The following is a 57386-nucleotide window of genomic DNA, read 5'->3' as shown; positions in this document are numbered from 1 at the left end:
ATCGAGCTTCGCGTTGAGGCTCGGGCTCAGGGTCAGACCGCCGACCGCACGCGCGGGCATCGCGCTCGTACCTACGGCCAGCGCGACGGCTACGGCGAGGAGTCGACCTAGATTCCGTCTGAGCAACTCACCGTACATATCGGCACGTTTCCGTAGTACCATAATCTGGGAACGTAAAACACCTGCCCGTCCGTCCGAGGAACCCGATGACTTTCCGCCGCCGCGCCGCATGCGCCGGCTCGTTCGCGTTTCTGCTCGCCATGGCGGGAAATGCCGCCATAGCAAGCGCGGACCAAGCTTATGCGGTCAGCGGAAAGGACGTCTTCCAGCTGGGCGGGCACGACGAACGGACCCAAACCCAGTACACGGGGGTCCAGCAACTCGTGATCACGCGCACGGGTACGCAGACCCAGTACGTCGCGCGCGTCGAGTACGACAAGCGAACGGACGGCGCCGATCAGCATGCGACCGCGTCGTACACCTCGACGCTGCTGCCGTCCGGCCAGATGGAAGACGGACAAACGAACGATCCCGACTATCTGACCGTGCTCGATCAACCGTTCGCGGTCCAGCTCGACGCGCCGACCCTGCGTGATCTGGGTCACGTCAAGCGCCCGGTTCCGTTCGAATTTCCCTCGCCGATCACCGGCGCGCCGCTGCGCGGCACGCTGCGCCGCGTCCCCGACGCGACCGTCGGCGGGGTGCGCGCGATGGGAATCGCGTTCGAAGCGACCGGTCCGCTCCATGGGTCGCTGCCCGACCACCCGCAATTGGCGCTGGCCGGCCACATCCACATGAGCGGCACCGCGTACTATGCGTATGACACGGCGCTCTTGATCGCGCTCGACGCGACGCTGGAGATCGCCGGCAACCTCGACGCCGACGCCCAACGCTCGCCGGTCTCCATCCTGTATCAACGCTCGCTGCGACCGCTCGCCCAGCAGGCGGCGCGCGCCCCCACGCCACGGGCCTCCTAAGGAAATCGTTGCCAGGCCCTTGGTTCCCGAGGGCGTGGCGTCGCGGGTAAGGAACAGCCGCAACCGGCACTCCCAGGCTCCGGTCTTGGACCCTGATGAGTGCGCTCGCAGCACCGATCTTCGGAGACCGCTACCGCGTGACCGCACCGGCGACCGTGAACCGCCCGGTTCCCGGCCCCGAATCATTCGAGTCGATCGTCGACGACTATCAACGTCGGCTGTACGGCTTCGCCTTGCGCATGACCGGCAACCGTGAGGACGCCGAGGAGATCGTGCAGGACGCCTTCGTGCGCGCCTATCGGGCGCTGGCGAAGATGGACCCGCAGCAACGGGCCGAGCTGCGCTTGCAGCCGTGGCTCTACACGATCACCTTGAACGTCACCCGCAACCGGCTGCGTTCGAAGCGCCCGACCAACGTCGCGCTCGACGCGCTGGCCGACCCCGACGCGCTGCTCAACGAGACCCAAGAGGGTCCCGATCAGCCCGAGCAGATCGTCGACCGCGCGGCCGACATGGTGTTGGTCGAGCAGGCGCTGCTGCAGCTTCCGATGCATCTGCGCGCGGCGGCGACGCTGCGCTTCATCGAAGGACGCAGTCATCCCGAGATCGCCGAGATCCTCAACCAGCCCATCGGCACGGTGAAATCACACGTTCACCGCGCCGTGCGAATTCTTCGCCGGATCCTCGGACCCCAAGTCGGACGCATCGTTCCGAACGATCGTCCCGTCACCGAGGAAGAGGAGTGAACCCCATGCGCTGTGCCGACGTCGAACGGCTCTGGGACGAGATGCGCGAGGGGGTCGAGCCGCGCCGCGAGCACGTGCTGGCCCACCTACGCGGCTGCGCCGTCTGCCAAGAGATCTACCGCGAGAACGAAGGCATCGCGTACTGTCTGACCTGTTTGCCGCCGGTCGAACCGCCCGGCAGCATGGTCCCTAAGATCCTCGACCACATCAAGCAGACGGTGAAGATCGTCGCGCCGGACTCCGTCTCGACGGTCGAATCGCCGATCGGCACGCTGTTCGTGGCGTTCCGGCACTCCGGCATCACGGCGATCGCGATGGATCGCGGCGAGGGCGAGGAAGCGGTGCTGACCCGGCTGCAGCGTCGCCTGGGCCGCGCGGTCGTCCCCTCGCAAGCACCGCAGTGGGTGCGCGACACGGTCGACGTCTTCTTCCGCACCCACCGCCCCGATCTCGCCAAGGTCGATATCAGCGAGCTGACCGCGTTCGAGCAGTCGGCCCTGCGCGCGGCGGCGACCATTCCGCCCGGCGAGGTGCGCTCCTACGGCTGGGTCGCCGAGGCGATCGGACAACCGGCGGCGGCGCGGGCGGTCGGACGCGCGATGGCGCGCAACCCGGTGCCGCTGCTCTACCCCTGCCACCGCGTCGTCGACGCCAGCGGCGCGTTGCATCAGTACGCGTACGGCGTCGAGGTAAAAGCGCGAATCCTCGAGCTGGAAGGGTATCACCCCGTCCGCCGCTGAATGCGGTGGTCACACGACGTCCGCGGCTCCTTCAGACGAGAGACGAACGAAGGCTAACGAGCGGACCCAGAGGAGGTGGTCATCGTTTCTAGTGACAGTTCTTACCAAGGTTCTACGATGATCGGAGGTTCGGCGCCGTAGCCGACCTCAAACCGAAGAAAACCCCTCTCGGCCGCCCGGCAACGGGCGGCTTTTTTTCGGCCCAGCGGAGGGAGCGACCGAGCGCCGCAGGTCCTTCACGGATTTCGCAGAAAACTTTCGTTTCGTGTCCCGGCACGTTTTACTGACCGGCTTCGAACCGTTCGGCCCCCACACGGTCAACCCCAGCGAGCTGCTCGTCCGCAGCTTCGAAGGCCGTACCCTCGCCGGGTACACGCTGGCCACGCGAGTGTTTCCCTCCGAGACGCGCACCCTGCGCGACCGGCTGGAAGCCGCGCTGGCCGAGACGCAACCGGCTTTGGTGCTGGCCTGCGGCTACGCGCCCGGCCGCGCCGGGATTGCCGTCGAGCGGGCCGCCCTCAACGTGCTGGACTTCGAGATCCCCGACGCCGTCGGGACGATGCGCAAGAACGACCCCATCCAGCGCGGCGGGCCCGACGCCCGGCTGGCCACCCTGCCGCTGACGGAGATCGTCACCGCCTGGCACGCCGTCGGCGTCCCCGGCTACGTCTCGAACTCGGCGGGCACGTTCTTGTGCAACCAGATGCTCTACGAAGCGCTCGCGCTGACCGCGAACGCTTCGCCGCCGGTGGCGACCGGCTTCATCCACGTCCCCGCGCTGCCGGCGCAAGCGATCGAGCAGGGTGCGGAGCGGACGCCCTCGATGACGCTCGATCTGATGCGCAAGGCGCTCGAGTCGGCGATCGAAACGACGCTCAGCTGGCTCGACGCGCGGCCCGCGCAGCCGGCCAAGAAAGCCGGCGACAAGATGTGGATTCCCCGCGGACTCCGAGAAGTTGAACGATAACACCGAGCGCGACGACCCGCGCCTGTACGCGATTCCCGACGTCCACGGTCACTGCAAAGGCGAACACAAGCCGTACGCCGAGGAACGCCCGCTCCCGCTGACCGCGCGGATGCTGTTCCTGTGGTTCTATCACGCGTGCCGGCGCGGGTATCCGCGCTTCCTGATGGTCGCGGACCACATGAACTACCTGACGTTCGAAGATCCGGCGTCGGTCAATCTCGTGCGGCGCGCGCTCAAGCTGGCGCAGGCCGGCGATCTCTACGGCGCGGCCGAGACGGCCGGCGTCGACGTCGGTCACGCTGCGGTCGTCAGCGAGGGCTTGCGCCGCGGCATGCGCTTCTCGATCGGCGCCGAGGTCGACAACGACCCGCGCTCGCGCCCCGACGCGCAGAACATCGTCGAAGCGATGCGCCCCGACGCGATGATTCGCTCGGTCCACTTCTTGCCGATCACGCACCCGGTGCACGGCGAGAACTGGAGCTGGCCGTTCGACAACCCGGAGTTCCAGGAGTTCTTCGACGTCGTCGGCACCGACCAGACCTGGGAGCTGTACGTCGCCGCGCTGATCGACGCGATCGAACGGCTGCCCGGCCACATCGTCGGCCACTTCTACGTGCCGGCGGTGTTCGGCCATTGGCCCGAGCAGGCGAAGCTCGAAGAGTACGAGGACCGCATGCTGGCCGCCGCCGGCGCACGCGGAATGGCGGTCGAGTTCAACACGCGCTTCCTGTACCGCGAGCACTCCGACGAGGACAAGGCGCGCTACCTCGAGGCCAACAAGCGGCTGTTGCGCAAAGCGCGCGACCGCGGCGTCGGCATCGCGATCGGTTCGGACGCCCACTCGCCGCGCGACCAGGGCGGCGCCTTCGAGATCGTCCTCGACGTGCTCGACGAGCTGGAGATCAACGAGCTGGTCTTCCCGATCGGTGGTCTGCTGCGGCGCGTCGCGCTGCGCGTCGTCCGCGAGCCCGAACCCGAGCCCGCGCCGGTCCCCGAGCCGCCGCCGCCACCGCCGGTCGAGGCGGGACCGCCCAAGCGCGCCAAGGCGCCGGTCGAACGCGCGCCCGCCCCCGTGCGTGCCGAGCAGGCCGCACCCGAACCCGCTGTCCCCGCCGAGGCCGCGCCCGCCGCCGCCAACGGCACCGCGTCGACCGAAGAACCGGTCCGGCCCGCGCCACGGCGACCCAAGCGCCCCGCCCGCCCCGCCGAACCGGCCGTTGCCGCCGCGCCGGGGCCGGCGCCCGAAGCCGTCGCCCCCGCGGTCGAACCGGTCGCCGAGGCGCGCCCCGCCGCACCCCCGCACGCGAACGGCAGCACCGCCCCCGCTCCGCCGGCCGCCGAGCAGGCAGCCCCGAGTCCGGCGCCGGTGAGTCCCTCGCCGGCGGCCCCGGCGCGCAAGCCGCAGGCGCCCGCCAAGGCCCCCGCGCCCAAACCGATGCCCGCCAAAGCGGCGCCCGCGAAGCCCGCGCCCGCGAAGCCCGCGCCCGCCAAGCCCGCGGCCAAGCCCATCGCCGCCAAGGCGGCGCCGGCCAAGAAGACGTCCGTCAAGGCGGCTCCGGCGAAGCCGGTCGCCAAGCCGAGCGCGAAAAAGTCCGCCAAGCCGGCCCCCAAGCGCGCGGCGCCCAAGCCGGCGGCCAAGAAGGCGGGCAGCAAGCCCGCCGGCTCACGGCCGGCCAAACCGGCCGCGAAGCCGGCACCCAAGCGTGCGGCTCCCAAGCCGGCCGCAAAAAAGGCGGTCGCCAAGAAGACCGCCGCCAAGAAGGCGCCGGCGCGCCCGGCCTCCGGAAAGAAGGCCAGCGCGAAGTCGGCTCCGGCGCGGAGCGCGTCCGTCCGCAGGGGCGCGCCCGCGAAGAAAACGGTCAAGAAGACGGCCTCGAAGCGCCGTTAGGAGGAATCGGTTTTGCGAAGACTCACGATCGGCGCGCTCGCGTGCGCGCTGGCTCTGGGTGCGTGCACCAAGGTCGGCGATCAGACTGCCGGCGGCACCACGGCGCCGAACGCCGGGACGGTCCCCGGCGAGCTGCGCGTCGCGGTCCAACGCGAGCCCAATAGCCTCAACCCGATTCTCTCCGCGTTCACCATCGAAGGATTCGTCAACCGGCTGAGCTTCGACAACTTGATCGAGGTCGCGGGCGACGGCAAAACGCTCGTGCCGGACTTGGCGACGGACGTTCCGACGACGCAAAACGGCGGCATCAGCAAAGACGGGTTGACGATCACCTACCATCTGCGCCACGGCGTCAAGTGGCAAGACGGCGTGCCGTTCACCAGCAAGGACGTCAAGTTCTCCTGGCAAGCGATGGTGAACCCGAACAACAACGTCAACACGACGGTCGGCTACGCGGACATCAAGTCGGTCGACACGCCCAGCGACGACGTCGTCGTCTTCCACCTCAAGCAGAAGTTCGCGCCGTTCGTCAACACGATCTTCGCCGAGAGCGACAACCCGATCTGCATCGTTCCCGAGCACATCCTGGGAAAGTTCCACGACCTCAACCGCATCCCGTTCAACGAGCAGCCGATCGGGACGGGACCGTTCAAGGTCGCGCGCTGGGTGCGCGGCGATCACATCGAGCTGGTCGCCAACCCCGACTACTGGCGGGGCGCACCGAAGCTCAAAAGCATCATCGTACGCATGATCCCCGACGAGAACACCGAGATGAACGCGCTGCGCTCGCACGACGTCGACTTCATGCTCGAGCCCTCGCCGAATCTCTACACCACGCTCAAGACGATGCCGGGCGTCAAGGTCGTGCTCGACCGGAGCCCGCAGGCGCTGTGGATGCTGATGAACACGACGCGTCCGCCGCTCAACGACGTGCAGGTGCGCCGCGCGATCGCCTACGCGATCGACAAAGCCGCGCTGGTCGACAAGTTCACCGGCGGCTCGGCCTCGATCGCGTGGTCGGATCAGCCGGCGTACTCGTGGGCGTACAATCCGCACGTCACCCAGTATCCGTACAGCGCCGCCAAAGCCAAGCAGCTGCTGGAGCAGGACGGCTGGACGCCGGGCGCCGACGGCATCATGCGCAAGGGCGGCAAGCCTCTCTCGCTGCAGGTCTCGTACAACAGCGAGAACGCGACGCGCCGCTTGGCCGCGGTCGAGATCCAGTCGAACCTGCACGACGCGGGGATCGACGTGCAGGTCAAGAGCTATCCGGGGAACCTCTTCTTCGCCACCTACGGCCAGGGCGGAATCCTCAGCACCGCCAAGTACGATCTCGCCGTCTCCGGCTGGGTGGCGGGCATCGACCCGGACGATCACTCGCTGTACGCGTGCGATCAAACGCCTCCGACCGGCACCAACTACACCCACTACTGCTCCAAAGAGATGGATGCCGACCAGCGCGCTGCGCTCGCCTCGTACGACGAGGGACCGCGGAAGGCAGCCTACGACAAGATCCAGGAGCTGATCGCCAGCGACCAGCCCACCGACTACCTCTGGTTCGCCGTGTTCCCGCAGGCCATCAACCCCGCGTTCCAAGGCTTCGATCCCAATCCGATCAACGAGTCGTGGAACGCCTGGCAGTGGTCGATCTAGCGGGATCGAGCCTGACGAAGGAAGCCCCATGTTCGACGAGCCGCTGAGCCCGATCGCTCGCATCCCGGAGCTGCGCTGGCTCAAGAACATCATCGTGGAGCGCGCGCTGACGCGCGGCGACTATCTGCTCGCCGGCGGCGCGCGCAGCGACTACTACATCGACAAGTTCCGCCTCTTCAGCGACCCGCACGTGCTGCGGCGCATCGCTCGTATGTTCACGCCGATCGTCTCCGACATCAGCCCGCACGTCATCGGCGGAACCGAGCTCGGGGGCGTGATCATCGCCACGGCCGTCTCGCAGATGACCGGGCTGCCGATGATCGTCGTCCGCAAGACCCCCAAACAATACGGCGCCTTCGCCGACGAATACGTCGAAGGCCCGTTCAGCGCCGGCCAACACGTGCTGCTGCTCGAAGACGTCGTCACCACCGGCCGCGACCTGCTGGCGGCGCGCGCGCGCCTCGAAGAACTGAACCTCAAGGTAACACCCTACGCGGTCGTCGCGCGCGGCCTCGCCCCCGTCAACTCGCTGATCCAGTTCTCGCTCCCGAGAAGCGACGCAAAAACCGAGAACTAACCGTCGTGGCAGCGGTTGGTGCGCGGTGCGTTGGCGGGGCCGCTCCCTACGCGCATCCAGCGCTCCGTCGCTCTGCGCTCCGCGCCTACCGCCCTCCGGGCTCACGCCGCTCCGCGACGCCCCGTCAACGCACCGCGCACCAACCGCCCGCGAAAGCTCGCCGAAGGTCTCGATTCTAGATCATAGCGGCAGCCAAGCTCGTACATGGTCGACAACCGTGCTCCACAGGGACGAGCAAGGCAACCATAGGAGCACGTCGCATGAACAAGCACAAGATCGAGCTCACGAGCGGTCGTGTCGTCAGTGTCGATCAGCGCAGCCGTGACGACGTTTGGGCTCTTCTCAATTCCCCTCGCACAGGTTCACGATGGGCCAACCTGTCGACCGTGGGTGCGGACGAGAAGATCAGCGGTTCATTGCTCATTGTAATCGACCAGGTCGTTTCGATCGAAGACGCCTAGTCCGAGCGCTATCCATGGCCGTGCGGTGGGCGGCAGACGGTGCGCTGCCGGGGCCTCGCGTCGTCGCGAAGGCCCGGAAGGCCGAGAGCGACGAAGCGCGGAGCGACCGCAGCGCAGGATGCGCGCAGGGAGCGTCCCCGGCAGCGCAGCGTCTGCCGCCCACCGCACCCGCGAAGCGCTACGGGCTACAGATCGAGCACGCGGTGGTCGTCGGCGACGATGATGTCGCCGGCGAAGATCTCACGGGCGGACTCGTCGAGATCCATCGCGGTGGATTCTTCGCCGTAGTGGGTGAGCACGAGCCGGCGGACGCCCGCGGCCCGCGCCATCTCGGCGGCGTCGACCGCGGTGGAGTGACCACGCATCCCGGCCTCGCATTCGCCGTGGCGCAGGGTCGCTTCGCACAGAAACACGTCGCTCTCGCGGGCCAGCTCCACCACGCGTTCGTCGGGCGCGGTGTCGGCGGAGTAGGTGACGCTGGCGCCGTCACGTTCCCAGCGCACGGCGAAGGCGGGGATATAGTGAGCGGTGTGGGCGAAGCGCAGCGTTGCGCCGTCGATGCGCAGCACAGCCGACGGGTCGTATTCGCGCAGGTCGAAGACATCGCTGAGGAACTCTCCGCCTTCGCTGGCGAAGGCCGAGACCAGCGTGCGCAGCATCGCGGTGCCGCCCGGCGGCAAGTGCACCGGCAGCTTGGAGGTGCGGCGGCGAGAGCCGTAGCGCAGCGCGTAGCGGAGCGGGATCAGGTCGATGAAGTGGTCGGCGTGCATGTGGCTGATCACGACGGCGCTGAGCCGGTCGTAGTCGGCGTAGCGGCGCAGGTTCGCGAGCGCGCCGGTACCGAGATCCAAGACGATCGGGGTCTCACCGTCGTCGACCAAATACGAGCTACAGGCGCGATCCGGCCGCGGGATCGAGGCACTCGAACCCGCGATGGTCAGTCGAGCCGTCGCCGTTAGAGCGATCGGACCGCCTCGAGCACGGCCTTGGCGTGGCCCTCGACGGACACGCGCGGCCACACTTTCACGATCGTCCCGTCGGGGCCGATCAGAAAGGTCGAACGCTGGATGCCGATGCTCTTCTTTCCGTACATGTTTTTTTCGACGATGACCCCAAAGGCATCGCAGATGGCGGACGTCGTGTCGGCCAACAGAGGAAAGTTCACCTCGTACTTGGTGGCAAACTTCTTTTGCGCCTCGACGGTGTCCCGACTCACACCGACGATGGCGGCGCCGGCCTTGGCGAGCGCGGCCTTCTGGTCGCGGAAGGCCTGGGTCTCGGCGGTGCAGCCCGGCGTGTCGGCTTTGGGATAGAAGTAGACCACCAGCTTCTTACCGGCAAAGCCGCGCAGCTGGATCTGGTGTCCGTCTTGATCGCTGGCGCCCACGTCCGGCACCTTCGCACCCGCTTCGAGCAACGCGCCTCCTGATGGCTATGTGTTGGTTGCCGCCAAGGACTCGCGAGTCCCCGCCGGCGGTTTGAATTGTGACATCGGGACCAAGAACAGAAGCCGGTCGTAGGGCTCCATCTCGGCAAAGGAGTCGATGAAGAGGAACGAGCCTCGCCGCCAGACGCCGAGGGGTATGCACAGGTCCGCCGGAGGGGGTTGCGGCACCTCTCCCTGCTGGCGCTCCCCCACGTTGTAGGTGTCCTCGCCGAAGGCGATCCGGCCGCGCGTCCCCGGAAAGCGCGAGAGCATCGCGAAGACGGGCGCGGCCAGGCTGGTCGTCGAGAAGGTCTGGATCGCGTCGAACTGGCTCGCTATCGAAACTGCGAAGGCGTCGTCCTGGACGCGCATCACGACCGGGATCTGCGGGTTGCGGCCGTGTACGCCCAGCGCGACCTCGAGGTTGGCGGTATCCGACTCGGTGACGGCGATCACCGCGCGCGCCGCGCCGAGGTTGCACAGCGCCAAGGTCGCGTCGCGCGTCGCGTCGGCGGTCATCAGCTCGATGCGCCGCGCGCGGGACGCTTCGACGATCGCGGCGTCGGGGTGCGTGTCGATGACGACGACCTTGTGGCCGAGCGTGAGCAGATACTCGACGACGCTCTGCCCGACGTTGCCGACGCCGCAGACGAGCACGTGCCCGTGGGTGTGGATCTGCCGCAAGCCTTGCAGCGCGGTGAACTGTGCCTGCGTGAGCGCGGAGCTGAGGAAGGCGATGAAGATGCCGCTGGCGACCAGGCCGCCGATCATCACGACGTTCGAGGCCAGCATCGCGACGCCGCCGTGGCCCAGCGGCGTGATGTCGCCGTAGCCGGTGGCCGTCAACGTCGTCGCGACGAAATAGACGGCCGTGACGGGGTCGAGTTGCAGCGCGACGCCGAAATACAAGATCGCGAGCACCACGAAAGCGCCCAGCCCGAACACCAGCCGCCGCAGGACCGGGTCGATGCGGCGCGCCGACGCGAGCCGCTTCGTGAACGCGACTTGCAGCCGCCGCAGGTGGTTGTGACGCCGCTCGGTGCGCACGACGTGGCGGGACACGCTGCCGGCGGCGAGCTGATCGACCTTCGCGAACACGACCAGCCGATCGTCGGGTCCCAGCGGCAACGTCGAATCGCTGATCGGCAGCCCGGCGCTGGCGATCACGCGCAGGCGTAGTTTCGCCTGCGCCTCGCGGACCGCCAGCCCGACCACGCCCAGCTCGGCGGCCGTGCGCTCGGCGAATCCGGCCTGCACGCCGCCCGCATCCGGGAATTGCAGCGCATAGAAGCACGACGGGTCGAGCGCGGCCCCGACGAACGAGGCCGCGGAGTGGGAGGCCAGCGAGATCACCGAGCAGTCCGGCAGGTTCTGCTCGAGCTTGCGGCCCAAGGTGCGGTTGAATTGCCGCAGCACGACGCGGATGGTGGGGTTCAGGTCGCGAGCCTTGAGAGCGACCTGCAAGTTGAGGCGATCGTCGTCCGAGATCGCCACGATCGCGGTCGCCTCGCCGACGCCGGCCACGACCAGCGCGTCGTAGTCGTTGGGCGCGTGCGGTACGTACTCGCAATCGATGCGCTGCAGCTTGGCTGCCAGCGCGTGATCGTGCATCCAGACCAAGGCGGCGCGGTGCCCCTGGGTCGCGCAGAGCTCCTCGCAGACGCGCACCGCCAGGGCGTCGCCGCCCACGACGAGGATTAGAGGAACCGAACGCATGACATCGCCTTCGACCGAGTCTCCGCATCCGCTAGCAGCGCGGCTCATCACCGCGCTGCACGAGCATCCTCTCGATGCCCCGGTCATCGAGATAGGTATCGGTTCGGGGCGCAACAACCGGGCCCTGGTACGGGCCGGTGTCCAGGTGGTCGGCGTGCCCGACCAGACGCCGTACACGCAGCTGCCGGGCGGCCGCGCCAACTACGGCGCCGCGCTCGCGACCCACGCCTACCTGCACGGCGAGACCGACAAGGTGCGCCAGGGACTGGCCGAGCTGCGGCGGGTCCTCAAGCCCGGCAGCCGCGTCTATCTGACCTTCGGCTCGATCCGCGACGCGCGCTACGGCCTGGGCATCCCGCACGACGAACGGACCTTCGCGCCGGGCGAGGGCGAGGAGGCCGGGATCCCGCACGCCTACTTCGACCGTCACGGCGTGCTCGAGCTGCTCGAACGCGGCGGCTTTCGGCCGCGCTCGCTCGAGGAGGTCGAGGTCGACGACGTCGTCGGCAGTTGGGCCCATCCCGACGGCTCGGACGGCCGCGTCCATTGGTTCGTCGAGGCGGAGCGCACGTGATCCGGCGGATTGCGCTCTGTGCCGCGCTGGCGCTGCTGGGGGTCGCGCAGGCGGTCCCGATCGGTCCCGGCACGCCGCTGACGCGGATGACGCCGGCGCCCGGGCCGCCCACGCAGCGCTGGCTGCTGGTCAGCGACGTCCACTTCAACCCGTTCGCCGACGCGACGCTGGTCGACAAGCTCGCCGCCGCACCGCCCGCCGGCTGGGAGGCGATCTTCACCAGCTCGGCCCAACGCACGCCCAGCGGCTACGGCACCGACACCAACGACGCGCTGCTCGACTCCGCGCTGACCTCGATGCGGTTGAACGACCCCGCGCCGCTGGTCGTCGTCATCGACGGCGATTTCCTCGCGCACGGCTTCCAGTCGCTGTTCGACAAAACCGCGCACGTCCACACCGACGCCGCCTATCGCGCCTTCGTCGACAAGACGATCGCGTATCTCGCGCTGCGCTTCGGCGAGACGTTCCCCGAGGCGCAGTTCGTTCCGTCGATCGGCAACAACGACTCCTACTGCGGCGACTACAAGAGCGCGCCGGGCAGTCCGTTCTTGGCCCACTTCGCGGCCGCGTGGTCGCCGCTGGTGCACCGTCACGGCGCCTCCGACGCCGCCGACGGCGGCGCCGACGATTTCGTCGCCGGGATCTCGGCCGCCGGCCACTACGTCACCGACGTGCCCGGGATGCACCTGCGTTTGGTGGTGCCGAACAGCGTCGTGTGGTCGGCCAACTACGACGACCAGTGCGGCGACCCGCACCGCAACCCGCCGCAGGCGGAGCTGGCGTGGCTCACCCGCACGCTGCACCGTCCGAGCGCCGCGCCGACGTGGCTCGTGACGCACATCCCGCCCGGGATCGACGTCTACTCATCGCTGCAAGGGAAGACGCCGGTGACGACCTACGCCGCCGCCTACACGAGCGCGGTTCCCGACCTGATCGACGCGCCGTGGGCCGGCGTGCAGACGGTTCTCACCGGCCACTTCCACACCGACGGCTTCCGCATCGTCGGCTTCGGCGGTCCGCACCCGGTGCCGCTGCTGACGATCCCCTCGATCAGCCCGATCTTCGCCAACGCACCGGCCTACGTCGACGCGCGCGTCTTCGAGGCGACGATCGTCGACGCGACGACCTACGTGCTGGCCGGACTGCCCACGCTGGCCACCTCGGGTGCGCCGCCGGCGCTCACGTGGGACGCCGAGTACAGCTACGCCAAGGATCTCCACCTGCCGGGGCTCGACGCCAACGGCCTACACGCGCTGCAGGACGAGCTGGTCTCCGATCCGGCCGTGCGCACCAACTTCGAGAAGTGGTTCGTCTCCGGCAGCCCGGTGGAGTCGATGACGGACACCAACTGGCCCGCGTACTGGTGCGCCGACGTCGACCTGACGGTCGCGGCCTGGCAGACGTGTCTGGCGCAGCAGCCGGGGGCGGCGCACACCCAGCAGTGAACGCGGGCCGTCAGTACCGCGGGACGCTGGGGTCGATCCGCTCCGACCAGTCGTCGATCCCGCCGGCCAGGTTGACGGCGTTGGGGAAACCGTTGCCGTTGAGGAACGCGGTGACGCGGCCGCTGCGGCCGCCGCCGTGACACATGACGACGATCGGCAGATCGTGCGGCAGCTCGCCGAGCCGCTCGGGGACCTGCGCCATCGGAATCGTCGTCGCGCCACTGACGGACGCGGTCGCGATCTCATCGGGCTCGCGCACGTCGAGCAGCAGATGCGGCTCGCCCGCGTCGCGGCGGCGCTTGAGCTCTTCGACGCCGATCTCGGTCATGGACGCTCTCCGGTTTTGGTGACGATCAGATCGCGCGTCGGACTCGACGCGCTGGCGTACGGCTTCCGTTCCATGCGGCCGGCCAGGAACGCGTCGCGGCCGGCTTCGACGCCGGCCTTCATCGCGCGCGCCATGCGCACCGGATCCTGCGCCAGCGCGATGCCGGTGTTCATCAGGACGGCGTCGACGCCCAGCTCCATCGCGATCGTCGCGTCGGAGGCGGTGCCGACGCCGGCATCGACGATGACCGGCACCCGCGCGCGCTCCTTGATGAGCCGGATCGAGTACGGGTTGCAGACGCCCAGGCCGCTGCCGATCGGCGCCGCCAGCGGCATGACCGCGGCGCAGCCGAGCTCTTCGAGCCGCTTGCACGCGATCGGATCGTCGACGACGTACGGCAGCACGGTGAAGCCGTCGCGTACCAGCTGTTCGCAGGCGACCAGCGTCTCGCCGGTGTCGGGATAGAGCGTCTGCGGGTCGCCGATCACCTCGACCTTGATCAGCGCGGTGCCGAGCGCTTCGCGCGCCAGCTTCGCCGTCAGCACCGCGTCCTTGGCGGTGAAGCACCCCGCGGTGTTCGGCAGCACGGTCATGCGCGCGCGGTCGATGTAGTCGACCAGCGTTCGGCCGCTGCGCTCGTCGAGGTGCATGCGGCGGATGGCGACGGTCACGACCTGCGCGCCGCTGGCCTCGTGCGCCTGCTGCATGATCTCGAGCGAGGGGTACTTGCCCGTCCCGACCAGCAGGCGCGAACGGAACGTGTAGCTGCCGATCCGCAGCAGATCGGCGTCGGTATCCATGATTGGTCCTCTATCCCCCGGCCACGGCGACGATGATCTCGAGCCGGTCGCCTTCGCGCAGCGCCGCCCGCGCGTGGTGCGCGCGCGGCACGACTTCGTCGTTGAGCGCGACGGCGGTGCCGTCGCGGCGGACGCCCAGCGCGCCCAGCAGCGCGTCGACCGTCGCGTCGGCCGCGACCTCGCGCGGCTCGCCGTTCACCGTTATCGTCACGAGGTGGCGTTCGCGCCCCTCGCGGCAACCTCCCCGACGATGCGCGTCGGCGCGAAGGGCGCCAATCGGTCCTCGTCGCCGTCGACGATCAAGGCAGCCAAGGCGCGGCCCGTTGCGGGCGCCAGCAAGATGCCGTTGCGGTAGTGGCCGCTCGCGACCAGGTATCCGTCCAGCGCGGTGCGCCCCAGGTACGGCCGGCCGTCGTGCGAGCCGGGCCGCAAGCCGGCCCACGTTTCGACCAGCGCGAACGCGCCGAGCGCCGGCGCGACGGCGAGCGCCGCGTCGAGCAGGTCGCGGATCCCGGCGGCCGTCACCCGGGCGTCGAAACCGCGCTCCTCGACCGTCGCCCCGACCAGCAGCCGGCCGTCCTCGCGCGGCACCAAATAGCGGTGCCCGAGCCAGACCAGCGCACGCAGGGCGGTCGGCGGAACCGCCAGCGCCAGCATCTCGCCGGCGACCGGTCGCACGGGAACGCGCGCGGGCGGCGGGACGCCCGCGAGCTCGCCGGCCCAGGCGCCGGCCGCGTTGACCACCGTCGGCGCCGCGGCGAAGCCGTGCGCGGTGCGCAGCCCGCGCACGCGCCGCGCGTCGGCCTCGAGCGCGAGGCCCTCGACCCATTCGAACCGCACGCCCAGCGCGCGACACGCGGCGACCAGCGCGCGGCCCAAGCGGCGGTTGTCGACCTGCGCTTCGTTGGCCACGAACAGCGCGCCGGCCAGATCGCGCGCCAGCAGCGGCTCGCGCGCGTGCGCGCCGGCGCGGTCGAGCAGCGCGACCTCACCGCCGTTGGCGCGGTACCGCGCGGCGCGCGCGGTCAGCGCCGCCAGCGCGGGCTCGTCGAGCGCCACGTGCAGCGTTCCCTCGCGCCGAAAGCGCGCGTCGACGCCGCTGCGCTCGCGCAGCTCGTCGACGAAGACCGGATACGCGTCCAGCGCGGCGCGGCAGAACGCCAGCATCGCCGCGTCCGGCATCTCCTCGCTGAACGGCGCCAACATCCCCGCGCCGGCCCACGACGCGGCGCGCGCAGGCTCGGCGCGATCGAAGACGGTGACCGCGAGCCCGCGTTTGGCCAGCTCGTAGGCGACGCTGCAGCCGATCAGGCCGGCGCCGACGACCGCGACGTCAGGCACCGGCGCCGCTCACATCCCCGTGTAGACCGGCCCCTCACCGCCCTGCGGCGGCACCCAGGTGATGATCTGGTAGGGATCCATGATGTCGCACGTCTTGCAGTGCACGCAGTTCGAGAAGTTGATCTGCAAGCGCCCCTCGGCCGGCGCGCCGTCGGCCTTGGTGAAGTGCGGCTCGTAGACTTTGGCCGGGCAAAAGTACTGGCACGGGTTGCCGTACTCGACGGTGCAGCGGTCGGCGCAGATGTTGGTGTCGGCGACGTGGAGGTGCGGCGGCTGATCCTCGTCGTGCATCGTGCCGCTCTTGAAGACGTCGGTCAGCTTGTCGAAAGTCAGCTTGCCGTCGGGAACGACGCGCTTGCTCTTGGCGACCGTCTCGACCTGGCCGAGCGGCTTCATCCGGGCGTAGCCTTCTTCGCCGGCCAGCTTGTCGTGGATGCCGAACCCGCGCCCGCCGGTCATCAAGCTGAGCTGCGCGTTGACCAGCCCGCCCCAAATGCCGCTGCTGAAGCCTTGGTGGAAGTTGCGCGCAGCGTGCAGCTCGGTGAACGCCCACGACGCGCGGAACTTCTGGTCGTACGCGCCGAGCTTGGCGGCGCTGGTGTCGTCGGCTTGCAGCGCGTCGAAGATCGCCTCGGCGGCCAGCATGCCCGACTTGATCGCGAGGTGGATGCCCTTGAGGCGCAAGCCGTTGAGGAACCCCGCCGAGTCGCCGACGATGCACAGGCCGTCGGCGTAGAAGCGCGGCATCGCGTGCAGGCCGCCTTCGGGGATCGCCTTCGCGCCGTAGCGGATCATCTCGCCGCCTTCGAGCAGCGGACGAATCGCCGGGTGCAGCTTGTAGCGCTGGAAGTTGTCGTGCGGATCGGTCGTCGGATCGGCGTAGTCGAGCCCGGTCACCAGACCGATGTCGATGACGTCGTCGGTCATCGCGTAGATCCACCCGCCGCCGAAGGTGTTCCACAGCGGCGCGCCCAGCGTGTGGATCACCGAGCCGGCTGCGAGCCGGCCGGGGACGCGCCAGAGCTCCTTGATGCCGACCGCGTAGACTTGCGGATCGCGGTCGCGGTCCAGACCCAGGCGCGCGACGGCGGTCTTGGTCAGCGTGCCGCGCGGACCTTCGCCGAGCACGACGACCTTCGCCATCAAATCGGGGCCCGGCTCGTAGTTGGGCTTGTGCGAGCCGTCGTGCGCGACGCCTTTGTCGCCGACGCGCACGCCGATCACGCGATCGCCGTCCCACAACAGCTCTTGCCCCGGGAAGGCGGGGAACACGTCGGCGCCGCCCTCTTCGGCTTTCGCGCCCATCCACTTGGTGAGGTTCGAGAGTGAGGTGACGTACTTGCCGTGGTTGTTGAGCACCGGCGGCGTGAACGGGGCGGCGATCTTTCCCGAGTTGGTCAGGAACCACATCGCGTCGCTCGAGACCGGCACGTCGAGGCCGCCGGTGATGTCCTCGCCGGGAAACAGCTCGTGCAAGGCCTTCGGATCGACGACGGCGCCGGAGAAACCGTGGTTGCCGATCTCGCCTCCCTTCTCGATCACCATCACGCTGATCTCGGCGCCCGCCGCCGCGGCGAGCTGCCGCAAGCGGATCGCGCCGGCGAGCGAGGCAGGACCACCTCCGACGAAGAGGACGTCGACTTCCAGGGAATCGCGCTGTGCCATGACCCGGAACGCTTCGCGAGCGGGGGCGACGGCTCCGGCCTAGCGCTCTTTGTCGGATGCCAGCACGGCCAGCGCCGTGGTGACGGCGACGCGATGCGTCGCGATCCGCTCCTCCCACGGACGCGGGCGCGGCGACTCGATCGTCAACGGCGAGGTGCCGCGGCGATAGTGGAACAGCGAAGCCGGCAACCCCTTGAACAAACGCGCCTCCGCCTCCGCGTCGACGATCACCGCGCCGCGCTCGAGCCGATACGCCGGCTCTTCGGACGGCGGCGTGCCGAGATCGAAACTCGCGTCGAGCGTCTGCACCGGCAAGCCGGCGTCGTCGAGCGCGCGCACGACCATCGGCGCGAAGCGCGGCGACGCGCCGGGAGCCAGCGGTTCGAACACGTACGCACCCTGCGCTTCGTAGTCTTCGTGCAAGTCGATCGTGAGCACGAAGCGGCGGTCGCGGTTGGCGGTGATGACGGCGCGCGCCTCAGGCGTCGTGCCGCCGCGCGAAAAACTGCGGTTGACGTCGTCTCCTTCCGCGTTCTCCCGCGTCCCCACGACGTACCCGCTCGGGTTCAGGCACGGCCAGATGCGGTAGGCGAACCGCGCGTCGAGCAGACCGTCCCGCACCAACGAGAGCAGCGCCCAGGGCGCGGCCGGCTCGTCACCGTGGACGCCCGCCGAGAGCGAGATCGTCGGAGCACCGGCCGACCCCATTTCGGCCAGCAGCAGCGTGCGCGGAGCGCCCACGCAAGCCACCTCGCGCACGCGAACGTCGCGAACGCGCACGGCACGCCAGGCGGAAGCCAGGGCTTCATAGGGTCGCAAGCGGTCCATCGGGAAGCTTCCCTTCATGGTTCGTCAAGTGAGCGCCGCCCTTCTGGCGGTGCTCGTCGCCTTTGCGGCGTTCGGGCAGGTCGCGCCCGTGGGGGCAGCGAGCGGTGACAAGGAGCTGACCCGCGTCAAGGGCACGGTCGGCTACAAGCAGACGCTCACCGACACCTTGCATCCGGTGTTCTCGCGCGAGGATTTGCCGGACGACGCGTACGCCGTCACCCAAGCCAACTCGGCCGCGATCTTGACGCTGCGCGACAGCTCGCAAGTCGACATCGGCGAAAAGACGACCGTGCAAGTCGGCGCGTTCAACGCCGTCGGCGCCGGACAGAACCAGATCACCTTGGCGCAGGGCGCGATGCACTTCAAGGTCGTGCACCCGCAAGGCGGACAGTCGAACTACACGTTCACCACCCCGACCTCGCAGATCGCGGTACGCGGGACGGAAGGCTTCATCGCGAGCGGCCCGCAGGGCACGCAGATCGTATGCGTCGTCTGTCAGCCGGGCGACGTCGTCGTGCAGATCGGAACCAAGACGTTCACCCTGGTCACCGGTCAAGGCGCGACGATTCTGGGCAACTCGATCCTCAACGCGACCTTCCAAGTGACCAACGCGAACCTGATCAACAACCCGGCCTTCAACCAGTTCGGCAACCTCAACCCGCCGGCCGGTTCGACACCGTCCGACCCGACCGGGTCCGGTTCGGGCGCGGGCGGCGGTGGCGGTGCAGGCGCCGGAGCCGGTGCCGGGGCCGGGGCCGGGGCGGGTGCCGGCGGGATCGCCGGTTCCACGCTCGCGCTGGGCGCCGCCGGCGCCGCGCTGGCCGGGCTGATCGTCGCCGACGCGACGCGCGGCACGCCGACGCCCACGCCCACGCCGGTCGCCACGCCGACGCCGACCGCCTCGCCGACGCCGGTGATCACCGCGACGCCGACCGCCTCACCGACGCCGGCGATCACGGCGACGCCGACCGCCACGCCGGTCCCGACCGCCAGCCCCTCGCCGACGCCGATCCCGTCGGGCGTCCCGGTCACCTCGCCGACGCCGACCGCATCGCCGACGCCGACGATCCCGCCGGGCTTCAGCGCGCTGACCGTCTCGCCGACGACCGTCCAGATCACGCAGGTCCCGGGCTCGGCGACGTTCACCGTGCAGCAGACCGGTCCGAGCGGCACCATCACGATCGGACAGCCGAGCTGCGGCGGCGACGGCGCGGCGGCGACCGTCTCGCCCGGCAACGTCAACATCGCGCCAAACTCCGCGGCGACGACGATCACGGTCACCGCGCAGGCGGCGCCGACGGTCTCGCCGGCGCCGAGCGTCGCCTGCACCGTACACGTCACCGGCGCGAACAGTCAGAGCGCGACCGTCAACGTCGACATCTACACGAGCTCGATCGGCGTGAGCGGCAAGAAGAAGACCGCCGGCGGCTCCTCACCGCAGCCGCGCGCGGCACCGAACCCCTTCGTCAATGGGCGCCCGCCGCAGCGGTGAGCCGGCCGCGGCCGGCCTCACTCAGCGCGGCAGCGGCGTTCCGTTGATCGCGGCGTCGAGGATCTCGAGGGGATGCGCGGCCGGCAGGTGCGCGCCGCGCTCCGCCAGCAGCGAGCCGATCTGCAGCGTGCAACCCGGGTTGGCGCTCGCCAACAGGTCCGGCGCGCAGCGCTGCACGTTGTCGACTTTGCGCAACCCGATCTCACGCGCCGCGGCCGGCTCGAACAGGTTGTAGGTACCGGCGCTACCGCAGCACTGATCGCCCTCGGCGATCTCGACCAGCTCGAGCGCCGGGATCGAACGCAGCAGCGCGCGGGGCTGCTCGCGCACGCGCTGCGCGTGGGCGAGGTGGCACGCGTCGTGATACGCGACGCGGAGCGGAAGCGGGCTGCGCGGGGCGCGCGGCTCGAGCGTGGCCAACCACTCGTTGACGTCGCGCACCCGAGCGGCGAACGCCGCCGCGCGCGCGGCCCACGCCGGCTCGTCCGCGAGCAGGTCGCCGTACTCTTTGAGCGAGGAGCCGCAGCCGGCGGCGTTGACCAGGATCGCGTCGACCGGTTCGCGCTCGAAGCGCACGATCAGCGCGCGCGCGAACGCCTTGGCCTCCTCGAGGCGGCCGCTGTGCAGCGAGAGCGCGCCGCAGCAGCCCTGCCCGCGCGGCACGACGACCTCGCAGCCTTCGGCCGCCAGCACCCGCACCGTCGCGGCGTTGACGCCCGGGAAGAACGTGCGCTGCACGCAGCCGGCGACCAGCGCGACCTTGGCGCGCTGCGCGCCGCGCGCCGGCGTGCGTTCCGGCAGCGCGGCGAAGGTCGCGGCCAGGTCCACCGGCGGTGCCACGGTCGCCAGCTGCCGCAATCGCGCCGGGAGCACGTTCCCCAGCGGGCCGGCGACGAGCCGGCGCACGCCGAGCTTTTCCGCCAGCCAGAGCAGCGGCGCCAGCGCGCGCAAGCGCGCGGGGTACGGGAACAACGCGAACACGAACGAGCGGAACGCGCGATCGCCCGGCGAGCGCGGCACCTGCTCCTCGACCTTCGCGCGCGCCGTTTCGATCAGCAGATCGTAGCGGACGCCCGACGGACACGCCGTCACGCACGCCATGCAGCCGAGGCACTTGTCGATGTGCTCGCCGACCAGCGCGTCGAGCGCGATCGTACCGTCCTCGACGCCGCGCATCAGGTCGATGCGCCCGCGCGGCGAGTCCATCTCCTCACCCCACGCGTTGTACGTCGGACAGGCGGGCAGACAGAAGCCGCAGTGCACGCAGTCGGCGATCAGGTCGGCGTAGGCGCGCGCGCTCACCTCAGAGCCCTCCCACGAAGCGGCCGGGGTTGCACAGGCCGCGCGGATCGAAGTTCGCCTTGAGGGCTTGCATGAGCGGGAACGACGGCGGCGGCGGTCCCCACACGTCGACCTGCGCGCGCGCGGACGGCGGCAGCGCGTGGACGACGACGGCGCTCGCCGCGCGGCGCATCGCGGCCAGGTCGAACGGCTCGTCGCTCGCGCGCAGCGCGACGCCGAGCAGCGGGAAGGTGATCTCGCCGGCGGGCGTGCGGCTCGGCGGCGTCACCGCCCGCGCGCGCCATGCGCGCGGCTGCGCGTCGACCGCGGGCGGCTCGGCCGGCGTCGCGCCGAGCGCGCGCAGCGCGGCGTCGGCCGCCGCGCACTGCTCGGCGACGCCGGCCGCGGTGCCCGCCATCTCGACCGTCAGCGTGCGCCCGTCGTGAACGACGAACGTCTCGGGCTCCAAGCGCTGGGCGGTGAACGCGCGCGACGCCGCCGCGATCGTCTCGCGCGCCGGCAGCGCGTAGGTCAACGTCGTGCGCGCGGCGGGGACCGGATAGACGCGCAGCGTCGCCTCGACGATGCCGAACAGCGTGCCGAGCGAACCGACGGCCAATTTGGGGAGATCGAAGCCGGCGACGTTCTTGACGACCTTGCCGCCACCGCGCGCCGGCGTCCCGTCGGGACGCACCACGCGCACGCCGACGATCAAGTCTTTGGCGGTGCCGTAGCGCTGCCGGCGCGCGCCGTAGGCGTTGGTGGCGAGCGCACCGCCGACGGTCGCGCGCGTTCGGTCGAGCACGTCGAGCGGCAGCATCTGCCCGTGTTCCGCCAGCACGGCGTCGAGCTCGGCGAACGTGATACCGGCCTCGACCGTGATGGTCTGGTCTTCGGGCGCGTAGTCGACCACCCGCCGCAGCGCGTTGGTGCGCACGACGGTGTCGAGCGCGCGCGGGGCGTTGCCCAGCTCGAGCTCGGTGCCGCCGCCGACGAACGCGAACGCGGCCCGCGCCGCGTTCAGCTCGACGAGCAGCGCGCGCAGCTCGTCGACGTCGCGCGGCGTGACGACACGGCGTGGAACGACGCCCGCGATCGCGATCTGCGCGTCGGTCATCCGCGTCCCGCCTCGCCGCCCAGCTCGACCGCGTGCGGGACGTAGGTGCCGGGACGATCGCCGCACAGCCGCGGCGTCGGAAAGACTTTCTCCGGGTTGAAGCGCCGCTCGGCGTCGAAGGCGGTCCGAATCGCCATCATCGCGTCCAGATCGTCGTTCGAGAACTGTTCGCCGAGGTAGCACGCCTTGTCGTGTCCGACGCCGTGCTCGCCGGTCACCGAGCCGCCGTAGCGCAAGCAGACGCGCAAGATCTCGCCGCCGACGTGCTCGGCCTTCTGCTCCTCGCCCGCGACGCGTCCGTCGTAGAGCACCAGCGGGTGCAGGTTGCCGTCGCCGGCGTGGAAGACGTTGGCGACGCGCAGGCCTTGCTGCGCGCCGAGCGCGGCGATCTCGCGCAGCACGGGCGCGATCGCCCGCCGCGGGATGACGCCGTCCTGGACGTAGTAGTTCGGCGAGATGCGGCCCATCGCGGCGAAGGCCGCCTTGCGGCCCTTCCACGCCAGCGCGCGCTCGTGCTCGTCCTTGGGCGTGCGGATCTCGATCGCGCCGGCCGCGCGCAGGTGCTCCTGCGCACGCGCCGCGGTCTCCTCGACCTCGGCGGCGGGCCCGTCGACGTCCATCAGCACGAGCGCGCCGACGTCGAGCGGCCAGTCGACCCCGGTCGCCAGCACGATCGCTTCGATGGCCAGCTGGTCGCACATCTCGATCGCGGCCGGGATGATGCCGGCGCCGATGATGCGCGAGACGGCATCGCCGCCCTCGTCGGTGGAAGGAAAGGTCGCGAACAGCGTGCGCGTGCGTTCGGGCGTGCGCAGCACGCGCACCAGCACCTCCGTGACGATTCCCGTCATCCCCTCGCTGCCGACCACGACGCCGCACAGATCGTAGCCGAGCGGATCGGGTGCGCCGTCGGCCGAGCCGATCTGCACGACCTCACCGGCGCCGGTCACCAGCGTCAACCCCAGCACGTGATTGACGGTGAAGCCGTACTTGAGGCAGTGCGCGCCGCCCGAGTTCTCGGCGACGTTGCCGCCGATCGTGCAGACGCTCTGCGAGCTGGGATCGGGCGCGTAGTAATACCCCAGCGGCGCCAGCGCGCGGCTGATGTCCAGGTTGATGACGCCGGGCTGCACGCGCGCGATGCGTTCATCGAGGTCGACCTCGAGGATCTTCTTCATCCGCGAGAGCCCGATGACGACGCAGCCTTCGCTGGGCAGCGCGCCGCCGGAGAGACCGGTCCCGGCGCCGCGCGGCACGATCGGCATGTCGAGCGCGCGCGCCAGCCGCACGCAGGCGACGACCTCCTCGGTCGAGCCGGGCAGCACGACGATCTCGGGCCGCACGCGATAGCCGAGCAGCCCGTCGCACTCGTAGGTGCGCAGCTCGGTCGGCGCGACGATGGCGTTGCGCGGCCCGACGATCGCGGCGAACCGCTCGTACAGGGTCGTGGGTCCGAGCGTCGCGCTCATGCGCGCACGCGCGCGCTCGCGGCGCCCAAGGCTGCACGCTGCAGCAGCGTCTCGCGCACGGCCGCGACGTGCTCGGCCGAGCGCGCCGCCGCCGCCGCCTCGTCGCCGGCGCGCAGCGCGACGACGATCGCCTCGTGCTCGCGCAGCGTCGCCCGCCGCCGCAGCGGGTCGGAGAGCGAGAGAAAGCGATGGACGATCAGCTCCTCGCGAATGTCGCTGAGCATGCGTTTGAGCCGCTCGCTGCCGCCGGCGGCGACGATCGCGTCGTGGAAGTCGGTGTCGTGCCGTTCCATCTCGTTGGGATCGTCGATCGCGGCGCGCATCCCGGCCAGATGGCGCTCGACGCGCCGCAGGACCGCGTTGTTGGCGGCTCGCGCCGCACGGCGCGCGGCCAGTGACTCGAGCGCCTCGCGGATCTCGAACAGGGCCTCGATCTCCGAGGCCGCCAGGACCCGCACCACGCTGCCGCGCTGACCGCGGGGCTCGAGCAGCCCGGCGGCCTCCAGCCGTCGCAACGCCTCGCGAACCGGGGTTCGGCTGGCGCCCAGGCGGGCCGCCAGCTCGGCCTCGATGACCGGCGTCCCGGGCGCCAACTCGCCCGAAAGGATGGCCGTCCGCAGCCGGTCGTGGATCCGATCCCGCAGCGGCTGCTCGCGGCGCAAGGGCTGGAGCGTCCTGCCATCCATGCGGGTACCCTAGCGCACGACCGCTCCACCCGTCAATACGGGATGCCGTATCCCATATTGACAGGCTCGGATCGGCCGCTGTACGCTGGCGTACACAGGCGAGTTTTGGGATGCCGTATCCCGGGACGGACGTTCGCCGGGAAGCGGGTCCCTAGGCAGCGCGGGTTGGAGCTCGGCGCGACGCAAGGCCCCGGCCCGGCCGCGTTCGTGATCGCGTCCCCGTTCCGCCCAACGGACTGGCGGTCTCCGGACCGCTGCCCGCGGCGGCCCGGTCGCGTCGCTCGCCTGTCCACGAGGCCGCGCGCGGGTTCGATTCGAAGCCGCGCCGCATGACGGATCGACCGACCATCGGTTTCATCGGCCTGGGCATCATGGGCAAGCCGATGGCGAAGAATCTCCTCGCCGCGGGCTACCCGCTGATCGCGCTCAACCGCTCGAGCGGTCCGCTCGACGAGCTGGTCGCGGCCGGCGCGCAGGGCGGCAGCTCGCCGCAGGATGTCGCCGCGCGCAGCGACGTCCTCATCACGATGCTGCCCGACTCGCCCGACGTCGAGGCCGTCGCGCTGGGCGAGTCGGGCCTGCTCGCCGGCGCCAAACGCGGTGCGCTGTGGATCGACATGAGCACCATCGCACCGGCGACGACGACGCGCGTCGCCGCGGCGCTCGCGCAACGCGGCGTCGATGCGCTCGACGCGCCGGTCAGCGGCGGTGAGAAGGGCGCGATCGAGGGCACGCTCTCGATCATGGTCGGCGGCAGCGACCAGGCGTTCGCGCGTGCCGAGCCGATCTTCGCGGTGCTCGGCAAGAACGTCGTGCACGTCGGCGCGCTCGGTGCCGGTCAAGTGACCAAGGCCTGTAACCAGATCGTCGTCGGCGTGACCATCGAGGCCGTCGCCGAGGCGCTGGCGCTGGCCGCCGCGGCGGGCGTCGATCCCGTCAAGGTGCGCGCCGCCCTGCTCGGCGGCTTCGCGCAGAGCAAGATCCTCGAGGTGCACGGTCAGCGCATGATCGACCGCGCCTTCAACCCCGGCTTCAAGTCGAAGCTGCACCGCAAGGACATGAACATCGCGGCCGGAGCCGGCGACGCGAACGGGCTCGACCTGGTCGCCGCCAAGCTCGTGCGCGAGCGCTTCGACCAACTCATCGCGCGCGGCGACGGCGAGCTCGATCACAGCGCGCTGCGCACCCTCTACGAGGCCTAGGTGCGGGGTTTCGCGCGCGGGCTTGCCGCGCTCGTCCTGATCGCGGCGTCGTCGACCGCGGCCCGCGCCCAAGCGACGATTCCGGTTCCACCGTCGTGCCCGGTTTCGACATGCGTCGCGCCGCTCGCATCCTCGCAGCTCGAGAACCTCGGCCGGCTGAAGGCCGAGATCAAGACCTACTACACGAACGGTGCCTACGCCGCCGAGACGGCGACGATCGAACACGACGCCGCGGGTTACCTGCGACGCCGCGTCGCCGCGCACGTCACCCACCCGGCGATCGTGCTGGACATCGACGACACCGCGCTGTCCACCTTCGGTTACGAGGCCGAACACGACTTCGGGTACGACGCCGCCTCCTGGAACGCGGCGGCTCGTCGCGGGTTCCCGGCGATCCCCGCCACGCTCGCGCTCACGCGCGCCGCGCACCGCGCGGGCGTCACGGTCTTCTTCATCACCGGCCGGCGAACGCCGCAGAAGTCGTTGACGGCGGCGAACCTACGGGCGGATGGCTACGCGTTCACCGCGCTCTACATGCGTCCCGTTGCCGATCACGACAAATCCGTCGTCCCGTTCAAGAGCGGAACGCGCGCCGCGATCGAACGCGCCGGATACCATATTCTCGAGACGGTCGGCGACCAGTGGAGCGACTTGAAAGGTGGCCACGCGGAGCGCGCCTACAAGCTGCCCAACCCGATGTACTACTTACCGTGAGGGCCGCGCTCGCCGCCCTCGCCTTGACCGCGTCGCTGGCGTGGCCCGGTCTCGCCGTTGCCGCGACGCCGTTGACGCCGGCGGCACACGGCGACTTCGGCCACTACACCTTCGCGTTGACGTGGCAGCCCGGGCTGTGCAGCGTCGACGACGCTCCCCTGACCGGCGCGCGGCAACCGCAGAGCTGCGCTCCCGGCCAGCCGCGCGAGCCGCTGATCGGCCTGCACGGCCTATGGCCGTCGCGGCCACAGGCGCTGGTGCGCGCGCACGTGCCCGTTCGCGCGTGGTGGTCACAGGGCTGCGACCTCTTGCATCGCAGCAATGCGGTGCCGCCGCTTTCGCCCGCGCTACGCGCGCGGCTGGCCGACGCGATGCCGCGCCTGCGCACCGACCTGCTCCGGCACGAGTACGACAAGCACGTGCAGTGCTTCGGGTTCGACCCCACGCGCTTTTTCACGACGGAGCTCGCCATGCGCCGCGTCGTCGCGGACTCCTCGTTCGGCACGTATCTGGTCGGCCGGGCGGGCCGGACGGTGACGCACGACAGCCTCGTCGCGGCGTTCGAACGCGGCTTTCGGACGGCCGATGCGCGCGCAATCCAGCTGCAATGCCGTCGCGACCCTCACGGGCGCACGGTGCTCACGCAGCTCTGGCTCACGATTCGCGCGAACCGCCTGGCAGCGTTCCCATCGGCGACGTCGTTGACGCACACGCCGATCGATCAGGATACCTGTCCCGCGACCTTTCTCGTCGCGGGCTGGTAGTGATATTCGCCGACGGTGACGGGCCGCGGCGTGCGTTCGTTGCCCGTGCCTAGTCGGCCGTCCACTCCAGGAGCGCGCGGCGTTCGGCGTGCTCGAAGCGCTGCTTCGTCTTGATCGCTTCGACGTAACGGCGCTTGCCGGCGCGGTTGCCTTTGCCGATCAGCGTGGCGCCGACGAAGCGGCCCTCGAGGAAGTAGAGCGCGCGGTACCACAGCTTGTCGCGGTCGACGTGGGTCACCGTCTCGATCCCGCTGTGGTACTCGGGCGAGAGGCCGAACTGCGTGATCGTCTGACCGCTGAACACCAGCGAGCTGTACTCCGGGACGGTGTCGAAGGCTTTGCGCTCGCCGCCCTGCATGTTGTGTGCGGCGAGCTTGCCGTGCGCGCCGGCGCTGTTCCAGGTGCCCATGCGATAGTGCAGCTCGGCGATCGGATCGTAGAACTCGGCGCAGTCGCCGGCGGCGTAGATGCCCGGCACGTCGGTCTCGAGATACTCGTTGGTGACGAAGCCGGTCTTGGTGCGGATCGGGGTGCCGGCGGCCAGCTCGAGGTTGATCGTCAGACCCAGACCGATGCCGACCAGATCGGTCGCGATCTCCTCTCCGCTGGTGGTGACGACTTTGCTGACCGCGCCGTTGTCGCGCACCAGCGAGCGGATCTCCTCGCCGAAGTGCAGGTGGACGCCGTCGGCGCGCGCCGCCTCGTGCAGCAGCTCGCCGGCGGCCTCGTCGAGCATGCGGCGCAGGAAACGCGGGCCGCGGATCAGCCAGTGCGTCTCGACGCCGCGCGAGACGAACGCCTCGGCAAGCTCGTAGGCGATGAACGAGCCGCCCACCGCGACGCCGACCTTGGCGGTCTCGAGCGCCTCGGAGATCGCCTTGGTGTCGTCGAGGTATTGGAAGTTGTAGACGTTGCCCGCGCCGGCGGCACCCGGCGCCTCGGTCGGGTTCGGGCGCCCGCCCGTGGCCAGCAGCAGCGCATCGTACGGATAGCTGACGCCGCCGGCCGTGACCGCCCGGCCCGCGACGTCGATCGCCTCGACCCGCGTGTTCAAGTGCAGCTCGATGCCCAGCTTCTCGTGCCAAGCGAGGTCGCGCATGATGACCTTCTGCTCCGTCACCTGCTTGCGCAGGAGCGGCGGCAGCGCGATCCGGTTGTAGAGACAGTACGGCTCGTCGCCGAAGAGAACGATGGAGCAGGTCGGATCGGCCTTGCGCAGCTGCTCCGCGCAGGTCGTCCCCGCGAACCCGTTCCCGACGATTACGTACTTCCTAGCCACAGACGTCCACTCTCTCCCAACCCCGGGTACTCCCGCTACGACTATGAACCCTCGCTTGGTGAACCTGCTCGCGAGCTTCATCCGCGCGACCAGCGACTACGCGCTGGCGCGCCTCGAGTTCGCCCTGCGCTTCGCCGAGCGGCCCGCACCGCCCGTGCTCGACCGCCTGCCCGACGCCTCGGCCCGCACGCTGCAGGCCCATTGGGACGGAGTCGAGACCCAACTGGCGACCATCGTGGCCTACGTGAAACAGGTCGAAGCGACCGCCGGTACCCAAGAACGCACCGACCCGGCCTTCCGCTGGCTGCGCCGCACGGTCCGCGAGCTCGACCAATACGCGCGCGCGTTGCGCTGGGTCCTCACCGTCGACGGTGGCGACCCGACCTGAGGAGAACGATCTGCGATGGACTTCTTGAACCGGGCGATCGACCAGGCGAAGCAGCTGCAGCAGCTGGCCGCCGACGCGCTGCAGAAAACGGCCGACCAGGCGCAGCCGCTGGTCGCCGACGCGGTCACCCGCGCGCAAGAGCTGCAGCAGACGCTGGTCGACCAGGCACCGCACGTGCAAGCCGCCGCGAAGCAGCAGTACGACGCGGCCGTCGAACACGCGGGCACGTTCATCGAGACCGGCAAGACGGTGCTGGCGCAAGGCGCGCAGGCCGCCCGCCCGCACCTCGAAACCCTGGCGGATCAAGCGAAAAAAGCCGCCGACGCGGCGGTCAACGCCGTCAAGAACGCGCAGCCGAAGCCCTGACTTAAACGGCGACGGCGGCGCGCTGCGGGACCGCGACCGCCAGCCGCACGAACGCATCCAAGCCGTGCGGCCCTTCGTCGAGCAGCGCGCGTGCGCGGCGCGAGCCGGTCCGCTCCGCGTGCTCGACCAACAGCGCGCGCAACCGCGCGCGGTCGGGATCGTCGAGGTCGTGCGCGACCAGCGGCGTGGGCCCCAGCCGCTGCGCGTGCTCGCGCAAGACGAACAGCTCGCCGCCGGTCATCCCGCTGGCCAAGTTGCGACCGGTCGGACCGAGGATCGCGACGGTGCCCTTGGTCATGTACTCGCAGGCGTGGTCGCCGGCGCCTTCGACGACCACCGTGGCGCCGCTGTTGCGCACCGCCAGCCGTTCGCCGGCGGTGCCGCGGACGTACGCTTCGCCGCCGCGCGCGCCGTAGAAGCACGCGTTCCCGATCGCCGGCTCGTCGGCCGTGCCGGCGCCGCGCACGATCAACGTGCCGCCGCTCATCCCCTTGCCGGTGCCGTCGTTGGCTTCGCCGTCGAGCTCGAGCGTCAGCGGAGCGGCCAAGAACGCGCCGAAGCTCTGCCCCGCGCTGCCGCGGTAGCGGTAGACCGCCGGGCCGACGTACTCGCCGCGCTGGCGGCGGACCACCGCGTCGTACGAGAGCCGCGTCGCAACGGCACGGTCGGCCGGCGTGATGCGCTGGGTTCCGCCGGCGATCGCCTCGTCGTCGAGGTGCGCGTTGTCGACGCGCGCCGAGTCGTACGGCGCACGCGTCTCCGGCAGACGCAGGATCTCGTCGAGGTCGATGCCCTTCGCGCGTTCGTAGCGCGGCTTGACCAAGTCGCTGCGGCCGCGGATCTCGCCGAGCGAGCGGGCGCCCAGAGCGGCCAGGCGCCGGCGCACGTCGCGCGCGACGAAGCGCAGGAACGTCTCGGCGTCTTCGGGCGTGCCGGGGAACTTGCCGCGCAGCGCGGCGTCCTGCGTCGCGATCCCGACCGGGCAGGTGTTGAGATGGCATTGGTGCGCGTAGATGCAGCCCAGCGCGACCAGCAGCGCGGTGCCGAAGCCGAACATGTCGGCGCCGAGCATCGCGCCGAGAATGACGTCGCGCCCCGTCTTGAAGCCGCCGTCGACGCGCAGCCGCACGCGGCCGCGCAAGCCGTTGGCCACCAATGTATGGTGCGTCTCGACCAGACCCAGCTCCCACGGCAGCCCGGCGTGCTTGATCGAGCCCAACGGTGACGCGCCGGTGCCGCCGTCGTGACCGGCGACGTGCACGACGTCGGCGCGCGCCTTCGCGACGCCGCTCGCGACGAAGCCGATCCCCGCCTGCGCGACCAGCTTGACGGCGATCTTCGCCTTGGCGTTGGCGCGGCGCAGGTCGTAGATCAGCTGGGCGAGGTCCTCGATCGAGTAGATGTCGTGATGCGGCGGCGGCGAGACGAGCTGCTGGCCCGGCGCGGCGCCGCGCAGCTGCGCGATCTCGGCGGTCACCTTGAAGCCGGGGATCTGTCCGCCTTCGCCGGGCTTGGCGCCCTGGGCGATCTTGATCTCCAGCTCTTCCGCCGTCGCCAGGTACTCGGCCGAGACGCCGAAGCGCGCCGAAGCGACCTGCTTGACCGTGTTGAGCGTGCGGGTGGGATCCTCGCCGCCCTCGCCGCCGTTGCTGCGCGCGCCGGCCAGCTTCGCACCGGCGGCGACGGCTTCGTGCGCCTCGGGGCCGAGCGCGCCCAGCGACATCGCCGCGGTGACGAAGCGCTCCAGGATCGCTTCCTCGGACTCGACCTCGTCGAGCGCGACCTTCTCCCCGAGCGCGACCGGCTCGACCAGATCGCGCAGCGAAATCGTCTCGCGCGCTTCCAAGTCGTCGGAGAGCTTGAGGAACGCCGCCTCGTCGCGCGCGACGATCGTCTTGCGCAGACCCTTGAGCAGCGGCGGATCGAAGTGATGGTGGATGCCGTCGCGGCGGTAGCGGAACAGTCCGCGCTGCGGCGGCTCGGTGCCGTCCTCGGCCAGCGCCACCCACGCGCGCAGATCCTCTTCCAGCTCGTCGAAGCCGAGCGTCTGCACGTGCGCGCCCATCCCCGGGAAGCAGGTGTCGACGATCTCGTCGCGCAGGCCGAGCGTCTCGAACGTCTGGGCGCCGACGTACGAGCGCAGCGTGCAGATGCCCAGCTTGGCCAATACTTTGATCAGCGCGGTGCGCAGCGCGTCGAGCAGCCCGTCGGCCGAGCCCGTCTCGGCGACGCCCACACGCGCCGCCAACCACGGCGTGACGACGTTGGCGCCGGCCGCGATCAGGGCCGCGCACGCGTGCGCGTCGCGGGCGAAGCCGTCACAGGCCGCGATCGAGGCCTGCATGCGCAGCCCGTCGGCCGTCAGCCGCTGGTGCACCGCACCGGCCGCCAGGATCGCCGGGACCGGCACCGCCGCGCTGCGATCGTCGAGCACCAAATACGTCGCGCCTTCGCGGACCGCGCGTTCCGCCTCGTCGGCGATCTCGTGGATGCGCGTGCGCAGGCCCGCATGCGCGCAATCGAGCTCGATACGGTGCGGCACCAGCCGCGCGTCGTAGGTCAGCGCGTCGAACGCGCCTTCGTCGAGCAGCGCGGTGTCGACGGTGACGATGCTGCCCGGGGCCGGCACGTCGCCGTTGGTCGCGCCGCTGCCGACCCACGCGCGCATGTCGAACACGAACCCTTCGCGCAGCGCGTCGATCGGCGGATTGGTGACCTGGGCGAACCGTTGGCGCAGGTACTCGGTGACCGGCATGCGGCGCTCGAGGAACGGCAGCGCCGCGTCGTCGCCCATCGACCACAGCGGCTCGCTGCCGGAGGCCAGCGGCGCGACGACGCCCTTGAGCTCGTCCTGCGTGTAGCCGAAGCGCACCAGATCGCGGCGCAACGCGGCCGCGTCGACCTCGCGCGGCGCGCCCGGCGGCGGGGGCTCGAAACGCCACGAGCGCACGGTGGCGCGGAAGTCGGCGCTGGCGCGCCGGGTGGCGCGGAAGGCGTCGGGGCGGATCAGCTCGCTGGTCGCGAAGCGCACGACGATGCGCTCGCCGGGGCCGAGCCGGCCGCGCTCGACGATCGGGTCGTCGCCGAAATCGACCACGCCGGCTTCCGAGGCGGCCAATACCTTGCCGGACGCCGTCATGCACCAGCGCAGCGGACGGAAACCGCTGCGGTCGAGCGCGGCGCCCACGCGGTCGCCGTCGGCGAAGACGATCGCCGCCGGACCGTCCCATGGTTCGACCGTCGGGATGTGGGCATCGTAGTAGGCGCGCAAGCGGTCGTCGTCGTCGATCGCAGGCGAGAGCATCAGGTCGACGCCGTCGTCGATGCGGTAGCCGCTGCCGAGCATCGCGTCGAGCGCGACGTCGAACTCCAGCGAGTCGCTGGCACCGCGCGGCGAGATGACGCCGCGCGCGCGCAGCCAGGCGCGGTTGCCGGTGATGGTGTCGATCTCGCCGTTGTGCGCGATCAGGCCGAACGGCTGCACCAGCCGCCAACTGGGCGAGGTATTGGTACTGAAACGCTGGTGGAAGACGGCGAAGTGCGAGGTGCACGCCGGATCGCGCAGGTCGGCGAAGTAGCTGCCCAGCTCGCTCGACGAGAGCAACCCCTTGTAGACGACGGTCGTCGGCGAGGCGCTGACCAGGGTCGCGACGTCGCCCGCCTCGCGCAGCGTGCGGATGACCGCGCGGCGCACCGAGCGCATCCGCTCGCGGGTGTTGCCAGGACCCATGTCGACCAGCAGCTGCTCGTAGGACGGCGCGCTGGCGGCGGCCTGCGCGCCCAGCACGGCGCGGTCGACCGGCGGGACGCGCCAGCGCATCGGCGCGACCTGCTCGGCGCGGATCGCGTGTTCGATCTTGGCCCGCATCGCCGCCGCGACGTCTTCGTCGCGCGGGAGGAACACGCACACCGCGGCCAGGTGGCGCTCGGGGACTCGAACGTGCGCCGCGGACAGTTCGCGCTGGAGCAGCGTGCGCGGCGTCTCGAGCAGGATCCCGGCGCCGTCGCCGGTGCGGCCGTCGGCGGCGCGCGCGCCACGGTGCTCCATCGCCGCGACGGCGGTCAGAGCGAGGCGGACGGTCTCATGGGTGGCGCGATTGGAGAGGTCCGCGAGGAACCCCACCCCGCACGCGTCGTGCTCGACGGGGCGCATGGGAACCCCTACTCTAGTCCATTTCGGGGCCACGGTCATTCGACAAATGGCGAACCGGGCCGCGACCCGGCTGAACGATCAGCGCTTTTTCTTGGACTTCGGCTGGTTGCCGCTGTGGGCCAGGATCACCGTGCGGCGGACGGATGCCCGCAGCCCGGCGTCGACGACCGGTTGCCCCGACAGCTGGGCTTTCAGCAATCGCCGCCACGGCAAACTTTTGGCATCCAGCCGCAGGTCGCGGCCTCCGGTGCGGGCGGCGCGGATCGCGCCGACCAGCGCCTCCATGTCCTGCTCCGCGGCGACGTGCAGGTCGCGGACGTCGACCAGCACCGTTCCGCCGGCCGGCTGCGTGAGGTCGTCCCCGAGCTGCGCGAACGAGGTGACCAGGTCGGCGTCGAGGAGGCCGATCAAGCGGAGAGCGACCGGGGCGGGAACCGGCAGCGGCTGTGGAGCGTACACGCGGATGAACTCCCGGGGATGCAGGGGATTACATCGCACTCTACTCCGCCGCGCTGTGAAAAGTTTGAGCGGTGTGTGGGTTGGGGCTGGGAAGTGATCGCTGGCACGCCGGCTTGGGCCGAGGGGACGCTCGAGCGGCCCTCGCATCCAAGGCCAGATTCAGCTCGCGGCGGAATGCTGGCACGAACATGCCAGCCGTGCGGCAGACGGACGAGACGCTCGCGACGCTCATCGCCCCCGTCGACGAGTCGACCTTCCTGGAGCGCTACTTCGAGCGCGAACCGCTGCACGTGGAGCGGAACGCCCCCGGACATTGGCGAGCGCTGTACGCGATCGGCGACGTCGAGGACGCGATCGCCGTCGGCGCCCGTGACGTCGACCGCTTCGCGCTGGTGCGCACCGGGGGGCCGCCCTTACCGGCCGAGCAGTACACCATCGAGCGCCCCGCCCCGCGCGCCCGGGCCACCGGCCGCGTGCCGCAGCTCTACCTCGACCCGCGAGCCATCGCGACGGCCTTCGCCTCGGGCTACTCGATGCTGATCAAGGACGCGTCGTTCTTCAGCGCGCGGCTGCAGCGTCTGTGCACCGCCTTGCAGCGCCGGCTGGCGGCCTTCGTGCAGTCCAACGTCTACCTCACCCCGCCGAACGCGCAAGGCTTCGGGCTCCACCACGACACGCACGACACCTTGATCCTGCAGCTCGAGGGGACCAAGATCTGGCGCATCTACAAGCCGCTGGTCGAGCTGCCGATCGAGAGCCAACCGTTCCGCACCGAGAACGGCGACCCGCGCGCGGTCCTGCTGCGCGAGGTGACGCTCCGAGAAGGCGACACGCTCTACATCCCGCGTGGCTACCCGCACGCGGCCGCGACCAGCGAGGTGCGCTCGCTGCACCTGACGTTGGCGCTCTTGCCGGTGCGCGTCGTCGACCTGCTCGACGCGCTGGTGCGGCTCGCGCCGCTCCAAGCGCTCGACCTGCGACGCTCGCTCGGGCCGGACTGGCTGGACGCGCCCGACTTCGTGGCGCGCTTTCGCGCGCTGGCCGTCGACCGCTTCGCGGCGGCCTGCACGCCGGCGATCATCGGCGCCGCGCGCGACCTGCTGGCCAACGAGCTGTTCGGGCTCACCCGCACCGATGCCGGCGGCATCTTCGATCAGGTCGGCGCGCTGACCGAGCTCGACGCGAACCCGACCGTGCGTCTGCGCGCCGACGTGCCGTATCACGCGCGCGTCGAAGCGAACGCTTTCGAGCTGGTGCTGGCCGGGAAGTCGATCGGCTATCCGCTCGCGTGCGTCGCGGCGCTGCGCCGGCTCGAGGCCGGCCCGGCCTCCGTCGCCGAGCTCGACGCGGCGGCGCCGGGCACGGGGCGCGCGTTCGCGCGCGCGCTGGTGCTCGAAGGTCTCGCGACGATCAGCCCGTGAGTCCCAGCGCGACCATCATCCGGTAACCGACGTCGAGCGCGCGCTCGTCGACGTCGAAGCGCGCGTTGTGGTGCGGATACGCCGTCCCCTCGCTGCCGCGCGCGCCGACGACGAAGTACGCGCCCGGGCGCTCCTCCTGCATGAACGACATGTCTTCGGCCCACATGACGATGTCGTGCTCGACGACGTCCTCCGCGCCCAGCTCCGCGCGCCCGACGGCGCGCACGACGTCGTTGACCTCGCGCGCGTTAACGGTCGGCGGATACGACCAGTGGTAGACGAACTCGTACTCGAAGCGCAGCGCTTCGCCCAAGCCGCGCAGGATGCGCTCCATCCGCGCCGGCATCGACGCGCGCACCGTGGCGTCGAACGCGCGCACGGTCCCCTTCATCGTCGCCTGGTCGGGGATGACGTTGAAGGTCGTGCCCGCGGTGAACTGGCCCACGGTGACGACGGCCGGATCTTTGGGCGCGACCTCGCGGCTGACGATCGTCTGCAGCACGGTCACCACGTAGGCGCCGGCGGCGATCGGGTCGACCGCCAGCTGCGGCATCGCACCGTGACCGCCTTTGCCCCGAATCGTCAGGTCGAACTCGTCGGCCGAGGCGAAGAACGCGCCGTCGCGCACGCCGATCTTGCCGACGTCCAGCCCGCTGTAGAGGTGCAGCGCGAAGGTACGGTCGACGTGCGGATGCTCGAGCGCGCCGTCGGCGATCATCTTCTTGGCGCCCGCGTGGCCCTCTTCGCCGGGCTGGAAGCAGAACACCAGCGTCCCGGGCACCTCGGCACGCCGCTCGGCCAGCGTTCGCGCGGCGGCCAGCAAGATCGAGACGTGCCCGTCGTGGCCGCAGGCGTGCATGACGCCGGGCCGCTCGGAGCGATAGGGCACCTCGTTGAGCTCGGTGATCGGGAGCGCGTCCATGTCGGCGCGCAGCAGCGTCACCGGGCCCGGTTTCCCGCCCCGCAGCGTCCCGAGCACGCCGGTGACGCCGATCCCGGTGCGGACCTCGTCGAGCGCGAGCGCGCGGAGCGCGTCGGCGACGAAGGCCGCCGTGTCGTGCTCGACCATCGACAGCTCGGGGGCGGCGTGGAGCCGCCGGCGGACGGCGACCAGGTCGTCGTGCGGGATGACCAGGGACGTCATCCCGCACGATTCGACCGTGGCGGCGGCTAGTTCCGCTTGGTGGCGGAGATGGTGCCGGTCGTCGTGGTCACGTCGACTTGGACCGAGGCGTAATTGCCGATGCCGTCGGTGATCGAAATCGCGCAGTTGCCCGCTGCGACCGTTGTGATGACGAACAGCCCGATGTTCGATCCTACCGAGTTCGTCGGGCTCACCGTGACGGCGTCCGGCGACAGCGAGCACTTCGTCTGCGTGTAGAACTCCCCCACGAAGCCCGGCTCGAAGGCCAGGATGCCTTGCGTCGAGCCGGTCGTCGTGTACGACAGCGACAGCGTCGTTGCGCCGATGCTGCCTGGTGACGGCTGGACGATCGGACTCGTGCCGGCGGTCTCCGATGCGGTCGCCAGGTAGAGCTGCATCGGGTTGACTGCTGGGGTCGCGGTCGGTGCCGCGGGGCTCGCCGTCGACGTGGTCGTGCCGCCACCCCCGCTGCAGCCGACGATCAAGGCCGACGAGACCAGCGCCGCGGCGAGTGCGAGACGAAGGCGCATGTTTTGGTTGCCTCCTGTGCCGTTCATCAGTACACCAGCCTTCCGACCTTGCTCGTGTTCGATTCGCAGAACCAGATCGACCCGTCCGTCGAGGTTGCGATGCCCTTGAGGCCCGTGTTGCTCGAGATCGTCAGGAACTCGCCGTTGTTCGTTCCGCTCGTGTTCATGCGGCCGATGCGGTCGATACCGGACTCCCTGTAGTAGAGGTTGCCGTCTTGACCCACGGTGATGTCGACCGGGGCACTGCTCGGAGATGCGGTTGCGTAGTAGCCGACCTGTGTGAACGAGGCCGGCGAGACAACGCCGATGTGGTTGAGCCCGAACTGGGTGAACCACAAGTTGCCGTCGGGACCTTTGACCACCGACTCGGACTCCGAGCCGCCGGTGACCGCCGTCTGCGGGATCGGGCTCTGGAAGAGCGTCGCGAGGCGCGCCATGTCGTCGTTGAGGTTTTCGCTGACGTACAGGTTGCCGTCGGCGGCTTCCGCCAGGTCCCACGGTCCCGACCCTCCGGTCGGGAGCGTCGTCTCGCCCGCGACGCCGTTGAACTCGTTGACGTAGCCGACGTGATTGCCGCCGTAACCGGCGTACCAGACGTTACCGTCACCGCGGTCGGCCAGCATCTGCGGGGCGTCGGAGCCGAACAGCGTGCCGAACTCCGAGATCGAGCCACCCAGCGTGACCTCGGCTATTTTGCTCGAGTTGGACTCGGTGAACCACTCGTTGCCGTTCTCACCGAGGGTGATGCCCTGCGGATTCGCATTCCCGGTGGGAATGGCGAACGGCGAGAGCACGCAGCTCGTCGTGATCTTGACGACGGTGTTGTTGTTGTCGGTGTACCACATCACGCCGCTGAGGCCGGGAGCGATGTACTGCGGCTCGCCGGCGACCGGGCACTCGTACACGGTCGGCGTCGGTGCGATCGCCGTGCTCCCCCCGGTCGCACCGGTCGCGCTCGCGTTCAGCGTGGCGCTCACGAGGGTGCCGCCGTTGTACACCAGGTTCGCGCCGCTGCTCGGCGAGGTGATGGTGTTCGACGAGAGCGACAAGGTCCCGGTGTCGGCCGGATCCGAGATCGACAGCGTGATCGGCGTCGAGTAGCTGCTGCTGCCGACGATCACGTTGCCGTCAGCGTCCTTCGCCACCGCGCTGATTGCAAACGTGCCGGTCGTTCCCGCCGGAAACGTGCCGTTCACGCTCACACCGACCGAGGCCACAACGCCGTTCAGCACCGCCGACACGGTGTTAGCCGTCCCGTCGACGATAGCTTGGGTCACGGTCGCCTTGCTGAGCACGTTGCCGTTTCCGTTCGGCGCGTCGTATGTCTCGAAGGCGAAGGTGTCGGTGCCGACCGGAGCATTGATCGTGAGCGTTGTCGCCGGGGAGTTGAGGTACAGCGGCACGCCGGCGTTGACGGAAACCGACACGCTGGCCGCGGTCGCCGGCACGTACTTCGGCGTGCGCACCAGCGACGACGTGCCGGACGCCGAGTTCCAGTGCATCGTGAACGTCACGGCCTTCAGCACGGCCGTGGGCGTCTTCTGCGACTGCGTCGGAACGGGCGGCGAGCCCCCGCCGCCCGAACAACCGGCGCCCAGCGTAAGGGCGAGAGCCGCGCCGACCGCGCGCGCCGTCGCACGCGGTTCGCGGAGAACGTCAAAAGGCGTGCGCATACGCCTGTCTCCTCATATCTGGCCAAACAGCAACCCGGAGGCGCGACGCGCGACCCGGCCGCGTCGAGAATCGACCGAGCGACACCCAGCTGCTCAGTCACCCCGACGTTTCGGAGCACCTTCACCATTCCTTGTCCTACAAGCAAGATGTGACGCAGCCCAGCCCTCTGTCCGCCCCTCCTCCAAGCCGAGCGTGGTGAGGAAAATTTCTTGCACGCGTCGGATCGTATGCCGACCACGCGACCGCGAGCCAACGAGGAGCACCAGATGACGCAGTCGAGCTATGCGCACGGGGCCAGCCCGGTGCCGCTGATCGGGCAGACGATCGGCGACAACCTCGATCGCGTCGCGGGGCGATTTCCGTCCCGGGATGCCGTCGTCTCCGTCCACCAGAACAAGCGGCTGAGCTACGCGCAGCTCGCCGCCGAGACCGACCGGCTGGCCAAGGCCTTCGTCTCGGCCGGCGTCGCCCACGGCGAGCGGGTCGGTATCTGGTCGCCCAACTCGCTGGAGTGGGTGCTGGTGCAATACGCGACCGCGAAGATCGGCGCGATCCTGGTCAACGTCAACCCGGCGTACCGCCTCCACGAGCTCGAGTACGCGTTGCGCCAAAGCGGGATCTCCACGCTGGTGACGCTCGACCGGTACAAGACCAGCGAATATCTCGCCATGGTGCGCGAGGTGCGTCCCAACCTGCCGGCGTTGCGCGAGGTGGTGGTGCTGGGCGAAGAGCCGCCGCGGTCCGACGAGGTCGCGTGGGACGCCTATCTCGCGCGCGCCGTCGAGTGCGACGACGCGACGCTGGCGGAGCGCAAGGCGCGCTGCCAATTCGACGAGGCGATCAATATCCAATACACCTCGGGGACCACCGGCTTCCCCAAGGGCGCGACGCTCTCGCACCACAACATCCTCAACAACGGCTACTTCATCGGCGAGGGCTGCCGCTACACCGAGCTCGACCGGGTTTGCATCCCGGTCCCGTTCTATCATTGCTTCGGGATGGTGCTCGGCAACCTCGCCTGCACGACGCACGGCGCGGCGATCGTCATCCCCAACTGGACGTTCGATCCGGACCTGACGCTACGCGCGGTCGAGACGGAGCGCTGCACGTCGCTGTACGGCGTACCGACGATGTTCATCGCCGAGCTCGCGATGCCGAACTTCGCCGACTTCGACCTCTCCTCGCTGCGCACCGGGATCATGGCCGGCAGCCCGTGCCCGGTCGAGGTGATGAAGCGGGTGCAAGCCGAGATGCACATGCCCGAGGTGACGATCTGCTACGGGATGACCGAGACCTCGCCGGTCTCGACGCAGACGCTGACCGACGATCCGGTCGAGAAGCGCACCGGAACCGTCGGGCGGGTGCACCCGCACGTCGAGGTCAAGATCGTCGACGCGGACGGAGAGATCGTCCCGCGCGGAACGCCGGGCGAGCTGTGCACGCGCGGCTACGTCGTCATGCTCGGCTACTGGGAAAACCCCGAGGCGACCGCCGGCGCGATCGACGCCGCGCGCTACATGCACACCGGCGACATCGCGTCGATGGACGAGGACGGCTACGTCAACATCAGCGGCCGCATCAAGGACATGGTCATCCGCGGCGGCGAGAACGTCTACCCGCGCGAGATCGAAGAGTTCTTGTACGCGCACCCGGCCGTCAAAGACGTCCAAGTCATCGGCGTGCCCGACGAGAAGTTCGGCGAGGAGCTGTGCGCGTGGGTCGTTCTGCGCGACGGCGCGCAGGCCGGCGAGGACGAGATCCGCGACTACTGCCGCGGCAAGATCGCGCACTACAAGATTCCGCGCTACGTGCTGTTCGTCGAGGGTTGGCCGATGACCGTGAGCGGCAAGGTGCAGAAGTACAAGATGCGCGAGGAGTCGATCCGTTTGCTGGGCCTGGAGGGCGCGGCGAAGATCGTCACCGCCTAACGCCGGCGGCCAACGGCGCCGCGATCAGCGGAACGAGACGACGATACTTTCCGTCGCGACCTGACCGTTCGCGTCCGAAGCGGTGATCGTGCAGCTGCCGGTGGTCACCGACGTCACCGTGACCGTCAAGCTCGGGCCGGGGCCGCTGCTCGGTGCGTACAACGCGATGCCGCTGCAGCTGCCACCGTCGTTCAAGGTGAACGTCCCGGTATAACCGGCCTCGTTGACTTGGAACGTCTGCTGCGTGCCGAGCGTGTTGAAGGAGAGCGACGTCGGGTTGAGCGTCAACGGCACCGGTGTCGGCGTTGGCGTAGGCGTAGGCGTAGGTGTCGGCGTGGGCGTGGGCGTTGGTGTCGGCGTGGGTGTGGGCGTCGGCGTGGGTGTCGGTGTCGGCGTGGGTGTCGGCGTCGGCGTGGGTGTCGGCGTGGGCGTCGGCGACGGCGTCGCGGTGGGACGCGCCGTCGGCGAAGTCGTCGCGGTCGGCGTCGGCGACGCGGTCGGGCTCGGACTCGGACTCGGACTCGACGTCGCCGTCGCGGTGGGACTCGGAGCCGGCGACGGTGACCGAGTCGGCGAGGCGGTCGGCGAAGCGGTCGGCGACGGCGTCGGAATCTTCAGGTTCAAGGGCGGCTCGGTCGTCGGACCGCAGCCGGCGACGACGATCGTCGCCGCAACGAGTCCGAGAAACCCGAGGCGGACGCTCACGGCGTTCTTCCTTCGCCGCCGCGGGTCAGGTACCGTTCGGCACCGTGACCGAATCCGTTCGTTCGAGCGCCGCGCGCACGTCGGCGAAGACGCCGTCCCAGCGGTTCGGCTGGTGCTGACGGAAGATTCGCAGGCTCGGGTACCACGGCGAGTCCGTCCGGTCGAGCTGCCAGAGCCAATGGTTCCCGAAGCCATGCAGCAACCAGACGGGAACGCCCAGCGTGCCCGCCAGGTGCGCGACCGACGTGTCGACCGCGATCACCAGGTCGAGCGCGGCGACGGCCGCGGCGGTGTCGCCGAAGTCGTGCAGCTCCTCGTCGAGCCGCAGCAGCTCCAGACCCGCCGGGGGCGCCAGCGCTTCGCGCGCCGCGCTCCCCTTCTGCAGCGAGACCCAGGCGACGTCGGGTACGGTCGCGAGCGCGGCGAACGCGTCCAACCCGCTGGAACGGAAGCGATCCAACGCGTGCGCCGGCTCGCCCGCCCACACGATCCCGATCGTCCGCCGCGCGCCCAAGGCCGCGAAGCGCGCTCGAAACGCCGCCGTGCGGGCCCGATCGACGGCCGGCGGCAGCGGCGGCGGGATCGCGGCCGCCTCCAAACCGAGCACCAGCGGGAGGCTGCAGAGCGGAATGGCCGCCGCGAAGCGCGGCTCGCGAGGCGCCTGCGGCGGCAGCAGCTCGTCGATCCCGGGGAAGCCGGCGAAGAGCGGCGCCAGCGCGGCCGGACACTCGACGGCGAGCCGCACGCCCCGCGCGCGCGCCGCCGGAAACAACCGCGACCACAAGAGGAAGTCGCCCAGTCCCTGTTCGCGCGTGACCACGACCGTGCCGGCGCGCGCGGCGCCGTCCCAGCGCGGGAGCAGCTCGCCCAACCGGTCGCGCCGCAGGTGGGGGTCGCGCAGCCGCCACTCGCATTCGGCGAACCCGGCCGGGAAGTCGCCGCCGAGCAGCAGCGTCATCCCCAGGTCGAAGTGCGCCAGCGGGTTGTCGGGCGCCAACGCGACGGCGCGCCGCAGGTGCTCGAGCGCCTCGTCGAGCCGGCCGAGGCCGTGCGCCAGCACGCCCAGGTTGAGCTCCGGCTCGGCGTCCTGGGGCGCCAGCTCGGCGGCGCGGACGAAGGCCGTCCACGCGCGCTCGAAGTCGCCGCGGTCGTAGGCCAGCTGGCCCCGCACGATGCGCGCGTGCAGCAGGCCCAGGTCCCGGCGCAGCGCCTCGTCGACCGCGGCCTCGGCTTCGTCGTGACGGCGCAGCGCGCGCAGCGAGTCCGCCAGCGCGCTCCAGGTCTGGGCGTCGGCGGCGGGATGCGGGGCGACCGACTCGAGCAGCCGGACCGAGTCGGTGAAGTGCCCGCGCAGGTTCTCGACGATGCCTAGGTCGCGCGTGAGGCCGAGGTCGTCCGGCGCCGCGGCCGCGGCTCGGCTCAGGTACGCCGCCGCTTCGTCGAGCCGCCCTTGAACGGAACGCAGGCGGCCCAGGCGCGCCAGCGCCGGCCCGTCACCGGCGGCCGCCAGCGGCTCGTAGGCCTCGCCGGCCTCCCGCGTCCGGCCCAGCGCCTCGAGGACGTAGCCCAGGTTGAAGCGCGCGTTGCGGTCGCCGGGCCGCACGGCCAGCAGCGCGCGCAGCTCCGCCTCCGCCACGTCGAAGTCTCGACGGGCGAACGCCGCCACGGCGCGGGCGTGAAGTGAGCGAATCCGCTCATCCTCGTCCATTCGCCCATCTCGTAGGCGCTGGGACGCGCGGCTCCTTCCGACGCGCGGCCGGTGGCCGCCGCAGGAGTCGAGCCGCCCGGCGCGCGAGTATCCGCGGTTGTCACTTCAGGTCCAGGGGATCGACTCGATGGCGAAAACGACCACGGCTCGCGAGCGGCGGGAGCTCGAACGCGGCGATCTGACCGACGAGCAGCTCGTCGCGATGCTCCGCAACATGCTGCTCCAGCGCCAGCTCGACAACCGCGGCTTTCAACTCAATCGCCAGGGGAAGATCCCGTTCGCGCTCGGTTCCGAGGGGCACGAGGGCGTGCAGGCCGGCGCCGCGATGGCGTTCGTGCGCGGCAAGGACGTCTTGGTGCCGTATTACCGCGACCTGGGGCTCGCGCTGGGCGTGGGGATGACGCCCTACGAGATCCTCTCCTCGCTGTTCGCCCGGGTGACCGATCGCTCGGGCGGCCGGCAATTCCCCAACCACTACACGAACCACGACAAGGGCGTGCTCTCGATCTCGTCGATCATCGCGGGGCACTGCACCCACGCCGTCGGCGTCGCGGCCGCGTTCAAGTACCGCGGCGAGAGCGGGCGCGCGGTGCTGTGCACGACCGGTGAAGGCGCGACCTCGCAAGGCGAGTGGCACGAATCGGTCAACTACGCCGCCGTCCACCAGCTCCCGATCGTGTTCCTGGTCGAGAACAACGAGTGGGCGATCTCGACGCCGCAGAACATGCAGATGCGCGTCGCCAACGTCGCCGACAAGGCGCCCGGCTACGGGCTGCCCAGCAGCGTCTGCGACGGCTTCGAGCCGATCGCGACCTACAAGGCGATGCGCGAAGCGCTCGACCGGGCGCGCTCGGGCGGCGGCCCCTCGATCGTCGAAGCCAAGTGCTACCGCTTCCTCTCGCACTCGACCGACGACGACGATCGCACCTACCGCAGCCGCGAGATCATCGAAGAGCAGCGCAAGATGGACCCGGTGCCGCGCTTCGAGCAGCTGCTGATCGACGCCGGCGTGATCGACGCCGAGCGCGCCAAGGCGTTGCGCCAAGAGGTGCTGCGCGAGACGAACGAAGCGACGGACGCCGCCGAGGCGCAGGCGTACCCGACCCCCCAGAGCTTGTACGACAACGTCGTCGCAGGCGACTATCATCCCTGGCAGGAGTTCTCGTAGAATGGCGACCACCGCTGCGGCCGGCCCGCAGAGCACGACCGGCACGAGCGTGATGACGAACGTCGAAGCCGTCCGCTCGACGTTGCACGACGCGCTCGTGCGCGACGACCGCGTCCTGATCATGGGCGAGGACGTCGGCGCGCGCGGCAACGTCTTCCTCATCACCAAAGGCTTCCTCGACGAGTTCGGGCCGCAGCGCGTCGTCGACACGCCGCTGGCCGAAGCCTCGATCATCGGCGTCGCGATCGGCATGGCGATGGAAGGCCTGCGCCCGATCGCCGAGATCCAATTCGCCGACTTCATCTATCCCGCGTTCAACCAGATCGTCGGCGAGGCGGCCAAGACGCGCTATCGTTCCAACGGCGACTACACCTGTCCGCTGGTCATCCGCACGCCGTACGGCGGCGGCGTGCGCGGCGCGCTCTCGCACTCGGTCTCGATCGAAGCGCTCTTCTACCACGTCCCCGGCCTGACGATTCTCGCGCCCTCGACCCCGGCCGACATCAAGGGCTTGCTCAACGCCGCCATCGAGTGCCCCGACCCGGTGCTCTTCCTCGAGCACAAGAAGACGTATCGCAGCGTCAAGGGTGAGGTGCCGGCGGGCTACTACACGATTCCGATCGGCAAGGCCGACGTCAAGAAAACGGGCACCCAGGTCACCGTCGTCAGCTACGGCTACAACCTGCATCAGGCGCTCGACGCGGCCAACCGGCTCGAGGGCGAAGGCGTCTCGGTCGAAGTGATCGACCTGCGTTCGATCCGGCCGATGGACAAGACGACGATCCTCGAGAGCGTGCGCAAGACGCGCAAGCTGCTGATCGTCCACGAGGACAACAAGTTCGGCGGCATCGGCGCGGAGATCAGCGCGATGGTCGCCGAAGAAGCGTTGTTCGACCTCGATGCCCCGATCCGCCGCCTGTGCGGCCCCGACGTCCCGGCGATGGGCTACGCGCTCACGCTCGAGGACGAGTTCATGATCTCGACCGACGCGATGGTCGAGGCCATGCGTTCGCTGGCCGCGTTCTAGCCATGCCGACCACGATTACGATGCCGCAGCTGGGCGAGACGGTCACCGAAGGGACCGTCGCGCAGTGGCTCAAGAAGCCCGGCGACTCGGTCGAAAAGTACGAAGCCTTCGTCGAAGTGTCGACCGACAAGGTCAACGCCGAGGTTCCCGCGCCGGTCAGCGGCGTCATCCGCGAGCTGATCGTCAAGGAAGGCGAGACGGTCCCGACCGGCGCCCCGATCGCGATCATCGACGAAGTCGGCGCCGCCGCGCAGACGCCGGCGCCGCACGGCAGCGCCTCACCATCGGAACAGGTCGCGAACCTGGCCGCCGAGGCCAACCATCAGGCGTCCGACGAGCCGGTGCCGGGCGGCAACGTCGGCCTCTCGAGCACGACCTTCACCGCGCCGAGCCTGGCCAACGGGAACGGCAGCGCCGTCGTCGCCAACGGCTTCGTCGCCGCGAGCGCGGCGCCGGGCGGACTGCGCGTCTCGCCCGCCGTGCGCCGGTTGGCGCGCGAGCATCGCATCGATCTCGCGCGCGTGCACGGCAGCGGCGAGGGCGGCCGCATCACGGCCAACGACATCCTGGCCGCCGCGAAAGCCGGGCCCAGCGCCGGCGTCGCCGCGACCATCTCGGCCGACAACGCGGTCTACACCGCGCCCGCGCCGCCGAGCGCGCCGGCCGCGCCCGCGCCGTCGCCGGCCGGCGGCGGCCGCGCCACCTACGCTCAGGCGCGGCCCGGGGACCTCATCCCGCTCACCCAGGCGCGCAAGATCATCGCGCAGCGCATGGTCGAGTCGAAGCATACCGCGCCGCACGCCTGGACGATGGTCGAAGTCGACGTCACCAACGTGTGGAAGTGGCGCACGTGCGAGAAGGACGCCTTCGAGCGCGAGAACGGCGTCAAGCTCACGCTGCTGCCGTTCTTCGTGCGCGCCGCGGTCGAAGCGCTCGCGCAGTTCCCGCTGATGAACGCGTCCTTCACCGAGGAAGGGATCCGCGTCCACGCCGAGGTCAACATCGGCCTGGCGATCGCGGCCGACGGCAACCTCATCGTCCCGGTGATCCGCAACGCCGACCGGCTGTCGATCAAGGGTCTGGCGATCGCCGCCGGCGCGCTGATCGACAAGGCGCGGCGCGGCAAGCTCGGTGCGGACGATCTGGCCGCCGGAACGTTCACCGTCAACAACACCGGCGCCAACGGCTCGGTGCTCTCGGCACCGATCCTGGTGCCGGGTCAGACGGGAATCGTGACCACCGAAGCGATCGTGAAACGCCCGGTCGTGCGCGACGACGACGCGATCGTCGTGCGCTCGATGATGAACGTCTGCCTTTCGCTCGATCATCGGGTGGTCGACGGCGCCGTCGCGAGCGGGTTCCTCTCCGACCTCAAGCGACGTCTCGAGGCGATGGGGCCCAGCGGATCGCTCTGACGACGAGCACCGCATGAGCCCGGTGCGGCCTCGCCGCTGGGCCGCGGCAGCCGCGTTGGCCGCGCTGCTGCTGGCACAAGCGGCACAGGCCGCGTACGACGACGAACCCGGCGGGCTGGTCGGCACCGCCGCGACGCTGGCCAAAGTGCGCGCGCTCTACGAGCGCGCGCACCAGCGCGACTACACGCGCGCCGCGACGGTAATCGAAGACTGGCGGTTGTTCCAGGACGGCACCGTCGGCGAGTACCGCGTCTACCAGCTCGGCAAGGACGTCCGCGCGATCACCACGCTGGGGCCGGTCAGCTATCAGAAAGGCGTGCTGCACGGCATCCATTGGCAGCAGGACCGCAACGGCATCACGTTCGTCGACGCCGGCCTGCACGATCAGCGCTTGGCGGCGAGCGAGCGCGCGTTCCGCGACCCCGGCGACGACCGCGACGTGCGGCTGGTCGGCGAGTCGCCGGCGACCGGCGCGTACGTCGTCGAAGTCGACCCGCCGGCCGGCATCCACGAGTGGCTGTTCATCGACAAGAGGACCGGGCTGCTCACGCGCAGCGAGGCCGTCGAGCGGCACGCGCGGATCACGACGACGTACGACGACTATCGGCTGTTCGACGGAGTCTGGGATCCCTCGCGCATCTTCACCACCGACACGCTCGGCAACGAGCGCGAGCAGCTGCTGGTCAACCGCGGGCTGGACACGACGCCGGATCCGCGCGACGTCGAGATGCCGCCCAGCCGGCGCGTCGTCGAGTTCACCGGTAAGCCCGGCGGCACGGTGCGGCTGCCGGTGCGCTTCGTCGACGGGTTACCGGTCATTCGGGTCATCGTCGGCCGCAGCGCCTACGACTTCTTGCTGGACTCCGGCGCGGCGGGGATCTTCATCGACCCGACCGTCGCCGACCAGCAGAAGCTCGAGCGCTTCGGCACGCACATCGGCTCGACGATGGGCGCGTTCCAGGAGTCGATGACGGTCATCCCGCTGCTGACGGTCGGCGACCTGCGCATGCGCAACCTCGCCGCGCGGGTGGTGGCGATCCCGTTTCAGCCCGACTCGCACACGCGCATCGTCGGGCTGCTCGGCTTCGATTTCTTCGCCGACGTCGTCGTGCATCTCGACCTCGAGCACAACCTGGCCGAAGCGATCGCGCCCGAGCGCTTTCACCCGCCGTCCGACGCCGCCTCGGCGACGCTGAGTCTGGACGACCGCACGCCGGCCATTCACATCAGCGCCGGCAGCGCGCTCGGCCGCGTCGTGCTGGACACCGGCGCGAACCAGACCGTCTTCGAGAACGGGTTCGCCGATCGCGGTGAGTTCGCGCCCGACCGCTTCAGCGGGACGACCCGCGTGCGCGGCATCGGCGGCTCGGCGTTCGCCGTGCCGACGCGCCTGCCCGGACTCGAGATCGCCGGCCTCTGGCTGCGCGACGTCACCGCCGACGTCTCCAACGCCGACCTGGGCAGCGACGAGGTGGACGGGACGCTCGGAACGGACTTGCTGCGCTCGTACGAGCTGTGGTTCGACTACCGCGCGAACGCGGTCTACTTGCGCCGCGCGCGGCGCTGACCGCTGCGCTCGCCGAGCGCGGCGGTGATGAACGCCGTCTTCCCTTCGGCGTAGGCGTCGCGGTCGTCGCGGAATTGCGCCGCCAGGCTGCGCTTGAGGTCGGCGTACGCCGCCAACAGCGCCGGCTCGGCACGCAGCGTGTCGCGCAGCGCCAGGTGCGCGCGCAGGGCCGGCGCGCCGGCCGGGCAGACGTAGAGGTGATGCCGCGGCGAGCCGGGCGGCGCGCGAAAGGCCGCCCGTTCGATGATCCCGAGATCGCCCAGGTGCGTGTAGCCGATCCGTTCCAGCCGTTCGGCGGCACGCGCGAAGTCGGACGCGCGCCGCAAGACGACGTCGAGATCGATGATCGGCTTGGCGGCGAGCCCCGGGACGGCCGTCGAGCCGATGTGCTCGATCCCGGCCGCCAGGTCGCCGAGCACCGTCGCGAGCCGGTCGCGCAGCACCGCGAACGTCGCCGGCCAGGCGGGATCATAGTCCACGACGACGACCGGCTCGGCACGATCTTCGGGCGAGAGCAGGTCGCGGTCGCGCATCCTCAGCGCAGGCCCAAGATGGTCGCGAGGTTGGCGCGCGCGTCGAGCACGGGCGCCAGCGCGCCGCTGGCCGACGTCAGCAGCGTCGTCACGCCGGGCCCGTGGCCGGCCAGGTACGACGAGCCGTGCGAGACGACGGCGACGGTGACGGCGCCGCCGCGATAGATGCGGCCGTTCGTGTTGTCGGCGTCACGGATCGCCACCACGTCACCGAGTCGCAGCTGATCGAGCCCGAACTCGGCGACCAGCTTGGGGTCGAAGCACTGGATGTCGTAGTCGCCGCGCACGACCGTCTGCCGGCCCAGACCCGAGCCCATCACACAGGCCGGCACGATGCGCGCGACGGGAACGCTGAACACGCCGTGCTCGCGCCGCAGGCCGAGCTTCTCGAGCAGGTCGGGATCGCAGTTGAACACGCGCACGTCGCCGGCGTTCTCGAGCGCGAGGCCGACGCCGGTCGCGCGCACCGAGAGGTCGTCGCCCAACTGCATCCGCTCCATCGCCTCGGCCGTGAAGTCGACGATGACGTGCTCGACGCCGCCGTGCTTGCCGGTCACCGTGCCCTGCGCACCCTTGGCCTCGCCGCTGGTGACGGTGACCGTGTTGCCGACGCAGGCGAAGACGCAGAACGCGGTGTTGGTCCGATCGTCCGGATGGCGCGCGCTCACGGCGGGTTCGACGTGGTCGGCCTCGACCGCGAACGCCGAGTCGCCGACCCGGACGTTGACGGTGATCCCGCCGACGCTGGGCAACACGCGCGGCACCCCATCGGCGCCGACCTCGTAGAGCGAGGACGACAGGAGTGGCGGAGCGATCTTGGCCGAGAGGATCTGCGTCACCAGACGCGCGCGGTTGGACTGCACGCCGTGGCGTTCCCCACGGTGAGGCGCGGTCCCGTCCGGCGGCGAAGCATGGGGGTCGTGCAGATTCGCAAATCGTTCAGTTTCGAGGCCGCCCACGTGCTGCCGCACCACCCGGGGAAGTGCGCGCGTCTGCACGGCCACTCGTACCGCCTCGAAGTCGTCCTCGACGGCCCGTTACAGGCGGAGGGACCGGCGGCCGGGATGGTTCAGGACTTCGAGGTGATAGCAAACGCCGTCCGGGGAACGGTGTTGGCTGAGCTGGACCACCGGTCGCTCAACGACCTGATCGAGAACCCGACCGCCGAGCGCATCGTCGTGTGGATTTGGAAACGCCTGGCACCCTTGCTCCCCCAATTGACCGAGCTGGTCCTCTGGGAGACTCGCAGCGCCCGCGTCGTTCTGAGATCGGACGATCCGCTGGCACGCGGGTGATCACTCGGCCGGCATCGCCCACGAACAAGGAGCACACACCGCTATGATTCGCACGCTCGTCACCGGCTTCGCCGCCGTCGTCTTGGGGCTGGCCCCGCTGGCCGCCTCGGCGCAGGTCGCGCCCGGCACGATCCTCCACGGGACGTTCGACCAGAACATCAGCTCGAACCACGCCTACGTCGGCGAGCCGGTCTCGCTGTCCGGCGTATATTCCGACAACGGCGCCATCCGGCATGCGCGCGTGACGGGGTACGTGCGTGAGGTCGTCCCGGCCGGCCAAGGCACGGCCGGCAAGGTCCGCCTCTCGTTCGAGAAGCTCTACGCGCCGCAGGGCACGTTCACGATTCAGTCGCGCGTGACCAGCATCCAGGCCATCACCAAGAGCAATGCCGGGAAGGAAGCCGGCGCGGCCGCCGTCGGCGGGTTGATCGGTGGTTTGCTCGGCCACGGCGTCGGCGCCGTGCTCGGCGCGGGCGGCGGCTATCTGATCGCCAAGAACAACAAAGAGAACGTCAACATCTCGGCCGGCTCGCCCGTCGCGATCCAGGTGTTGCGCGCGTACCGCCAGCGTTAGGAACGACGTGCTGCAGCTCGCTGAGATCTTCTACAGCGTCCAAGGTGAGGGGACGTGGACGGGGACGCCCGCCGTCTTCGTCCGCCTCGCCGGCTGCAACCTGAGCTGCGCGTTCTGCGACACCGACTACGCGCTGGCGTTCTTCGCCTCGGTCGACGAGGTCGTGGCGCGCGTGCGCGAGCTCGGCGGCGACTGCCCGATGGTCATCATCACCGGCGGCGAGCCGCTGGCGCAACGCGAGACCAGCGCGCTGATCGACGCGTTGCGCGCCGACGGCCGGCGCGTCCACATCGAGTCGAACGGCACGATCCCGGTCGACCTGCCCACCGGCGTCTGGCTGACGGTCTCGCCGAAAGAACGGCTGGCGCCGGCCATGGCGCAGCGCGCGAACGAGGCGAAGCTGATCGTCGACCGCCGCGTGCCGCAGGAGTGGATCGCCGCCTTCCCGGAGACCACGCCGATCTTCTTGCAGCCGGAGGGCAACAAGCCCGCCAACGTGGCACTGGCCCTCGAGGCGGCCAAGCACCGCCCGGAGCGCTTGCGCCTCTCGCTGCAAACGCACAAGTTCATCGGCGTGAGGTAGCCCATGCAGTCGAGTGCCGACGCGTTGTTCGCCGAATACGGCGCCTATCACACCGATCGCCGCAATCGCGTCTGCCACGAGATCGGGATCCCGCTGATCGTGCTGGCGATCGAAGCGCTGCTGCGCGCGCTCCCCGCTGGCGGGCTGATCGCGCTGGCCCTCACCGCCGCGCTGTGCGCGTACTATCTGACGCTGGCGGGGGCGCGCGCCATCGCCGCCGTCGGCGGCATGCTCGTGCTGTGGTACCTCGCGTCGTACGTCTCCTGGCCGTGGGCGATCGCGCTGTTCGTCATCGGCTGGATCTTCCAATTCGTCGGCCACGCCTACGAAGGGCGCAAGCCGGCCTTCCTCACCAACCTCGTGCACCTGCTGATCGGACCCTTGTGGATCGGGCACATCCTCACGACGCCCCGGTCCTCGTCGTCTGCGCGGTAGCGCGCGAGCTGGCGGAGCTCGCGCCGCGTGAGGGCGTCGACGTCCTCGCCGTCGGCGTCGGCCCCGTCGAAGCGGCGCTGGGCACCGCGCGTGCGCTGGCGCAACGCCGCTATCGCGCCGTGATCAACGCCGGCATCGCGGGCGGCTTTCGCGACCGCTGCGCCGTGGGCGACGTCGTCGTCGTGACGCGCGAGGAGTACGTCGAGCTGGGGCTCGAGGACGGCGGCGGCTTTCCGCTGCCCGACGGCGCGCAGCTCGAGCGCACGGTCGAGGCCGACGCGGGGCTGGTGGCGCCGTTCGTGGGCGGCATCGCCGCGGTGATCCTCGGGCGCGGCGTCACCTCGGCGACCGTCACCAGCACCGACGCCCGCGCGCGCGTGCTGGCGCTGCGCTACCGGGCCGACGTCGAGTCGATGGAAGGCTTCGCCGTGCTGCGCGCAGCCCGCGAGGCCGGCGTGCCGGGGATCGAGATCCGCGGCGTCTCCAATTTGGTCGGCGACCGGGCGACCAACGAGTGGGACTTCGCCGCCGGTGCACGCGGCGCGGTCGAAACGACGCGCACCTTGCTCGACGTCTTGTTCTCGCGATGACCTATTCGCTCGCCTATTCTCCCTGCCCGAACGACACCTACATCTTCGCCGCGCTGACCAACGGGCTGCTGGCGGACGCGCCGCGCGTCCGCGTCGTGCTCGACGACGTCGAGGCGCTCAACGAGGCCGCGCGCGCCGGCCGCTACGAGCTCACCAAAGTCAGCTACGGAGCGATCCCGTATCTGCTCGACCGCTACCGCATCCTGCGCGCCGGTGGTGCGCTGGGCCGCGGCTGCGGCCCGCTGGTCGTCTCCCGTCCGCGCGCCGGCGGCGCGCCGACCCTGCGCGAGCTGGGCGAGGACGCGGTCTTCGCGATCCCCGGCCGCTACACGACGGCCTTCGCGCTCTTGCGGCTGGCGCTGGGGCGCGAGCCGCGCACGCGCGTGCTGCGCTTCGACGCCATCGTCGACGCGGTCGCGAGCGGCGAGGTCGACGCGGGCCTGATCATCCACGAGTCGCGCTTCACCTACCAGCAGTCGGGCCTGGCACAAGCGATCGATCTGGGCGACTGGTGGGAGGCGACCACCGGCAACGCGATTCCGCTGGGCGCCATCCTGGTGCGGCGCGACGTACCCGACGCCGACGCGCGCGCGATCGACGACGCGATTCGGCGCAGCCTGCGGTTCGCGCGCGAGCGCGAGGACGCGATCATCGACTACGTGCGCGAGCACGCCTTCGAGATGGACGACGAGGTCATGCGCGCGCACATCGGGCTGTACGTGAACGAGTACAGCGACGACGTCGGCGCGGTCGGCATCGCCGCCGTCGAGGACCTGTTCGGCCGCGCCGCCGCCGCCGGCCTGATCCCCGCCGCGACGAAGCCGGAGTTCGTCGGGGCATGAAGCGGGGCGCCTTTCTCGCGGCGAGCGCCGCCGCGCTCGCGGCGCCGCATGCCGCCCGCGCGGCGTCGCCGCGAATCGCGCTCGGCGACGACGTGTTCGTGCGCGACGGCTGGCGCGCGCTGCGCGGCCGCACGGTGGGAATCGTGACCAACCCCAGCGGCGTGCTCTCGACCGGCGAGTCGATCGCCGACGCCGTGGTGCGGAGCGGGAACGTGCGCGTGCGCGCGCTGTTCGGGCCCGAGCACGGCATCCGCGGCACGACGGGCGCCGGCGAGCAGGTCGGCTCGTCGATCGACGCGCGCACCGGCCTGCCCGTGCACAGCCTCTACGGCGCGACCCGCAAACCGACCGCCGCGATGCTCGCGGGCATCGACGTGCTGCTGTTCGACATCCAAGACGTCGGCGCGCGCCCGTACACCTACATCTCGACGATGGCATACGTCATGCAGGCCGCCGCGGCGTACGGCAAAGAGGTGTGGATCCTCGATCGTCCCAATCCGGTCGGCGGTGCGCTAATCGACGGGCCGGTGCTCGATCCGCACTACGCGTCGTTCATCGGGCTCTACCCGATCCCCGAACGGCACGGCATGACGGTCGGCGAGCTCGCGCGTTTGTTCAACGAACGCTTCGGCATCGGCTGCGCGCTGCACGTCGTCCCGATGGAAGGCTGGTCGCGCGAGATGGTGTGGGCCGACACCGGCCTGACCTGGATCCCGACCTCGCCCAACATGCCGTACGCGCGCACGACGCTGGTCTACCTCGCCACCGGGCTGATCGAGGCCGGCGGCGTCAACAACGGCGTCGGCACCGACCGGCCGTTCGAGTACGCCGGCGGTTTCGGCTTCGACGCGCCCGCGCTGCGCGACGCGCTGGCCGCGCGCGCGATCCCCGGCGTCGAGTTCGAGCCGACGGAGTGGTCGCCGGCGCGTGGCTTCTGGGCCGGCAAGGAGCTGCGCGGCGTCGCGCTGACGATCACCCAGCCGTACGTCTTCCCCAGCGTGCGCACCGCGATCGAGATCCTGTGCGCCGCGCGCGCACAGGGCAAGTACGCCGTGGCGAGCGCGACCGGCATGGACCGCGACTGGGGCACCGACACGGTCCGCCGCGGCCTCGCCGCCGGGGCGACCCCGGACGCGATCATCGCCGCCTGGGAACCGGGCCTGCACGCCTTCCGCGCGCTACGCGAGAAGTATCTGCTCTACTAGGCGGGCGCGCCGGCTTTGCGTCTCGGGCACTCGCCCGCGCGCAGGCCGAACGGATCGCCGGGCAACGTAAACATGTTGAACACGATCGCGCCGTCCGCCCGACGAACGGAGCCGAGCCAGAAGTCCGTCGTCATGCCGTGCGGAGTCGGGTCGAGCTCGATATAGACGTCGCGCGCGGTCGCCAGGACCGGCGCGTCCCAATCGATCGGGAACCGGTACGCTCGCTCGAGCCGGACCCATATGCCGTTCTCGCGCCAATCGTGTCTGTGGGGGGCGGCCCTCGCCAGCACGCGCGGGTCCCCGACCAGGTCGGTTTCGGCACGCGTCATGCAATGACAGAGACGTTTGAACGTCAGGTCTCGCGACGTGAGCGCACGCAGCTTCTCCCGCACCTCACCGGCGCACGCGGCGCTGCACCGCCCGCCGTGCGCCGCAACGACCTCCGCGACCTGGAGCGGTGGATTCGCCTCCGACGGCGAGATCGTACCGCTCAGGGCGATCAGGGCGCAGAGCAGCGCCGCGGTCGCGTGCGTCGGCTACTCGCCGCGCATGAGGCGGCGTTCGCGCAGCAGGCGGATCTGCCAGACGTGGATGAAACGCTGCACCTCTTCGCGCGAGCGTTCGTCGATGTCGAGGAACTGCACCCCGTGGGCGAACTTGCGGCGCCGCACGTTGAGGAAGGCGATGACCACCTTGCCGTGCAGCGTCATCTCGCGAAACGGCTCGGGCGGCACCATGATCTTGCGTTTGGTCTTGCCGCGCGCGGTCGTCTCGACGATCTCTTTCTCGATCTGCACGCCCCGCACCAGCTCGTTGGGGAGCGTGAAGCGCAGGGTGATGACGGAGTCGCTGGGCAGGTCCTCGTCGTCGAGCAGCCGCAGGCCGCCCGCCGAGAGGTCGTTGGCGACCGCCGTGCGCACGCCGTCGCGACCGCCGACGGTGTAGAGCACGGGGAACTCGACGGAGGCGCGGAAGCTCTTGCGCTGCTGCTCCGTGATCGTCGCCCGCTGAAACGCCGCGTCACGCTTCGGCGACGCCTTCTTCCAGAAGAACACCGAGCGGGCGACTTCCAGGAAGTCCCGCCGCGCCCTCCGTAGCCACGTCACGTGTCCCCCTTCGCCTCGCGGCTCCTCGCCGCGCTCGGCCCGGACGTGGTCCGTACCGAGCCTGAGGACCTGCGGGTCTTCGGCTTCGACGCCTTCACCGAGAACACGCTCCCGGAGGTCGCCCTGGTCCCGCGTGACGCGCGCGAAGTGGCGATCGCCGTTCGGATCGCGGCCGAGTGTGGGGCACCGATCGTCCCGCGCGGCGCGGGGACCGGGCTGTGCGGTGGGGCGGTCCCCGCGCGCGGCGGCCTGGTCATCTCGTTCGTGCGGATGAACCGCATCCTCGAGCTCGACGTGCGCAACCGCCGCGCTCGCGTCCAGCCCGGGCTGATCAACCTCGAGCTCTCGAAGGCGATCGCCGGCCACGGCGTCTTCTATGCGCCCGATCCGTCGAGCCAGAAGATCTCGACGATCGGCGGCAACGTCGGCACCAACGCGGGCGGCCCGCACTGCCTGAGCTACGGGACGACCACCAACCACGTGCTCGGGATCACCTACGTCGATGCCGACGGCGAGCTGCGCCGCACCTCGGTCGACGACCCGGGCTACGACTTGACCGGCGTGCTGGTCGGTTCCGAGGGAACGCTGGGCGTGGTGACCGAGGTCGAAGTGCGGTTGCTGCGCCTGCCCGAAGCGGTGCGCGTCTGCGTCGCCGCGTTCGCCGACGTCGAGTCGGCCTCGCAGGCGGTCTCGGCGATCATCGGCGCCGGCATCGTTCCAACCGCGCTCGAGATCATGGATGCACTGATCACGCAGGCCGTCGAGGCGCACTATCACGCCGGCTATCCCGAGGGCGCCGGCGCGGTGCTGCTGGTCGAGATCGCGGGCGCACCCGACGACGTCGCCGCCGGTGAGACGGCGATCTCGGCGATCGCGCGCGCGCACGGCGCGCTCTCGTGGCGCGCGGCGCGCGATCTGGCCGAACGCGAGGCCCTGTGGGCGGCGCGCAAGGGCGCGGCCGGCGCGATCGGCCGCATCGCGCCGAACTACTACATCCAGGACGCGTGCGTCCCGCGCACGCGCTTGCCGCAGGTGATGCACGCGATCGACGAGATCTCGCGCGCGTACCGGCTGCCCGTCGGCAACGTCTTTCACGCCGGTGACGGCAACCTGCACCCGCTGTTGATGTTCGACCGCCGCATCCCGCGCGACATCGAGGCGGTGCATGAAGCGGGGATCGAGATCTTGCGCACCTGCATCGAGATGGGCGGCACGATCAGCGGCGAGCACGGGATCGGTTTCGAGAAGCGCGAGACGTTGGGGCTGGTGTTCTCGCCGGACGATCTGGCGGCGATGGGCCGCGTGCGCGACGTGTTCGATCCGCGCCGCGCCTTCAACCCGGACAAGATCTTCCCGACCGGCGCGGTCTGCGGCGAGGTCACCGCGGCGGCGGTGGTGAGCGCGTGATCGCGAAGGGCGCGCGAGCGCGGCGCGGCGCGGGTACACTGGGCGAGCAGGAGCCGGCGCGCACGATCGAGCCGGCCGACGCCGCCGAGACGGCGGCGGCACTGCACGGCGCGGCCAGCGCCGGCGAAGCGGTCGTCATCGAAGGCGGCGGCACGTTGCTGGCCAGCGCGAACCCGCCGGCCCGCTTCGACGTCGCGCTGCGCACGCGCCGGCTGGATGCCGTCCACGCCTACGATCCGCACGATCTCACCGCCGGCGTTGGCGCGGGAATGACGCTCGCGGCGCTGGCGCGGCTGCTCGGCGAGCACGACCAATTCGTCCCGTTCGACGCGCCGCTGACCGCGCGCGCGACCGTCGGCGGCACCGTGGCGGCCGGCTGGGCCGGGCCGCGCCGCGCGACCTACGGCCGCCCGCGCGATCTGGTGATCGGCTCGACGATCGCGCTGGTCGACGGAACCTGCGCCAGCAGCGGCGGGATGGTCGTCAAGAACGTCACCGGCTACGATTTGGGCAAGCTCTACGTCGGCTCCCAGGGCACGCTGGGCGCGCTGGTGCGGATCAACCTCAAAGTGCTGACCGCGCCGGCGGCGCGGCGTTTGGCGCTGGCGCCGTTCGAGCCCGACGGGCGCGAACGCGTCGTCGCGCACGCGCAGACGCGCGCGATCGAGCCGGTCGCGCTGCTCACGCTCGACCCCGGGTTCGCGCCGCGCCATCTCGCCGACGGCGAAGGACGCCCGTTGCTCGTCGCGCTGTTCGAAGGCTCGGAAGCGTTGGTCGACCGCGCGCTGCGCGACTACCGCTCCGCACTGGGTGCCGCCGGCGTCGCCGAGACGCGCGTGCTCGACGACCGTATCGCGGCCGAGGCGTTCCAGACGATCGTCGACGGCTACGTCGCGGCGCGCGAACGCAGCGTCACCTTCGTCGCGCGCGGCCTGCCGGCCGACGCGAGCTTGCGCGCCGAACGGGCCCGCAGCTGCGCCCCCGACGGGTTCGCGCTCGAGACGCTGGCGGATCTGGCGACCGGCGA

57 protein-coding genes (2 of these 57 cut by a window edge) are annotated in these 57386 nt (G+C 70.5%); 31 read left to right on the top strand and 26 right to left on the bottom strand.

Annotated elements, in window-relative coordinates:
* Positions 1–60, bottom strand: partial view of a glycoside hydrolase family 125 protein gene (locus VMD91_14480; protein ID HTW85273.1) — the beginning only. 1146 nt of this gene lie to the left of the window's left edge; only the first 60 of its 1206 coding nucleotides appear in the window; the start codon lies at positions 58–60; its stop codon lies off the left edge, out of view.
* 146 nt (positions 61–206) lie between these two features.
* Between VMD91_14480 and VMD91_14475 the strand changes: the two genes are divergently transcribed.
* The 8 genes from VMD91_14475 (at position 207) to VMD91_14440 (ending at position 8009) form a co-directional block, all read left to right on the top strand.
* A complete protein-coding gene (locus VMD91_14475; GenBank protein ID HTW85272.1) occupies positions 207–977 on the top strand; it encodes a hypothetical protein in 771 nt (256 codons plus the stop codon).
* A gap of 95 nt (positions 978–1072) precedes the next feature.
* Positions 1073–1723 carry a sigma-70 family RNA polymerase sigma factor gene (locus tag VMD91_14470; GenBank protein ID HTW85271.1) on the top strand — a complete coding sequence of 217 codons (651 nt, stop codon included), beginning with the start codon at positions 1073–1075 and terminating at the stop codon, positions 1721–1723.
* A gap of 5 nt (positions 1724–1728) precedes the next feature.
* A complete protein-coding gene (locus VMD91_14465) occupies positions 1729–2463 on the top strand; it encodes a methylated-DNA--[protein]-cysteine S-methyltransferase (protein HTW85270.1) in 735 nt (244 codons plus the stop codon).
* A gap of 265 nt (positions 2464–2728) precedes the next feature.
* Positions 2729–3430, top strand: coding sequence for a hypothetical protein (locus tag VMD91_14460; GenBank protein HTW85269.1), 702 nt, complete (start codon positions 2729–2731; stop codon positions 3428–3430).
* Positions 3420–5318 (top strand): hypothetical protein, encoded by a 1899-nt coding sequence (locus VMD91_14455; GenBank protein HTW85268.1) that lies wholly within the window; start codon positions 3420–3422, stop codon positions 5316–5318. The genes VMD91_14460 and VMD91_14455 overlap by 11 nt, the downstream gene beginning before the upstream one ends.
* 12 nt (positions 5319–5330) lie before the next feature.
* Positions 5331–6971, top strand: coding sequence for a peptide ABC transporter substrate-binding protein (locus VMD91_14450; protein ID HTW85267.1), 1641 nt, complete (start codon positions 5331–5333; stop codon positions 6969–6971).
* Positions 6972–6999: 28 nt separating this feature from the next.
* A complete protein-coding gene (locus VMD91_14445; GenBank protein ID HTW85266.1) occupies positions 7000–7548 on the top strand; it encodes a phosphoribosyltransferase family protein in 549 nt (182 codons plus the stop codon).
* A gap of 260 nt (positions 7549–7808) precedes the next feature.
* Complete coding sequence (locus VMD91_14440) at positions 7809–8009, top strand: hypothetical protein (GenBank protein ID HTW85265.1); 201 nt, start codon at positions 7809–7811, stop codon at positions 8007–8009.
* A 185-nt stretch (positions 8010–8194) separates the two neighbouring features.
* Here VMD91_14440 and VMD91_14435 read toward each other — a convergent pair whose 3' ends face one another.
* From VMD91_14435 to VMD91_14425, 3 genes are read right to left on the bottom strand one after another with little or no spacing between them, the layout of a single operon-like run.
* Positions 8195–9028 carry an MBL fold metallo-hydrolase gene (locus VMD91_14435; GenBank protein HTW85264.1) on the bottom strand — a complete coding sequence of 278 codons (834 nt, stop codon included), beginning with the start codon at positions 9026–9028 and terminating at the stop codon, positions 8195–8197.
* Positions 8965–9426 carry a thioredoxin-dependent thiol peroxidase gene (gene bcp, locus VMD91_14430; GenBank protein ID HTW85263.1) on the bottom strand — a complete coding sequence of 154 codons (462 nt, stop codon included), beginning with the start codon at positions 9424–9426 and terminating at the stop codon, positions 8965–8967. The genes VMD91_14435 and bcp overlap by 64 nt, the downstream gene beginning before the upstream one ends.
* A gap of 15 nt (positions 9427–9441) precedes the next feature.
* Entirely contained in the window at positions 9442–11151 is a 1710-nt protein-coding gene (locus VMD91_14425) for an NAD-binding protein (protein ID HTW85262.1), read from the bottom strand.
* Between VMD91_14425 and VMD91_14420 the strand changes: the two genes are divergently transcribed.
* A complete protein-coding gene (locus VMD91_14420; protein ID HTW85261.1) occupies positions 11150–11725 on the top strand; it encodes a hypothetical protein in 576 nt (191 codons plus the stop codon). The genes VMD91_14425 and VMD91_14420 overlap by 2 nt on opposite strands.
* Positions 11722–13170, top strand: a complete 1449-nt coding sequence (locus VMD91_14415) for a metallophosphoesterase (protein ID HTW85260.1) — start codon at positions 11722–11724, stop codon at positions 13168–13170. The genes VMD91_14420 and VMD91_14415 overlap by 4 nt, the downstream gene beginning before the upstream one ends.
* A 10-nt stretch (positions 13171–13180) precedes the next feature.
* Here the strand turns inward: VMD91_14415 and VMD91_14410 are convergent, their stop codons facing one another.
* From VMD91_14410 to VMD91_14385, 6 genes are read right to left on the bottom strand one after another with little or no spacing between them, the layout of a single operon-like run.
* The gene (locus VMD91_14410; protein HTW85259.1) at positions 13181–13498 is read right to left on the bottom strand and encodes a rhodanese-like domain-containing protein; all 318 of its coding nucleotides are present in this window, start codon (positions 13496–13498) and stop codon (positions 13181–13183) included.
* The gene (locus VMD91_14405; protein HTW85258.1) at positions 13495–14298 is read right to left on the bottom strand and encodes a thiazole synthase; all 804 of its coding nucleotides are present in this window, start codon (positions 14296–14298) and stop codon (positions 13495–13497) included. Before VMD91_14405 ends, VMD91_14410 begins: the two co-directional genes overlap by 4 nt.
* 10 nt (positions 14299–14308) lie before the next feature.
* Entirely contained in the window at positions 14309–14509 is a 201-nt protein-coding gene (gene thiS, locus VMD91_14400) for a sulfur carrier protein ThiS (protein HTW85257.1), read from the bottom strand.
* Positions 14506–15639, bottom strand: coding sequence for a glycine oxidase ThiO (gene thiO, locus VMD91_14395; GenBank protein ID HTW85256.1), 1134 nt, complete (start codon positions 15637–15639; stop codon positions 14506–14508). The genes thiS and thiO overlap by 4 nt, the downstream gene beginning before the upstream one ends.
* 9 nt (positions 15640–15648) lie before the next feature.
* Positions 15649–17304 carry an electron transfer flavoprotein-ubiquinone oxidoreductase gene (locus tag VMD91_14390; protein HTW85255.1) on the bottom strand — a complete coding sequence of 552 codons (1656 nt, stop codon included), beginning with the start codon at positions 17302–17304 and terminating at the stop codon, positions 15649–15651.
* 39 nt (positions 17305–17343) lie between these two features.
* Positions 17344–18045, bottom strand: coding sequence for a succinylglutamate desuccinylase/aspartoacylase family protein (locus tag VMD91_14385; GenBank protein ID HTW85254.1), 702 nt, complete (start codon positions 18043–18045; stop codon positions 17344–17346).
* A gap of 103 nt (positions 18046–18148) precedes the next feature.
* On the opposite strand from VMD91_14385, the gene VMD91_14380 reads away from it, so the two are divergent.
* Positions 18149–19624: a FecR domain-containing protein gene (locus tag VMD91_14380; protein HTW85253.1), complete on the top strand. Its 1476-nt coding sequence runs from the start codon at positions 18149–18151 to the stop codon at positions 19622–19624.
* A 21-nt stretch (positions 19625–19645) separates the two neighbouring features.
* On the opposite strand, the gene VMD91_14375 is transcribed toward VMD91_14380, so the two are convergent.
* Genes VMD91_14375 through VMD91_14360 form a run of 4 tightly spaced genes read right to left on the bottom strand, consistent with a single transcriptional unit; the run spans position 19646 to position 24177 of the window.
* Positions 19646–20926: a heterodisulfide reductase-related iron-sulfur binding cluster gene (locus VMD91_14375; protein HTW85252.1), complete on the bottom strand. Its 1281-nt coding sequence runs from the start codon at positions 20924–20926 to the stop codon at positions 19646–19648.
* 1 nt (position 20927) lies between these two features.
* Complete coding sequence (locus VMD91_14370) at positions 20928–22022, bottom strand: FAD-binding protein (GenBank protein HTW85251.1); 1095 nt, start codon at positions 22020–22022, stop codon at positions 20928–20930.
* Positions 22019–23491, bottom strand: coding sequence for an FAD-linked oxidase C-terminal domain-containing protein (locus tag VMD91_14365; GenBank protein HTW85250.1), 1473 nt, complete (start codon positions 23489–23491; stop codon positions 22019–22021). Before VMD91_14365 ends, VMD91_14370 begins: the two co-directional genes overlap by 4 nt.
* The gene (locus VMD91_14360; GenBank protein HTW85249.1) at positions 23488–24177 is read right to left on the bottom strand and encodes a GntR family transcriptional regulator; all 690 of its coding nucleotides are present in this window, start codon (positions 24175–24177) and stop codon (positions 23488–23490) included. Before VMD91_14360 ends, VMD91_14365 begins: the two co-directional genes overlap by 4 nt.
* Before the next feature lie 329 nt (positions 24178–24506).
* On the opposite strand from VMD91_14360, the gene VMD91_14355 reads away from it, so the two are divergent.
* The 3 genes from VMD91_14355 to VMD91_14345 are packed head-to-tail and all read left to right on the top strand — an operon-like array spanning position 24507 to position 26857.
* The gene (locus tag VMD91_14355; GenBank protein ID HTW85248.1) at positions 24507–25379 is read left to right on the top strand and encodes a 2-hydroxy-3-oxopropionate reductase; all 873 of its coding nucleotides are present in this window, start codon (positions 24507–24509) and stop codon (positions 25377–25379) included.
* Complete coding sequence (locus VMD91_14350; GenBank protein HTW85247.1) at positions 25380–26093, top strand: HAD family acid phosphatase; 714 nt, start codon at positions 25380–25382, stop codon at positions 26091–26093. It begins immediately after the preceding gene.
* On the top strand, positions 26090–26857 hold the full coding sequence (locus tag VMD91_14345; protein ID HTW85246.1) for a hypothetical protein: 768 nt from the start codon (positions 26090–26092) through the stop codon (positions 26855–26857). The genes VMD91_14350 and VMD91_14345 overlap by 4 nt, the downstream gene beginning before the upstream one ends.
* Before the next feature lie 49 nt (positions 26858–26906).
* On the opposite strand, the gene VMD91_14340 is transcribed toward VMD91_14345, so the two are convergent.
* Entirely contained in the window at positions 26907–28136 is a 1230-nt protein-coding gene (locus tag VMD91_14340; protein HTW85245.1) for an FAD-dependent oxidoreductase, read from the bottom strand.
* A gap of 58 nt (positions 28137–28194) precedes the next feature.
* Between VMD91_14340 and VMD91_14335 the strand changes: the two genes are divergently transcribed.
* On the top strand, positions 28195–28524 hold the full coding sequence (locus tag VMD91_14335) for a hypothetical protein (GenBank protein HTW85244.1): 330 nt from the start codon (positions 28195–28197) through the stop codon (positions 28522–28524).
* Between the two features lie 15 nt (positions 28525–28539).
* Positions 28540–28890 carry a hypothetical protein gene (locus VMD91_14330; GenBank protein HTW85243.1) on the top strand — a complete coding sequence of 117 codons (351 nt, stop codon included), beginning with the start codon at positions 28540–28542 and terminating at the stop codon, positions 28888–28890.
* A gap of 1 nt (position 28891) precedes the next feature.
* On the opposite strand, the gene gltB is transcribed toward VMD91_14330, so the two are convergent.
* Complete coding sequence (gltB, locus tag VMD91_14325) at positions 28892–33043, bottom strand: glutamate synthase large subunit (GenBank protein HTW85242.1); 4152 nt, start codon at positions 33041–33043, stop codon at positions 28892–28894.
* A 78-nt stretch (positions 33044–33121) separates the two neighbouring features.
* Positions 33122–33454: a hypothetical protein gene (locus VMD91_14320; GenBank protein ID HTW85241.1), complete on the bottom strand. Its 333-nt coding sequence runs from the start codon at positions 33452–33454 to the stop codon at positions 33122–33124.
* 245 nt (positions 33455–33699) lie between these two features.
* Between VMD91_14320 and VMD91_14315 the strand changes: the two genes are divergently transcribed.
* Positions 33700–34923, top strand: coding sequence for a cupin domain-containing protein (locus VMD91_14315; GenBank protein ID HTW85240.1), 1224 nt, complete (start codon positions 33700–33702; stop codon positions 34921–34923).
* Here VMD91_14315 and VMD91_14310 read toward each other — a convergent pair.
* The 3 genes from VMD91_14310 to VMD91_14300 are packed head-to-tail and all read right to left on the bottom strand — an operon-like array spanning position 34913 to position 38270.
* Complete coding sequence (locus tag VMD91_14310) at positions 34913–36067, bottom strand: amidohydrolase (protein HTW85239.1); 1155 nt, start codon at positions 36065–36067, stop codon at positions 34913–34915. The genes VMD91_14315 and VMD91_14310 overlap by 11 nt on opposite strands.
* 26 nt (positions 36068–36093) lie before the next feature.
* Positions 36094–36597: a hypothetical protein gene (locus VMD91_14305; GenBank protein ID HTW85238.1), complete on the bottom strand. Its 504-nt coding sequence runs from the start codon at positions 36595–36597 to the stop codon at positions 36094–36096.
* A 26-nt stretch (positions 36598–36623) separates the two neighbouring features.
* Entirely contained in the window at positions 36624–38270 is a 1647-nt protein-coding gene (locus VMD91_14300; GenBank protein HTW85237.1) for a hypothetical protein, read from the bottom strand.
* 228 nt (positions 38271–38498) lie between these two features.
* On the opposite strand from VMD91_14300, the gene VMD91_14295 reads away from it, so the two are divergent.
* Positions 38499–40199, top strand: a complete 1701-nt coding sequence (locus VMD91_14295) for an AMP-binding protein (protein HTW85236.1) — start codon at positions 38499–38501, stop codon at positions 40197–40199.
* A gap of 24 nt (positions 40200–40223) precedes the next feature.
* Here the strand turns inward: VMD91_14295 and VMD91_14290 are convergent, their stop codons facing one another.
* Both VMD91_14290 and VMD91_14285 read right to left on the bottom strand, forming a co-directional pair.
* Positions 40224–40904, bottom strand: coding sequence for a hypothetical protein (locus tag VMD91_14290; GenBank protein HTW85235.1), 681 nt, complete (start codon positions 40902–40904; stop codon positions 40224–40226).
* A 25-nt stretch (positions 40905–40929) separates the two neighbouring features.
* Positions 40930–42570, bottom strand: coding sequence for a tetratricopeptide repeat-containing glycosyltransferase family protein (locus VMD91_14285; protein ID HTW85234.1), 1641 nt, complete (start codon positions 42568–42570; stop codon positions 40930–40932).
* A gap of 169 nt (positions 42571–42739) precedes the next feature.
* Between VMD91_14285 and VMD91_14280 the strand changes: the two genes are divergently transcribed.
* Genes VMD91_14280 through VMD91_14265 form a run of 4 tightly spaced genes read left to right on the top strand, consistent with a single transcriptional unit; the run spans position 42740 to position 47789 of the window.
* Complete coding sequence (locus tag VMD91_14280; protein HTW85233.1) at positions 42740–43780, top strand: thiamine pyrophosphate-dependent dehydrogenase E1 component subunit alpha; 1041 nt, start codon at positions 42740–42742, stop codon at positions 43778–43780.
* A 1-nt stretch (position 43781) separates the two neighbouring features.
* On the top strand, positions 43782–44807 hold the full coding sequence (locus VMD91_14275) for an alpha-ketoacid dehydrogenase subunit beta (protein HTW85232.1): 1026 nt from the start codon (positions 43782–43784) through the stop codon (positions 44805–44807).
* Positions 44808–44809: 2 nt separating this feature from the next.
* On the top strand, positions 44810–46222 hold the full coding sequence (locus VMD91_14270) for a dihydrolipoamide acetyltransferase family protein (GenBank protein HTW85231.1): 1413 nt from the start codon (positions 44810–44812) through the stop codon (positions 46220–46222).
* A 13-nt stretch (positions 46223–46235) separates the two neighbouring features.
* On the top strand, positions 46236–47789 hold the full coding sequence (locus VMD91_14265; GenBank protein ID HTW85230.1) for an aspartyl protease family protein: 1554 nt from the start codon (positions 46236–46238) through the stop codon (positions 47787–47789).
* On the opposite strand, the gene VMD91_14260 is transcribed toward VMD91_14265, so the two are convergent.
* Positions 47765–48322 carry a GrpB family protein gene (locus VMD91_14260; GenBank protein HTW85229.1) on the bottom strand — a complete coding sequence of 186 codons (558 nt, stop codon included), beginning with the start codon at positions 48320–48322 and terminating at the stop codon, positions 47765–47767. The two genes, VMD91_14265 and VMD91_14260, sit on opposite strands and share 25 nt — an antisense overlap.
* Before the next feature lie 2 nt (positions 48323–48324).
* The gene (locus tag VMD91_14255; protein ID HTW85228.1) at positions 48325–49185 is read right to left on the bottom strand and encodes a DUF4438 domain-containing protein; all 861 of its coding nucleotides are present in this window, start codon (positions 49183–49185) and stop codon (positions 48325–48327) included.
* Positions 49186–49242: 57 nt separating this feature from the next.
* On the opposite strand from VMD91_14255, the gene queD reads away from it, so the two are divergent.
* From queD to VMD91_14220, 7 genes are read left to right on the top strand one after another with little or no spacing between them, the layout of a single operon-like run.
* A complete protein-coding gene (gene queD, locus VMD91_14250; GenBank protein ID HTW85227.1) occupies positions 49243–49617 on the top strand; it encodes a 6-carboxytetrahydropterin synthase QueD in 375 nt (124 codons plus the stop codon).
* 43 nt (positions 49618–49660) lie between these two features.
* Positions 49661–50191: a hypothetical protein gene (locus tag VMD91_14245; protein HTW85226.1), complete on the top strand. Its 531-nt coding sequence runs from the start codon at positions 49661–49663 to the stop codon at positions 50189–50191.
* 7 nt (positions 50192–50198) lie between these two features.
* On the top strand, positions 50199–50774 hold the full coding sequence (locus VMD91_14240) for a 7-carboxy-7-deazaguanine synthase QueE (GenBank protein HTW85225.1): 576 nt from the start codon (positions 50199–50201) through the stop codon (positions 50772–50774).
* 3 nt (positions 50775–50777) lie between these two features.
* Positions 50778–51209 (top strand): Mpo1-like protein, encoded by a 432-nt coding sequence (locus VMD91_14235; protein HTW85224.1) that lies wholly within the window; start codon positions 50778–50780, stop codon positions 51207–51209.
* The gene (gene mqnB / locus VMD91_14230; GenBank protein ID HTW85223.1) at positions 51158–51799 is read left to right on the top strand and encodes a futalosine hydrolase; all 642 of its coding nucleotides are present in this window, start codon (positions 51158–51160) and stop codon (positions 51797–51799) included. The genes VMD91_14235 and mqnB overlap by 52 nt, the downstream gene beginning before the upstream one ends.
* Entirely contained in the window at positions 51796–52641 is an 846-nt protein-coding gene (locus VMD91_14225) for a 1,4-dihydroxy-6-naphthoate synthase (GenBank protein ID HTW85222.1), read from the top strand. Before mqnB ends, VMD91_14225 begins: the two co-directional genes overlap by 4 nt.
* Positions 52638–53846 (top strand): DUF1343 domain-containing protein, encoded by a 1209-nt coding sequence (locus VMD91_14220; GenBank protein ID HTW85221.1) that lies wholly within the window; start codon positions 52638–52640, stop codon positions 53844–53846. Before VMD91_14225 ends, VMD91_14220 begins: the two co-directional genes overlap by 4 nt.
* Here the strand turns inward: VMD91_14220 and VMD91_14215 are convergent.
* Together VMD91_14215 and VMD91_14210 are read right to left on the bottom strand one after the other, a co-directional pair.
* Positions 53843–54238 (bottom strand): hypothetical protein, encoded by a 396-nt coding sequence (locus VMD91_14215; protein HTW85220.1) that lies wholly within the window; start codon positions 54236–54238, stop codon positions 53843–53845. The two genes, VMD91_14220 and VMD91_14215, sit on opposite strands and share 4 nt — an antisense overlap.
* 144 nt (positions 54239–54382) lie before the next feature.
* Positions 54383–54952 carry a PilZ domain-containing protein gene (locus VMD91_14210; protein ID HTW85219.1) on the bottom strand — a complete coding sequence of 190 codons (570 nt, stop codon included), beginning with the start codon at positions 54950–54952 and terminating at the stop codon, positions 54383–54385.
* Between VMD91_14210 and VMD91_14205 the strand changes: the two genes are divergently transcribed.
* Positions 54953–56359: an FAD-linked oxidase C-terminal domain-containing protein gene (locus tag VMD91_14205; protein HTW85218.1), complete on the top strand. Its 1407-nt coding sequence runs from the start codon at positions 54953–54955 to the stop codon at positions 56357–56359.
* Positions 56356–57386 carry the 5' portion of an FAD-binding oxidoreductase gene (locus VMD91_14200; GenBank protein ID HTW85217.1) on the top strand. It continues 235 nt past the right edge of the window, so only the first 1031 of its 1266 coding nucleotides appear in the window; the start codon lies at positions 56356–56358; the stop codon falls past the right edge of the window. Before VMD91_14205 ends, VMD91_14200 begins: the two co-directional genes overlap by 4 nt.

This window comes from Candidatus Sulfotelmatobacter sp. (genome assembly GCA_035504415.1).
GTDB lineage: Bacteria > Vulcanimicrobiota > Vulcanimicrobiia > Vulcanimicrobiales > Vulcanimicrobiaceae > Vulcanimicrobium.
Note: the sequence above shows the minus strand (reverse complement) of the source record. Positions and strands in the feature narration are given on the sequence as shown.

Coding starts and splice junctions, on each gene's coding strand:
- VMD91_14475 (HTW85272.1), top strand. CDS start 207: ATGACTTTCCGCCGCCGCGCCGCATGCGCCGGCTCGTTCGCGTTTCTG.
- VMD91_14470 (HTW85271.1), top strand. CDS start 1,073: ATGAGTGCGCTCGCAGCACCGATCTTCGGAGACCGCTACCGCGTGACC.
- VMD91_14465 (HTW85270.1), top strand. CDS start 1,729: ATGCGCTGTGCCGACGTCGAACGGCTCTGGGACGAGATGCGCGAGGGG.
- VMD91_14445 (HTW85266.1), top strand. CDS start 7,000: ATGTTCGACGAGCCGCTGAGCCCGATCGCTCGCATCCCGGAGCTGCGC.
- VMD91_14440 (HTW85265.1), top strand. CDS start 7,809: ATGAACAAGCACAAGATCGAGCTCACGAGCGGTCGTGTCGTCAGTGTC.
- VMD91_14420 (HTW85261.1), top strand. CDS start 11,150: ATGACATCGCCTTCGACCGAGTCTCCGCATCCGCTAGCAGCGCGGCTC.
- VMD91_14425 (HTW85262.1), bottom strand. CDS start 11,151: ATGCGTTCGGTTCCTCTAATCCTCGTCGTGGGCGGCGACGCCCTGGCG.
- VMD91_14410 (HTW85259.1), bottom strand. CDS start 13,498: ATGACCGAGATCGGCGTCGAAGAGCTCAAGCGCCGCCGCGACGCGGGC.
- VMD91_14405 (HTW85258.1), bottom strand. CDS start 14,298: ATGGATACCGACGCCGATCTGCTGCGGATCGGCAGCTACACGTTCCGT.
- VMD91_14390 (HTW85255.1), bottom strand. CDS start 17,304: ATGGCACAGCGCGATTCCCTGGAAGTCGACGTCCTCTTCGTCGGAGGT.
- VMD91_14380 (HTW85253.1), top strand. CDS start 18,149: ATGGTTCGTCAAGTGAGCGCCGCCCTTCTGGCGGTGCTCGTCGCCTTT.
- VMD91_14370 (HTW85251.1), bottom strand. CDS start 22,022: ATGACCGACGCGCAGATCGCGATCGCGGGCGTCGTTCCACGCCGTGTC.
- VMD91_14365 (HTW85250.1), bottom strand. CDS start 23,491: ATGAGCGCGACGCTCGGACCCACGACCCTGTACGAGCGGTTCGCCGCG.
- VMD91_14360 (HTW85249.1), bottom strand. CDS start 24,177: ATGGATGGCAGGACGCTCCAGCCCTTGCGCCGCGAGCAGCCGCTGCGG.
- VMD91_14355 (HTW85248.1), top strand. CDS start 24,507: ATGACGGATCGACCGACCATCGGTTTCATCGGCCTGGGCATCATGGGC.
- VMD91_14330 (HTW85243.1), top strand. CDS start 28,540: ATGGACTTCTTGAACCGGGCGATCGACCAGGCGAAGCAGCTGCAGCAG.
- gltB (HTW85242.1), bottom strand. CDS start 33,043: ATGCGCCCCGTCGAGCACGACGCGTGCGGGGTGGGGTTCCTCGCGGAC.
- VMD91_14310 (HTW85239.1), bottom strand. CDS start 36,067: ATGACGTCCCTGGTCATCCCGCACGACGACCTGGTCGCCGTCCGCCGG.
- VMD91_14305 (HTW85238.1), bottom strand. CDS start 36,597: ATGCGCCTTCGTCTCGCACTCGCCGCGGCGCTGGTCTCGTCGGCCTTG.
- VMD91_14300 (HTW85237.1), bottom strand. CDS start 38,270: ATGCGCACGCCTTTTGACGTTCTCCGCGAACCGCGTGCGACGGCGCGC.
- VMD91_14295 (HTW85236.1), top strand. CDS start 38,499: ATGCCGACCACGCGACCGCGAGCCAACGAGGAGCACCAGATGACGCAG.
- VMD91_14280 (HTW85233.1), top strand. CDS start 42,740: ATGGCGAAAACGACCACGGCTCGCGAGCGGCGGGAGCTCGAACGCGGC.
- VMD91_14275 (HTW85232.1), top strand. CDS start 43,782: ATGGCGACCACCGCTGCGGCCGGCCCGCAGAGCACGACCGGCACGAGC.
- VMD91_14270 (HTW85231.1), top strand. CDS start 44,810: ATGCCGACCACGATTACGATGCCGCAGCTGGGCGAGACGGTCACCGAA.
- VMD91_14265 (HTW85230.1), top strand. CDS start 46,236: ATGAGCCCGGTGCGGCCTCGCCGCTGGGCCGCGGCAGCCGCGTTGGCC.
- VMD91_14260 (HTW85229.1), bottom strand. CDS start 48,322: ATGCGCGACCGCGACCTGCTCTCGCCCGAAGATCGTGCCGAGCCGGTC.
- VMD91_14245 (HTW85226.1), top strand. CDS start 49,661: ATGATTCGCACGCTCGTCACCGGCTTCGCCGCCGTCGTCTTGGGGCTG.
- VMD91_14235 (HTW85224.1), top strand. CDS start 50,778: ATGCAGTCGAGTGCCGACGCGTTGTTCGCCGAATACGGCGCCTATCAC.
- VMD91_14225 (HTW85222.1), top strand. CDS start 51,796: ATGACCTATTCGCTCGCCTATTCTCCCTGCCCGAACGACACCTACATC.
- VMD91_14220 (HTW85221.1), top strand. CDS start 52,638: ATGAAGCGGGGCGCCTTTCTCGCGGCGAGCGCCGCCGCGCTCGCGGCG.